Annotated in this window: 55 protein-coding genes; 33 read left to right on the top strand and 22 right to left on the bottom strand. The window is 72.0% G+C overall.

Annotation, left to right across the window (positions count from 1 at the left end):
- The first annotated feature begins 52 nt into the window (after positions 1–52).
- Entirely contained in the window at positions 53–2,077 is a 2,025-nt protein-coding gene (locus QMF80_RS22865; RefSeq protein WP_283456118.1) for an ATP-binding protein, read from the top strand.
- A gap of 208 nt (positions 2,078–2,285) precedes the next feature.
- On the opposite strand, the gene QMF80_RS22860 is transcribed toward QMF80_RS22865, so the two are convergent.
- On the bottom strand, positions 2,286–2,471 hold the full coding sequence (locus QMF80_RS22860) for a DUF5999 family protein (protein ID WP_283456116.1): 186 nt from the start codon (positions 2,469–2,471) through the stop codon (positions 2,286–2,288).
- Positions 2,472–2,626: 155 nt separating this feature from the next.
- Here QMF80_RS22860 and QMF80_RS22855 point away from each other — a divergent pair, with 155 nt between their 5' ends.
- Complete coding sequence (locus QMF80_RS22855; protein WP_283456114.1) at positions 2,627–3,064, top strand: SRPBCC family protein; 438 nt, start codon at positions 2,627–2,629, stop codon at positions 3,062–3,064.
- A gap of 160 nt (positions 3,065–3,224) precedes the next feature.
- Here QMF80_RS22855 and QMF80_RS22850 read toward each other — a convergent pair whose 3' ends face one another.
- On the bottom strand, positions 3,225–4,454 hold the full coding sequence (locus QMF80_RS22850; RefSeq protein ID WP_283456112.1) for an acyl-CoA dehydrogenase family protein: 1,230 nt from the start codon (positions 4,452–4,454) through the stop codon (positions 3,225–3,227).
- 188 nt (positions 4,455–4,642) lie between these two features.
- On the opposite strand from QMF80_RS22850, the gene QMF80_RS22845 reads away from it, so the two are divergent.
- Entirely contained in the window at positions 4,643–5,299 is a 657-nt protein-coding gene (locus tag QMF80_RS22845) for a TetR/AcrR family transcriptional regulator (protein WP_283456110.1), read from the top strand.
- Positions 5,300–5,359: 60 nt separating this feature from the next.
- Here the strand turns inward: QMF80_RS22845 and def are convergent, their stop codons facing one another.
- Positions 5,360–5,899, bottom strand: coding sequence for a peptide deformylase (gene def, locus QMF80_RS22840; protein WP_283456108.1), 540 nt, complete (start codon positions 5,897–5,899; stop codon positions 5,360–5,362).
- Positions 5,900–6,012: 113 nt separating this feature from the next.
- Here def and QMF80_RS22835 point away from each other — a divergent pair, with 113 nt between their 5' ends.
- The 6 genes from QMF80_RS22835 to QMF80_RS22810 all read left to right on the top strand — a co-directional run bounded on the left by QMF80_RS22835 (position 6,013) and on the right by QMF80_RS22810 (position 11,251).
- Positions 6,013–7,251, top strand: coding sequence for a MurT ligase domain-containing protein (locus QMF80_RS22835; protein ID WP_283456106.1), 1,239 nt, complete (start codon positions 6,013–6,015; stop codon positions 7,249–7,251).
- Positions 7,252–7,271: 20 nt separating this feature from the next.
- Positions 7,272–8,000 (top strand): type 1 glutamine amidotransferase, encoded by a 729-nt coding sequence (locus tag QMF80_RS22830; RefSeq protein ID WP_283456104.1) that lies wholly within the window; start codon positions 7,272–7,274, stop codon positions 7,998–8,000.
- 189 nt (positions 8,001–8,189) lie between these two features.
- The gene (locus QMF80_RS22825) at positions 8,190–9,218 is read left to right on the top strand and encodes a 6-phosphofructokinase (RefSeq protein WP_283456102.1); all 1,029 of its coding nucleotides are present in this window, start codon (positions 8,190–8,192) and stop codon (positions 9,216–9,218) included.
- Between the two features lie 91 nt (positions 9,219–9,309).
- Entirely contained in the window at positions 9,310–10,266 is a 957-nt protein-coding gene (locus tag QMF80_RS22820; RefSeq protein WP_283456100.1) for a cytochrome c oxidase assembly protein, read from the top strand.
- A 31-nt stretch (positions 10,267–10,297) separates the two neighbouring features.
- Positions 10,298–10,456: a hypothetical protein gene (locus tag QMF80_RS22815; protein WP_283456098.1), complete on the top strand. Its 159-nt coding sequence runs from the start codon at positions 10,298–10,300 to the stop codon at positions 10,454–10,456.
- An 84-nt stretch (positions 10,457–10,540) separates the two neighbouring features.
- Positions 10,541–11,251, top strand: coding sequence for a lysophospholipid acyltransferase family protein (locus QMF80_RS22810; RefSeq protein WP_283456096.1), 711 nt, complete (start codon positions 10,541–10,543; stop codon positions 11,249–11,251).
- A gap of 239 nt (positions 11,252–11,490) precedes the next feature.
- On the opposite strand, the gene QMF80_RS22805 is transcribed toward QMF80_RS22810, so the two are convergent.
- From QMF80_RS22805 to QMF80_RS22775, 7 genes are all read right to left on the bottom strand, one after another.
- Positions 11,491–13,083, bottom strand: a complete 1,593-nt coding sequence (locus QMF80_RS22805; protein ID WP_283456188.1) for an alpha/beta hydrolase — start codon at positions 13,081–13,083, stop codon at positions 11,491–11,493.
- Positions 13,084–13,337: 254 nt separating this feature from the next.
- On the bottom strand, positions 13,338–14,150 hold the full coding sequence (locus QMF80_RS22800; protein ID WP_283456094.1) for an urease accessory protein UreD: 813 nt from the start codon (positions 14,148–14,150) through the stop codon (positions 13,338–13,340).
- Positions 14,147–14,833 (bottom strand): urease accessory protein UreG, encoded by a 687-nt coding sequence (gene ureG, locus QMF80_RS22795; RefSeq protein WP_283456092.1) that lies wholly within the window; start codon positions 14,831–14,833, stop codon positions 14,147–14,149. The genes QMF80_RS22800 and ureG overlap by 4 nt, the downstream gene beginning before the upstream one ends.
- Before the next feature lie 80 nt (positions 14,834–14,913).
- Entirely contained in the window at positions 14,914–15,588 is a 675-nt protein-coding gene (locus QMF80_RS22790; RefSeq protein ID WP_283456090.1) for an urease accessory protein UreF, read from the bottom strand.
- Positions 15,589–15,605: 17 nt separating this feature from the next.
- Entirely contained in the window at positions 15,606–17,327 is a 1,722-nt protein-coding gene (locus QMF80_RS22785) for an urease subunit alpha (protein WP_283456088.1), read from the bottom strand.
- Entirely contained in the window at positions 17,320–17,631 is a 312-nt protein-coding gene (locus QMF80_RS22780) for an urease subunit beta (protein ID WP_283456086.1), read from the bottom strand. Before QMF80_RS22780 ends, QMF80_RS22785 begins: the two co-directional genes overlap by 8 nt.
- 14 nt (positions 17,632–17,645) lie before the next feature.
- Positions 17,646–17,948: an urease subunit gamma gene (locus tag QMF80_RS22775; protein ID WP_283456084.1), complete on the bottom strand. Its 303-nt coding sequence runs from the start codon at positions 17,946–17,948 to the stop codon at positions 17,646–17,648.
- A 357-nt stretch (positions 17,949–18,305) separates the two neighbouring features.
- Here QMF80_RS22775 and QMF80_RS22770 point away from each other — a divergent pair, with 357 nt between their 5' ends.
- A complete protein-coding gene (locus QMF80_RS22770) occupies positions 18,306–18,695 on the top strand; it encodes a VOC family protein (RefSeq protein WP_283456083.1) in 390 nt (129 codons plus the stop codon).
- A gap of 84 nt (positions 18,696–18,779) precedes the next feature.
- Here QMF80_RS22770 and QMF80_RS22765 read toward each other — a convergent pair whose 3' ends face one another.
- A complete protein-coding gene (locus QMF80_RS22765; protein WP_283456081.1) occupies positions 18,780–19,217 on the bottom strand; it encodes an ATP-binding protein in 438 nt (145 codons plus the stop codon).
- Positions 19,218–19,412: 195 nt separating this feature from the next.
- Between QMF80_RS22765 and QMF80_RS22760 the strand changes: the two genes are divergently transcribed.
- Positions 19,413–20,321 (top strand): helix-turn-helix domain-containing protein, encoded by a 909-nt coding sequence (locus QMF80_RS22760; protein ID WP_283456079.1) that lies wholly within the window; start codon positions 19,413–19,415, stop codon positions 20,319–20,321.
- 12 nt (positions 20,322–20,333) lie between these two features.
- Positions 20,334–20,555 carry a DUF397 domain-containing protein gene (locus tag QMF80_RS22755; protein ID WP_283456077.1) on the top strand — a complete coding sequence of 74 codons (222 nt, stop codon included), beginning with the start codon at positions 20,334–20,336 and terminating at the stop codon, positions 20,553–20,555.
- Between the two features lie 17 nt (positions 20,556–20,572).
- On the opposite strand, the gene QMF80_RS22750 is transcribed toward QMF80_RS22755, so the two are convergent.
- Positions 20,573–21,745 (bottom strand): 8-amino-7-oxononanoate synthase, encoded by a 1,173-nt coding sequence (locus QMF80_RS22750; RefSeq protein WP_283456075.1) that lies wholly within the window; start codon positions 21,743–21,745, stop codon positions 20,573–20,575.
- Between the two features lie 157 nt (positions 21,746–21,902).
- On the opposite strand from QMF80_RS22750, the gene bioB reads away from it, so the two are divergent.
- The 11 genes from bioB (at position 21,903) to QMF80_RS22695 (ending at position 32,692) form a co-directional block, all read left to right on the top strand.
- A complete protein-coding gene (gene bioB / locus QMF80_RS22745) occupies positions 21,903–23,174 on the top strand; it encodes a biotin synthase BioB (RefSeq protein ID WP_283456073.1) in 1,272 nt (423 codons plus the stop codon).
- Positions 23,167–24,489 carry an adenosylmethionine--8-amino-7-oxononanoate transaminase gene (locus tag QMF80_RS22740; protein WP_283456071.1) on the top strand — a complete coding sequence of 441 codons (1,323 nt, stop codon included), beginning with the start codon at positions 23,167–23,169 and terminating at the stop codon, positions 24,487–24,489. Before bioB ends, QMF80_RS22740 begins: the two co-directional genes overlap by 8 nt.
- Before the next feature lie 8 nt (positions 24,490–24,497).
- The gene (gene bioD / locus QMF80_RS22735; RefSeq protein ID WP_283456069.1) at positions 24,498–25,250 is read left to right on the top strand and encodes a dethiobiotin synthase; all 753 of its coding nucleotides are present in this window, start codon (positions 24,498–24,500) and stop codon (positions 25,248–25,250) included.
- A gap of 162 nt (positions 25,251–25,412) precedes the next feature.
- Positions 25,413–26,087, top strand: a complete 675-nt coding sequence (locus QMF80_RS22730) for a class I SAM-dependent methyltransferase (protein WP_283456067.1) — start codon at positions 25,413–25,415, stop codon at positions 26,085–26,087.
- A gap of 63 nt (positions 26,088–26,150) precedes the next feature.
- A complete protein-coding gene (locus QMF80_RS22725) occupies positions 26,151–26,579 on the top strand; it encodes a GNAT family N-acetyltransferase (protein ID WP_283456065.1) in 429 nt (142 codons plus the stop codon).
- A 229-nt stretch (positions 26,580–26,808) separates the two neighbouring features.
- Positions 26,809–28,194, top strand: coding sequence for a hemolysin family protein (locus QMF80_RS22720; RefSeq protein ID WP_283456063.1), 1,386 nt, complete (start codon positions 26,809–26,811; stop codon positions 28,192–28,194).
- On the top strand, positions 28,191–29,210 hold the full coding sequence (locus QMF80_RS22715; protein ID WP_283456061.1) for a hemolysin family protein: 1,020 nt from the start codon (positions 28,191–28,193) through the stop codon (positions 29,208–29,210). The genes QMF80_RS22720 and QMF80_RS22715 overlap by 4 nt, the downstream gene beginning before the upstream one ends.
- A gap of 79 nt (positions 29,211–29,289) precedes the next feature.
- Positions 29,290–30,081 (top strand): SGNH/GDSL hydrolase family protein, encoded by a 792-nt coding sequence (locus QMF80_RS22710; protein WP_283456059.1) that lies wholly within the window; start codon positions 29,290–29,292, stop codon positions 30,079–30,081.
- Between the two features lie 93 nt (positions 30,082–30,174).
- On the top strand, positions 30,175–31,608 hold the full coding sequence (gene purB, locus QMF80_RS22705) for an adenylosuccinate lyase (RefSeq protein ID WP_283456058.1): 1,434 nt from the start codon (positions 30,175–30,177) through the stop codon (positions 31,606–31,608).
- Positions 31,605–32,147, top strand: a complete 543-nt coding sequence (gene mug, locus QMF80_RS22700; protein ID WP_283456186.1) for a G/U mismatch-specific DNA glycosylase — start codon at positions 31,605–31,607, stop codon at positions 32,145–32,147. Before purB ends, mug begins: the two co-directional genes overlap by 4 nt.
- Positions 32,144–32,692, top strand: coding sequence for an HAD domain-containing protein (locus QMF80_RS22695; protein ID WP_283456185.1), 549 nt, complete (start codon positions 32,144–32,146; stop codon positions 32,690–32,692). The genes mug and QMF80_RS22695 overlap by 4 nt, the downstream gene beginning before the upstream one ends.
- 159 nt (positions 32,693–32,851) lie before the next feature.
- Here QMF80_RS22695 and QMF80_RS22690 read toward each other — a convergent pair whose 3' ends face one another.
- The 3 genes from QMF80_RS22690 to QMF80_RS22680 all read right to left on the bottom strand — a co-directional run bounded on the left by QMF80_RS22690 (position 32,852) and on the right by QMF80_RS22680 (position 35,114).
- Complete coding sequence (locus QMF80_RS22690; RefSeq protein WP_283456057.1) at positions 32,852–33,214, bottom strand: hypothetical protein; 363 nt, start codon at positions 33,212–33,214, stop codon at positions 32,852–32,854.
- A 115-nt stretch (positions 33,215–33,329) separates the two neighbouring features.
- Positions 33,330–34,088 (bottom strand): ABC-2 transporter permease family protein, encoded by a 759-nt coding sequence (locus tag QMF80_RS22685; RefSeq protein WP_283456056.1) that lies wholly within the window; start codon positions 34,086–34,088, stop codon positions 33,330–33,332.
- 111 nt (positions 34,089–34,199) lie between these two features.
- On the bottom strand, positions 34,200–35,114 hold the full coding sequence (locus tag QMF80_RS22680) for an ATP-binding cassette domain-containing protein (RefSeq protein ID WP_283456055.1): 915 nt from the start codon (positions 35,112–35,114) through the stop codon (positions 34,200–34,202).
- Between the two features lie 100 nt (positions 35,115–35,214).
- Between QMF80_RS22680 and QMF80_RS22675 the strand changes: the two genes are divergently transcribed.
- From QMF80_RS22675 to QMF80_RS22660, 4 genes are all read left to right on the top strand, one after another.
- A complete protein-coding gene (locus tag QMF80_RS22675; protein WP_283456054.1) occupies positions 35,215–35,439 on the top strand; it encodes a hypothetical protein in 225 nt (74 codons plus the stop codon).
- Between the two features lie 109 nt (positions 35,440–35,548).
- On the top strand, positions 35,549–36,721 hold the full coding sequence (locus tag QMF80_RS22670) for a sensor histidine kinase (RefSeq protein ID WP_283456053.1): 1,173 nt from the start codon (positions 35,549–35,551) through the stop codon (positions 36,719–36,721).
- 4 nt (positions 36,722–36,725) lie between these two features.
- Entirely contained in the window at positions 36,726–37,376 is a 651-nt protein-coding gene (locus tag QMF80_RS22665; RefSeq protein ID WP_283456052.1) for a response regulator transcription factor, read from the top strand.
- Positions 37,377–37,487: 111 nt separating this feature from the next.
- Complete coding sequence (locus QMF80_RS22660) at positions 37,488–38,648, top strand: ROK family transcriptional regulator (RefSeq protein ID WP_283456051.1); 1,161 nt, start codon at positions 37,488–37,490, stop codon at positions 38,646–38,648.
- Positions 38,649–38,731: 83 nt separating this feature from the next.
- Here QMF80_RS22660 and QMF80_RS22655 read toward each other — a convergent pair whose 3' ends face one another.
- A complete protein-coding gene (locus QMF80_RS22655) occupies positions 38,732–39,514 on the bottom strand; it encodes a GntR family transcriptional regulator (protein WP_283456050.1) in 783 nt (260 codons plus the stop codon).
- A gap of 277 nt (positions 39,515–39,791) precedes the next feature.
- Between QMF80_RS22655 and QMF80_RS22650 the strand changes: the two genes are divergently transcribed.
- The 3 genes from QMF80_RS22650 to QMF80_RS22640 all read left to right on the top strand — a co-directional run bounded on the left by QMF80_RS22650 (position 39,792) and on the right by QMF80_RS22640 (position 43,964).
- Positions 39,792–40,670 carry an alpha/beta fold hydrolase gene (locus QMF80_RS22650; protein ID WP_283456049.1) on the top strand — a complete coding sequence of 293 codons (879 nt, stop codon included), beginning with the start codon at positions 39,792–39,794 and terminating at the stop codon, positions 40,668–40,670.
- Between the two features lie 105 nt (positions 40,671–40,775).
- Positions 40,776–42,347: an alkaline phosphatase D family protein gene (locus tag QMF80_RS22645; RefSeq protein WP_283456048.1), complete on the top strand. Its 1,572-nt coding sequence runs from the start codon at positions 40,776–40,778 to the stop codon at positions 42,345–42,347.
- 123 nt (positions 42,348–42,470) lie between these two features.
- Entirely contained in the window at positions 42,471–43,964 is a 1,494-nt protein-coding gene (locus tag QMF80_RS22640; RefSeq protein WP_283456047.1) for a GNAT family N-acetyltransferase, read from the top strand.
- Here QMF80_RS22640 and QMF80_RS22635 read toward each other — a convergent pair.
- A complete protein-coding gene (locus tag QMF80_RS22635) occupies positions 43,894–45,156 on the bottom strand; it encodes a trans-sulfuration enzyme family protein (RefSeq protein ID WP_283456046.1) in 1,263 nt (420 codons plus the stop codon). The two genes, QMF80_RS22640 and QMF80_RS22635, sit on opposite strands and share 71 nt — an antisense overlap.
- Before the next feature lie 60 nt (positions 45,157–45,216).
- Here QMF80_RS22635 and QMF80_RS22630 point away from each other — a divergent pair, with 60 nt between their 5' ends.
- Together QMF80_RS22630 and QMF80_RS22625 are read left to right on the top strand one after the other, a co-directional pair.
- Entirely contained in the window at positions 45,217–45,699 is a 483-nt protein-coding gene (locus tag QMF80_RS22630) for an Lrp/AsnC family transcriptional regulator (protein WP_283456045.1), read from the top strand.
- Positions 45,700–45,747: 48 nt separating this feature from the next.
- Positions 45,748–47,445 carry a DUF885 domain-containing protein gene (locus QMF80_RS22625; protein ID WP_283456044.1) on the top strand — a complete coding sequence of 566 codons (1,698 nt, stop codon included), beginning with the start codon at positions 45,748–45,750 and terminating at the stop codon, positions 47,443–47,445.
- Positions 47,446–47,542: 97 nt separating this feature from the next.
- On the opposite strand, the gene QMF80_RS22620 is transcribed toward QMF80_RS22625, so the two are convergent.
- A complete protein-coding gene (locus QMF80_RS22620) occupies positions 47,543–48,097 on the bottom strand; it encodes a rhodanese-like domain-containing protein (protein WP_283456043.1) in 555 nt (184 codons plus the stop codon).
- A 94-nt stretch (positions 48,098–48,191) separates the two neighbouring features.
- Here QMF80_RS22620 and QMF80_RS22615 point away from each other — a divergent pair, with 94 nt between their 5' ends.
- A complete protein-coding gene (locus QMF80_RS22615) occupies positions 48,192–48,638 on the top strand; it encodes an Lrp/AsnC family transcriptional regulator (RefSeq protein WP_283456042.1) in 447 nt (148 codons plus the stop codon).
- Positions 48,639–48,670: 32 nt separating this feature from the next.
- Here QMF80_RS22615 and QMF80_RS22610 read toward each other — a convergent pair whose 3' ends face one another.
- The 4 genes from QMF80_RS22610 to QMF80_RS22595 all read right to left on the bottom strand — a co-directional run bounded on the left by QMF80_RS22610 (position 48,671) and on the right by QMF80_RS22595 (position 54,334).
- Positions 48,671–51,682: an AAA family ATPase gene (locus QMF80_RS22610; RefSeq protein ID WP_283456041.1), complete on the bottom strand. Its 3,012-nt coding sequence runs from the start codon at positions 51,680–51,682 to the stop codon at positions 48,671–48,673.
- Entirely contained in the window at positions 51,679–52,866 is a 1,188-nt protein-coding gene (locus QMF80_RS22605) for an exonuclease SbcCD subunit D (protein ID WP_283456040.1), read from the bottom strand. Before QMF80_RS22605 ends, QMF80_RS22610 begins: the two co-directional genes overlap by 4 nt.
- A gap of 22 nt (positions 52,867–52,888) precedes the next feature.
- A complete protein-coding gene (locus QMF80_RS22600; protein WP_283456039.1) occupies positions 52,889–53,938 on the bottom strand; it encodes a tyrosine-type recombinase/integrase in 1,050 nt (349 codons plus the stop codon).
- A gap of 210 nt (positions 53,939–54,148) precedes the next feature.
- Positions 54,149–54,334: a helix-turn-helix domain-containing protein gene (locus QMF80_RS22595; protein WP_266881575.1), complete on the bottom strand. Its 186-nt coding sequence runs from the start codon at positions 54,332–54,334 to the stop codon at positions 54,149–54,151.
- Positions 54,335–55,746 lie beyond the last annotated feature (1,412 nt).

Raw genomic sequence — 55,746 nt, 5'->3', positions numbered from 1 at the left:
CAGCGGTCAGCCAGGTCCGCCCGACGGCGACCCTCGGCCAGACTCTCCCTCCGTGCTGGGGAACCTGCCGCCGGAAGCGGCGACCTTCGTCGGCCGGGAGGGTGAACTCGCTCTGCTCGACGGCCTGCTGCGGGAGAGAAGACTGATCACGCTGACCGGCGTCGGCGGCGTCGGCAAGTCCCGGCTGGCCCTGCGCTCCGTCCACGCCCTGTCCCGGGAACACCACGACGGCGCGTGGTGGGTGGAGCTGTCACCCCTGCGCGACCCCGGCCTGCTCACCGCCACCGTCGCCCACACCGTCGGTCTCACCGAGCTCTCCGCGCGCTCCCCCGACGAGGAGCTGTGCGCGTGGATGGCCGACAAGGAACTGCTGCTGGTCCTCGACACCGCCGAGCACCTGGTGCCCGCCTGCCGCCACCTGGTCGGCGAACTCCTCCAGTCCGCCCCCGGCCTCACCGTCCTGGTCACCTCCCGGGAGCCGCTCGGCTCCCCCGGCGAAATCCTGGTCGAGGTCCGGCCGCTGCCCGTGGAGGGGCCCGACAGCGACGCCCTCGCGCTCTTCCGCGAACGGGCGCTGGCCGCCACCCCCGCCGCCGCGTCCGCCTTCGCCGACCCCCTGCGGGCGGCGACCGCCGCCGAGGTCTGCCGCAGGCTGGACGGGATCCCGCTCGCCCTCGAACTCGCCGGGGCCCGGCTGCGGTCGTGGAGCCTGGAGGAGATGGCGCAGCGCCTCGGCGCGCGGTTCGACGTCCTGTCCGACGACCGGGCGGCGCTCCAGCCCCGGCACCGGACCATGCGCACCGCGATCGGCTGGAGCCACGAACTGTGCGCGCCGGTGGAACGCCTGATGTGGGCCCGGCTGTCCGTCTTCACCGGGGACTTCGACCTCGCGGCCGCCCGCGCGGTGTGCTCCGGCGGCCCGCTGGCCCCGTCGCGGGTGGAGCGGATCCTGGCCGGGCTGGTCGCGAAGTCGGTCGTCCGGCGCACCGAGGAGCGGGGCAGCGGGGCCCGCTACCGGATGCTGGACACGATCCGCGAGTACGGGCACGAGTGGCTGGCCGAACTGGGCGAGGTGCGCACCCTGGCCGACCGGCACGCCCACTGGTACGCGGCGCTCGCGCGGGCCGCCGACACGGGCTGGCTCGGCCCGGGCCAGGTCGACTGGTACCGCAGGATGACCGCCGAGCACGCACAGCTGCGCACCGCCATGGAGCACCTGCTCGGCACCGACCGGCCGACGGCCCTGGAGATGGCGGGGGCCCTGTGGTTCCTGTGGTTCTCCTGCGGACACACGCACGAGGGCCGGGGGTTCCTGGAGCGGGCGCTGCGCTCGTCCCCGCGCACCGGCACGGCGTACTTCCAGGGGATGTGGGCGCTCGGGCTCATCGCGCTGCTCCAGGGCGAGATGGCGACCGCCCAGCGGCTCGGCACGGAGTGCGTCGACGCGGCGGCCCGGCTGGCGGACCCGGAGCCGGAGCTGCGGGCCGCGTACCTGCTCGCGGTGTCGGTGCTGATGCCGGGGGACGCGCGGCGGGCGCTGGAGCTGACCGGCCCGCGGGCCAGGGCGGGGCACGGCGGGCGCGCCAGCGGCCCTGGCTGGCTGCTGTGCCGCCTCGCGACCGGGTACGCGCTGTGCGACCAGGGCAGGTTCGAAGAGGCCGCCGACGAGGCGCGGGGGCTGCGCGAGGCGTGCGCGGAGCTGGGCGACGGGTGGCTGCGCGCCTACGCGGACTACATCCTCGCCCTGGCGGCCCTGGGGCTCGGGCACCACGGGGAGGCGGCCCGGCACGTGCGGTCGATGCTCTCGGGCAAGCGGCTGCTGGGCGACCGGCTGGGGATCGCGCTGGGCCTGGACGTCCTGGCGGCCGCGGTGGCGGGGCTCGGCGACGGGGAACTCGCGGCCCGGCTGCTGGGCACCGGACAGGCGTGGTGGCGTACGGTCGGCCACCCCCAGATGGGCGGCTCGCCCTCGCTGCTGGCCCTGCGGGACGAGGGCGAACGGCGGGCGCGGGCGGCGATCGGCGACGAGGCGTACGAGAACGCCTTCCGCGGCGGCGCGGCGGCGCCCACCGGCTGAGCGGTCGCCCGCGGGCCGGGCGACGCGTACCGGCCGGGCGACGCGTTGCGGCCGAGCGGCGCTCACCGGCCGGCCGGGGGGCGCCGACGGCCCCTGCGGGCGTCAGTACGGCAGCGGCCTGCCGGACGGGGTGCGCAGGTCGAGGTCTCGGGGTGCGGGCTTCGGGACGGGCTTGCGGATCAGCTGCTGACGCATGCTGCCTCCTCGCTCAGACCAGGGCCAGACGGCGTGGAGCCACCGCGCGGCCGTCGGGGAGCAGTTCACCGGTGTCGTCGAAGACCACGGCGCCGTTGCACAGCAGGTTCCAGCCCTGTTCGGGGTGGAAGGCGACCGTGCGGGCGGCGTCGTGATCGGCGCTGTCAGCGGTCGGGCAGGGGGGCTGGTGGGAGCACATGGCGCACCTCATCGCAGGGTGGGGCGGGAGGGCCGATGGTCAACCGGTCGAATCCGCGATCCACGGTGGCGAGGAGTATTACCGATCACAGCCCCCGTATGGAACCCATATTCGAGGTCGAGTTCAGGATGTGTATGCCCGATTACGATGCGCTCATGCCCGCTATCCGGATTGTTCGCAGAACGTCACTTCCGGCCGCGGAGGCGTGGCGCAGGCTCACCGACTGGGAACGCCACGGCGAGCAGGTCCCTCTCACCCGGACCGCGATCACCACGGCCGGGCCAACGCGTGTCGGAACGTGCTTCACGGCGCGTACGGGTGTGGCGAGGGTCACGTTCGACGACCCGATGGAAGTGGTCCTCTGGCGTCCCCCGGCCGAGGGCTCCGCGGGTCTGGTCAGGCTGGAGAAGCGGGGCCGGGTGGTCCGGGGCTGGGCGGAGATCGAGATCCGCCCCCTGCCGACGGGCGGCACGGAGGTCCGCTGGCGCGAGGAGCTGTGGCTGCGCGGCCTCCCCCGCCTCTTCGACCCCGTCGTCGCCGCGGCGGGCCGCCGCCTCTTCGCCCGCGCGATCGATTCCCTGCTGCGGGGCTGACCCCCGCCCGGGCGGGGCGGGGGCTCGCGGGACGCGCCAGGAGGAGGAACGGCCGGCGGGGCAGGTCGTGCGTACGCAGTCCCGCCCGGCCCGCGACGCCCGGCACCGCGCCGCGGGCGCGCCCCCCGGGCGCCCGACGCTCCTTCTACGGCACGACGCCCTAGCGGATCGGCATGTCCGAGAGGGTGCGCGCGATCACCAGGCGCTGGATCTCGCTCGTCCCCTCGAAGATCGTGTAGATGGCGCTGTCGCGGTGCATCCGCTCCACCGGGTACTCCCGGGTGAAGCCGTTGCCGCCCAGGATCTGGACCGCCTGCGCGGTGACCTTCTTGGCGACCTCACTGGCGAAGAGCTTCGACATCGAGCCCTCCGCGGAGGTGAAGGGCTTGCCCGCGACCGCCATCCACGACGCCCGCCACACCAGCAGCCGCGCGGCGTCGATCGAGGTCCGCATGTCGGCGAGCTGGAAGGCCACACCCTGGTTGTCGATGATCGGGCGGCCGAACTGGGTGCGGGTCTTGGCGTAGTCGAGGGCCACCTCGTACGCCGCCCGGGCGGTGCCGACCGCCATCGCGCCGACGGCTGGACGGGAGGCCTCGAAGGTGGCCATCGCCGCGTTCTTCACGCGCTCGCCGCCGCCCGCGCGGGCCCGCTCACGGGCCCGGGCGAGCCGCTCGTCCAGCTTGCCCTTGCCGCCGAGCAGGCAGGATCCGGGGATCCGGCAGTCCTCCAGCACCACCTCGGCGGTGTGCGAGGCGCGGATGCCGTGCTTCTTGAACTTCTGGCCCTGGGAGAGGCCCGGGGTGTTCGGCGGCACGATGAAGGAGGCGTGCCCCTTGGTGCCCAGCTCCGGATCGACCACGGCGACCACGATGTGGACGTTGGCGATGCCGCCGTTGGTCGCCCAGGTCTTGGTGCCGTTCAGCACCCACTCGTCCTTGGCCTCGTCGTAGACGGCGCGGGTGCGCATCGCGCCGACGTCGGAGCCCGCGTCCGGCTCGGAGGAGCAGAAGGCGGCCACCTTCACGTCCGTCGCGTCGCCGTACATCTGGGGTATCCAGGTGCCGATCTGCTCCTCGGTGCCGTTGGCGACGACGCCGATGGCCGCGAGTCCGGTGCCGACGATCGACAGGGCGATGCCCGCGTCACCCCAGAACAGCTCTTCCATGGCCATCGGGATGCCGAGGCCGGTGGGGTCGAAGAACTGCTGGGCGTAGAAGTCGAGGGAGTAGATGCCGACCTTGGCGGCTTCCTGGATGACGGGCCAGGGGGTCTCTTCGCGCTCGTCCCATTCAGCGGCGGCGGGCCGGATCACATCGGCGGCGAAACCATGGATCCAGTCCCTCACCTGCTTCTGGTCGTCGTTCAGATCCATGGTGAACTCCGCCATGTCGTCCCCTCCAGCTAATGCGTGCCGATCACGTGATGTTACTCGCGGTAACATCACACCATGGCCACAGTCTGTTACTGACCAGTAGCCACTGTCAACGGCTGCCGCCGATAAGGTCGTCCTGGTGTGCGGGGTGTTACGTTGCGTGGGCGTCACGCACATCGCAAGGGCGGGGAGAGAAACACATCATGGAGACCACCCGGCAGGCCGGACAGGCCGGCGGCCAGCACGGATCGTCCGAGCACCGACGGCGGGAGCTGCTCGAGGCGGCCGACCGCGTCGTCCTCCGGGACGGCCCGAGGGCCTCCATGAACGCCATCGCGGCCGAGGCGGGCATCACGAAGCCGATCCTCTACCGGCACTTCGGCGACAAGGCGGGGCTCTACCAGGCCCTCGCCGTCCGTCACACCGACGCGCTCCTCGCCTCACTGCGCGCCGCGCTCGACGCGCCCGCGGAGCGGCGCAGCCGGGTCGAGGCCACTCTCGACACCTACCTCGCCGCGATCGAGGCCCGTCCGCAGGTCTACCGCTTCCTGATGCACCCGGCCGAGGACTCGCACACCGCCGAGCGCGGCTTCGACGTCGGACTGCACTCGGCCCCGCTGCTGCGCCGCCTCGGCGAGGAGCTGGCCCAGGTGATCGCCGAACGCGTGGACCTCGGTCCCTCCGGGGAGCGCCTGGCCCGGGTCTGGGGGCACGGGATCGTCGGCATGATGCACGCCGCCGGGGACTGGTGGCTCGGCGAACGCCCCTGCGACCGGGCCGAGCTGGTCGGCGCGCTGACCGACCTGCTCTGGGGCAGGCTGGCGACCGCGGGCAACCGGCCCGACGGCCCCGGCTTCTGACCTCGGGGCCCGGGCGTACGCACGCCCGGCGCGACGAGGCCGGGGCGCGGGGACCAGGGGTCAGGACGACCAGGGCGCGCGGCGGATCGCCCGCCGCAGCCTGCGCAGCCGCAGGCCGGTGACCCGGTCCGCGTAGACCCCGCCCTCCAGGTGGTCGCACTCGTGCTGGAGGCAGCGGGCGAAGAACCCGGTCCCGGCGATCCGCACCGGGGCGCCGTCCGAGGTGACCCCCTCGACCACGGCACGGTCGAAGCGGACCGTCCCGGCCTCCAGACCGGGCAGCGACAGACAGCCCTCGGGGCCGAGCAGCTCCAGGCCGTCGGCCTCGACCAGCCGGGGGTTGACCACGTGCCCGACGTGGCGGACGTCCTCGTCGTCGGGGCAGTCGTATACGAACACCCGCTGGCTCACGCCGATCTGGTTGGCGGCCAGGCCCACGCCCTCGGCGGCGTACATCGTGGCGAACATGTCCTCGATGAGCCGGTCCAGGGCCGGACCGAACTCGGCGACCTCCGCGCACGCGGAGTGCAGCACCGGATCGCCGAGCAGGCTCATGGTGCGGACGAGGCCTGAATTGCCGGGGATCGGACGCTGTCGCATGACCGCAAGGGTACGCGGAGCGACTATATGAGGGATTCAGAGGGCGCCGCGGTCAGGGCTCCCACCGGTTCTGGATAGGCTGGGGCCGACCGACGCAAGGAGGACAAGGGACGATGGCAGGCAACACAGAGCCGCTTTCGCCGCGGGCCAAGCTGGCCGTGACGGCGGGCAAGGCCGCGGCGGCGGTGTCGCGGGCCGCGGGACGCGGAAGCGGGTCGGTGATCGGCGGCAAGGTCGCGCTCAGGCTCGACCCCGATCTTCTCGGCGCGCTGGCACAGCATCTCGATGTCGTCCTCGTGTCGGCAACGAACGGCAAGACCACCACGACCCGGCTCATCGCGGAGGCCCTGCGCGCCAGCGGCCCCGTCGTGTCCAACGCGCTGGGCGCCAACATGCCCGCGGGCATCACCTCGGCCCTGGCGGGCGGTTCGGACGCCAAGTACGGCGTGATCGAGGTCGACGAGAAGTACCTCGCCGGCGTCGCCCGGGACGTGACCCCCAAGGTGATCGCGCTCCTGAACCTCAGCCGCGACCAGCTCGACCGCGCCGCGGAGACCCGCATGCTCGCGGAGAAGTGGCGCGAGGGCCTCTCCGGCTCCAAGGCGGTCATCGTCGCGAACTGCGACGACCCGCTGATCGTGTGGTCCGCGTCCTCCTCGCAGAACGTGGTGTGGGTCGCCGCGGGCCAGGAGTGGAAGGACGACGCCTGGTCGTGCCCCTCCTGCGGTGGCGTCATGCAGCGTCCGGGCGACGACTGGTTCTGCGGTGAGTGCGGGTTCCGCCGCCCCACCCCGACCTGGGCGCTCAGCGGCGACCACGTGCTCGACCCGCACGGCAGCGCCTGGCCGATCCACCTCCAGCTACCGGGCCGCGCCAACAAGTCGAACGCCGCCGCCTCGGCCGCCGTCGCCGCCGTTTTCGGGGTTCCCCCGCAGGTCGCGCTGGAGCGCATGTACCAGGTGCAGGCCGTGGCCGGGCGCTACGACGTCATCACCTTCCAGGGCCGTGAGGTCCGCCTGCTGCTCGCGAAGAACCCGGCGGGCTGGCTGGAGACGTTCTCGCTGATCGACCCGCCGCCCACCCCGGTGATCCTCTCGGTCAACGCGCGGGGCGCCGACGGCACCGACACCTCCTGGCTGTGGGACGTCGACTACCCGCGGCTGGCGGGTCACCCGATCTTCGTGATCGGTGACCGCAAGCTCGACCTCGCGGTCCGCCTGGAGGTCGCGGGGCTGGACTTCCGGGTCTGCGAAAACCTGGACGAGGCCGTGCAGCTGGCGCCGCCCGGCATGATCGAGCTGATCGCCAACTACACCGCCTTCCAGGACGTGCGCCGCCGCGTCGGCAACTAGTACCCCTAAGGACAAAGAGCATGAGTGACAACAGCCTGCGTCTGGTGTGGATCTACCCCGACCTGCTGAGCACGTACGGAGACCAGGGCAACGCCCTCGTGGTCGAGCGCCGCGCCCGCCAGCGCGGCCTGGACGTCCACCGCGTGGACGTCCGCAGCGACCAGCCGATCCCGACCTCCGGTGACATCTACCTCATCGGCGGCGGCGAGGACCGGCCGCAGCGGCTGGCCGCGGACCGGCTGCTGCGCGACGGCGGCCTGGAGCGGGCCGTCTCCAACGGGGCGATCGTCTTCTCGGTCTGCGCCGGGTACCAGATCCTCGGCCAGGAGTTCGTGAACGACCTGGGCGAGCGCCAGCAGGGCCTCGGCCTGCTGGACGTGGTCACGGTGCGCGGCGAGGGCGAGCGCTGCGTCGGCGACGTGTACGCGGACATCGACCCGCGGCTCGGCCTGCCGCAGCTGACGGGCTTCGAGAACCACCAGGGCGTCACCCACCTCGGCCCGACCGCCCGCCCGTTCGCCAAGGTGCGCCTCGGCCGCGGCAACGGCAGCGGCGACGGCACCGAGGGCGCCTACAACGACACCGTGTTCGGCACGTACATGCACGGGCCCGTCATGGCGCGCAACCCGCTCATCGCGGACCTGCTGCTGAAGCTGGCCCTCGACGTGAACGCGCTGCCGCCCATCGACGACCGGTGGTACGACGCGCTGCGCGCCGAGCGCATCGCGGCGGCCACGCAGCCCGCGTAACCGCCTCCGCACCGCCCGTCCGGCCCGGATTCCCCAGGGGATCCGGGCCGACGTGCGTTCGCACGACGGATGTGACCAGCATGTGGAGGATGGTTCAGTCCTGTGGGCATCCGCTTGTAGGGTGACCGGTAGTTCCAACCGGACGACGTGGTCCGGTCATCGGCCCACGTTGCAAAGGTCCTGCCTGCCATGCGCATTGGTGTGCTCACTTCCGGAGGCGACTGCCCCGGCCTGAATGCCGTCATCCGTTCCGTCGTGCACCGTGCGGTCGTCGACCACGGTGACGAGGTCATCGGTTTCCTCGACGGCTGGAAGGGCCTGCTGGAGGGCGACTACCGGAAGCTGGACCTGGACGCCGTCAGCGGCATCCTGGCCCGCGGCGGCACCGTCCTCGGCTCCTCCCGGGTCCAGCCCGCCCACCTGCGGGGCGGGGTCGAGACGGCCCGCGGCCACGTCGCGGACCTCGGTCTCGACGCGATCATCCCGATCGGCGGCGAGGGCACCCTGAAGGCCGCGCACCTGCTGTCGGAGGCCGGGCTGCCGATCGTCGGCGTACCGAAGACCATCGACAACGACATCCCCTCGACCGATGTCACCTTCGGTTTCGACACGGCCGTCGGCGTGGCCACCGAGGCCCTCGACCGGCTGAAGACCACCGCCGAGTCCCACCAGCGCGTGATGGTGGTCGAGGTCATGGGCCGCCACACCGGCTGGATCGCGCTGCACTCGGGCATGGCGGCGGGCGCGCACGCGATCGTCGTACCGGAACGCCCCTTCGACATCGAGGAGCTGACGGCCATCGTCGGCGAGCGCTTCTCGGCGGGCAAGCGGTTCGCGATCGTCGTGGTCGCCGAGGGCGCCAAGCCCGCCGAGGGCTCTTCGATGGCCTTCGAACAGGGCGGCACCGACATCTACGGGCACGAGCGGTTCGCCGGGATCGGCAACCGGCTCGCGGTCGAGCTGGAGGACCGCCTGGGCAAGGAGGCCCGTCCGGTGATCCTGGGCCACGTCCAGCGCGGCGGCACCCCGACGGCGTACGACCGGGTGCTCGCCACCCGCTTCGGCTGGCACGCGGTGGAGGCCGCCCACCGGGGTGAGTTCGGCATGCTGACCGCCCTGCGCGGCACCGAGATCGTCATGGTTCCGCTGGCCGAGGCCACCCGGACCCTCAAGACTGTCCCCGCCGAGCGGTACGCGGAGGCGGAGACCGTTCTGTGATGGTTCCCCCCTCTTGACACCGCCCCCGGACGCATCGGCGTGCGGGGGCGGCACTACTGTGGTGGGGCATCACGGTCAAGGGAGTACACGCATGAACCACCTCGCGCACGACGGCATGGATATGGGCGACCTGCCGCCGTTCACCCTCGGGCGCGGGCTGGAGTTCTCGTTCGACGCCTTCTTCCTGTTCGGCTCCCTGATCGGCCTCGGGCTCTACCTGGGGGCCGTGGTGCGGCTGCGCAGGCGCGGTGACTCCTGGCCGCCGGGCCGCATCGTCGCCTTCACCGCGGGCGTGCTCACCGTGATGCTGGTGATGTGCACCAAGCTGAACGACTACGGCATGGTCATGTTCAGCGTGCACATGATCCAGCACATGGTGATCAGCATGCTGACCCCGATCCTGCTGCTGCTCGGGGCGCCCATGACCCTAGCCCTGCGCGCGTTGCCGCCCGCCGCCCGCGGCCGCAGGGGACCGCGCGAACTGCTGCTGATGTTCCTGCACAGCCGGTACATGCGGGTGATCACCCACCCGGTGTTCACCATCCCCATGTTCATCGCCAGCCTGTACGGCCTGTACTTCACCCCGCTCTTCGACTTCCTGATGGAGTCCAGGGCCGGGCACATCACGATGATGGTCCACTTCCTCGCCGTCGGCCTGGTCTTCTTCTGGCCGATCATGGGCGTGGACCCGGGCCCGCACCGGCCCGGCTACGTGATGCGGATGCTGGAGCTGTTCGCCGGGATGCCCTTCCACGCCTTCTTCGGCATCGCGCTGATGATGGCGAGCGAGCCGATGATCAAGACGTACGCCGACCCGCCGGCGAGCCTGGGCATCGACCCGCTGCTCGACCAGCAGTGGGGCGGCGGCATCGCCTGGGCCTTCAGCGAGATCCCCTCGGTCCTGGTGCTGATCGCCCTGACCTACCAGTGGTACCACTCCGAGCAGCGGTCGGCGAAGCGCTCCGACCGGGCCGCCGACCGCGACGGCGACAAGGAGCTGGCGGACTACAACGCATATCTGGCCTCGCTCCAGGCGCGTGGACAGTAGCGCGGGAGCCCTCGGCGCGCCACCATGGGGCATGACCGGATCTGTGAAGGCGATGGCCGTGCTGACCTGTGCCGCGCTGGTGGCGGTGGCGGCGTACTCGGTGGCCCTCGGCAGTAATGGGTGGCTGTGGTTCGGGTGGGTGGTGCTGGGGCTGCTCACTGCCGCGACGGCCGCTTCGCGCGGCGTCTGAGGGGCATGCTCTCGTACGGTCCGTAGCCGTCCCGTACCGCTGGTAGGACGACGGCGACCACGGGACGTCGACGGGAGCGGCCTGATGTTCTACTACCTGCTGAAGCACGTACTGCTGGGACCCTTGCTGCGGCTGCTGTTCCGGCCGCGGATCGAGGGGATCGAGAACGTCCCGCCCGACGGCGCGGCCATCGTCGCGGGCAACCACCTGTCCTTCTCCGACCACTTCCTGATGCCCGCGATCCTCGGGCGCCGGATCACCTTCCTCGCCAAGGCCGAGTACTTCACCGGGCCCGGGCTGAAGGGGCGGCTGACCGCCGCGTTCTTCCGCAGCGCGGGGCAGATCCCGGTGGACCGCACCGGCAAGGAGGCCGGCCGGGCAGCCATCCGTGAGGGGCTCGGGGTGCTGGCCAAGGGCGAGCTGCTGGGCATCTACCCGGAGGGCACCCGCTCCCACGACGGCAGGCTGTACAAGGGCAAGGTGGGGGTGGCCGCGATGGCGCTGGGGGCCGGGGTGCCCGTCGTCCCCTGCGCGATGGTCGGCACCTTCGAGATCCAGCCGCCCGGAAAGAAGATCCCCAAGATCCGGCGGGTGACGATCCGCTTCGGTGAGCCCCTGGAGTTCAGCCGGTACGCCGGGCTGGAGAACGAGCGGGCCGTGCTGCGCGCGGTCACCGACGAGATCATGTACGCCGTCCTCGGACTGTCCGGTCAGGAGTACGTCGACCGCTACGCCGCCGAGGTCAAGGCCGAGGAGGAGGAGACGCGGAAGAAGGCCCGGCGCCCGGGGCGCTGAGCCTTCTCCACGTCATGCGTGCTCGGTCAGGCGGAGCCCGTCGTCCCTGGATCGGGTCGTCGGCGTACCTCCCCCAGCCACCGCCGGGAGGTGCCCCCGCGGCGGGTGGGGCCCGACGCGCCCTAGGAGTGTCCTGAAGATCTTGGAAACGCGCCCGGCTTGCACCAGGTTGCCCCGATCGACATTTACCGGTGAATCGGGGTGACTCGGGCGCCCCGAGCAAGATCTTCAGCAGTCTCCTAGCGGACGGCCGGGAGCTCCTCCAGCGCCGGGAGGTCGGACGCCGGGGTCTTGGCGAGCGACTTCGCGGCGGCCGGGACCGGGGCGACCGGGGTGGCGTGCGGACCGCACGTCACGTCCTTCGCGTCGACCTTGCCGGTGAGCAGGTAGGTGTCCACCCGGGTGTTGATGCAGGGGTTCACCAGGCTGGTGACACCGTGCGAGCCCGCGTTCTGCTCGGTGATCAGACGCGAACCGGCCAGCCGCTTGTGCATCGAGACCGCGCCCTCGTACGGCGTGGCCGCGTCCCGCTCGGACTGGACGATCAGCACCGGGGGCAGCCCGCGCTTCGCGCCGACCTCGATCGGGGTGGACTGCTTGGCCCTCCAGGTCGCGCAGGGAAGGTTCATCCACGCGTTGGACCAGGTCAGGAAGGGGTACTTCTGGTGCAGCGCGGTGTTGTCGCGGTCCCACTTGGCCCAGCTGGTGGGCCACTTGGCGTCGGCGCACTCGACCGCGGTGTAGACGGCGTTGCCGTTCTCCGCCGTCGCGTTGGCCTTCGTGTCCGCCATGTCCGGGGCGATCGCGTCGACCAGCGCCTGGGTGTTACCGGCGAGGTAGGCGCTGAAGGTCTGGGCGACGGGCACCCAGGAGGAGTCGTAGTACGGGGCGCTCTGGAAGAAGCCGATCAGCTCGGCCGGACCGACGAGCCCGCCGATCGGGTTGGCCTTGGCCTTGGCACGCAGGGTCTCGTACTGGGCCTGGACCTTGGCGCGCGTGTCGCCGATGTGGAAGACCGCGTCGTTCTTGGCGACCCAGTCCTGCCAGTCGTTCCAGCGGCCCTGGAAGGCCACGTCCTGGCCGAGGTTGGCCTCGTACCAGATGTTGTCCTGGTCGGGGTTGACCACGGAGTCGACGATCATGCGGCGCACGTGGGTCGGGAACAGGGTCGCGTAGACCCCGCCGAGGTAGGTGCCGTAGGAGACGCCGAGGTAGTTCAGCTTCTTCTCGCCGAGGGCGGCGCGGATGACGTCGAGGTCACGCGCGGTGTTCGGCGTGGTCATCTGCGGCAGCATCTCGCCGCTGCGCTCCTTGCAGCCGTCCGCGTACTCGGCGGCCAGCTTGCGCTGCGCGTTCTTGTCGGCCACCGAGTCCGGGACCGGATCGGCCTTGGGAACCTTGACGAACTCCTGCGGGTCGATGCAGGAGATCGGCGCGGAGTGGCCGACGCCGCGGGGGTCGAAGCCCACGAAGTCGTACGCCTTGGAGGTGTTCACCCAGAGCGGGCTCTTGGTGGTGACCCGGCGCGGGAAGCGCATGCCGGAACCGCCGGGGCCGCCGGGGTTGTAGATGAGGGCGCCCTGGCGCTCCTGCGGAGTGCCGGTGCTGCCGATCCGGTCCACCGCGATGTCGATGGTCTTGCCGAACGGCTTGGTGTAGTCGAGCGGGACCTTCACCCAGCCGCACTGGATGGGAGCTTCAAAACCCCAGTCGGCCGGACAGGCCTTCCAGTCGATCCCGGTGTGGGCCGCGCGGGCGGCGGCGAGCTGGACGCCCACCGCTTCCGGGATCCCGTAGGAACGGCTGTCGGAGGCCGCGGCGGGTGTGGCCATGACGAGGCCCGCCGTGAGCGTGCCGGCGATCAGAGTGGCAGCGCTCCCCAGCGCTGCGGTGCGTATCACGTGGTTGTTCCCCCTGCGTCAGGTGCCGCCGTGGGCGGCCGACTTCGGACGACGTGCAGGGGGATCTTCGCGCCTGAACTCCACGCGACAACAGTGCGCGGTCGCGTTCTTTGCCAACCCGATATCCGGATTGAGGTGTACCGCTGAGCGGTGTCCTGGTTCGTCCCGGCTTTACCGGGCACCCGCTACCAGGCGTACGTCCGGCATACGTCGTCCAGCAGCACGCGCAGCGCCAACGCGTTCGGGGCCAGGGCCGTCACGAGGAGGGCGGGCCCCGCGAGCGGGGTGAGCACCGCCCGTTCGCCCAGCATGGCGGCGGCGGGCGGGTGCTCCGCGAAGGCCGGGTCCACGATGAGGAGTTGACCGACGGCCCGGGCTCCGGCGAGCCCGGCCGGGCCGTCCCAGCCGTCCGGGGCCCCGGGCCCGCAGGCGAGTTCCTGGTCCAGCAGCGGCGCCCCGCCCCGGTTCACGGTCAGCCTGCTGCGCAGCAGGCCCGGCACCTCACCGGCCCGCCCGAGCACCTGCTCCTCGCGCAGCACCAGCCGGGCGGTGGGGGCCAGCTCGACCCGGGTGCGCACCCACAGGTCGCTGCCCTTGACCGAGACGAGCTGCTCGGGCAGCCAGCGCACGGCCGCGCCCTCCTCCAGGGTCAGGAAGGTCTCGTACAGAGCGGGCGCCCCGCCCCGGCCGGGCAGCGCCAGGGTGGCGGCGGCGGTCCCCAGGGCCAGCCGGGCGCCGGGGCCCGCGGCGGCCTCGATGGTGAGGTGGTCCCCGCCCAGGGGCGCGCTCATCGCGCCGACCAGGGTGACCCGGGCCTCGGCGGGGTCACTCCCCCGGGTACGGCGCAGCGCGAAGGGGCCCTCTCCGCGGAGCAGGGGCAGGGCGGTGCCGCCGCGGCCGTCGGCGACCGCGCGGATGCGGGCGGTGGCCCGCAGACCGACGGCCGCAACCTCCGGGGCGGGGGCCGCGGACGGGGCGGCCGGGGCGGCGGTGCTCACCGGGCGCTCCAGGCCGCGAGGTTCCCGCGCACCCAGTCGGCCACCGGGGCCACGCCCTGCGGGCCGCGCAGCGACTGGAAGGCGACGGGGAGTTCACCACGCTGCTCGGCGGCGTCCCGGGCCATCCGGTCCAGGTCGGAACCGACGTAGGGGGCGAGGTCGGTCTTGTTGACGATGAGCAGGTCGGCGGTGGTCACGCCGGGGCCGCCCTTGCGCGGGATGTCGTCGCCGCCCGCCACGTCGATGACGAAGATCTGGGCGTCGACCAGCCCGCGGGAGAAGGTGGCGGTCAGGTTGTCGCCGCCGGATTCGACGAGCACCAGGTCCAGCGGGCCGATCGCGTCCTCCAGCTCCTCCACCGCCTCCAGGTTGGCGGAGATGTCGTCGCGGATCGCGGTGTGCGGGCAGGCCCCGGTCTCCACGGCGGCGATCCGCTCGGGCGGCAGCACGGCCTCGCGGAGCAGGAACTCGGCGTCCTCGCGGGTGTAGATGTCGTTGGTGACGACGGCCATCGAGAACTCCGCCCGCAGCGCCCGGCAGAGTGCGGCGACGGTGGCGGTCTTGCCGGAGCCGACGGGGCCGCCGAGTCCGATGCGCAGGGCGCGGCGGGAGCCGTCGGCGCGCAGCGGCGCGGCGCTGTGGGAGTGCCGGTGCGGGAAGGTGCCTGCGTGGTCGAGGTGCATGGAAGCTCCTTGGGGAGGTCGATCGGGGCAGGAGGAGCGGGCGGCTCGGACAGCTCAGGAGGCTAGGAGCCTCGGGCGGCTCAGGAGGCGAAGAGCCGGACGGGCCAGCCCGCGTGGGCTTCGGCGGCGATCTCCAGCAGCGGGGAGGAGCAGGCGGGCAGGGCCTCCACTCCGGCCGAGAGCGCGAGCCGCGCGGCGTCGGCGGCCTGCGCGGCCACCTCGTCCAGGGCCGGGGCGAGGCGGGCGAGCACCCCGCTGGCCTCGAAGGGGTCTAGGCCCAGGAGCCGTACGGTCGCGGTCGCCGGTCCCCCGACGGCCTCGTACGCCGCCACGTGGGCGGTGTCGAGCGGCCCGAGCCCGGCGGCTCGGGCGGTGACGCCGAGCACCACGGGCTGGTGGGCCCCGCGCGGGAACGCGGCCGCCACCGCTTCGAGTTCCGGCGAGGGCCAGGTGGCCCGGGCGGCCCGGAGCAACTGGCGGCCGAGCCTGCGCGCCGCGGCCCGCAGTGCGGGGGACGGCGTACGGGCGTCGGCCGCGGCGTCCAGGACGGCGGGATCCATGCCGAGGGCGGCCGCGGCGGCGAGGGCCGCCGCGACGAGCCCAGCGGTGCGCAGCCTGCCGCGGCAGAACGCTTCGAGGGTGACGTCGTCGTGGATCCGGCCCGCCTTGACGGCGGCCTCGGCCCCGCCGGAGTGCGCGTGGCCTCCGGCGGGGAAGCGGCCGTCGGCGAGGACGAGCAGCGCGGCGCGGCTCATCGGAGGAAGCCCCTCATCTAGAAGAGGAAGTAGCGCTGGGCCATGGGGAGTTCCGCCGCGGGGGCGGGTTCCACGGCTTCGCCGTCGATGGTCACCGTGAAGGTGTCGGCGTCGACCTCGACGCGCGGGCGCGCGTCGTTGTTGCGCATGTCCTCCTTGGTGACCTTGCGGGTGCTCTCGATCGCGACGAACTCCTTGCCAAGGCCCAGACGTTCGGGCAGGCCGTCGTCGATGGCCGGCTGGGAGGTGAAGTTGAGCGAGTTGTAGGCCGGCGAGCGGCCGGTGGCGCCGAACATCGGGCGGGGCAGCACCGGCTGGGGGGTGGGGATGGAGCCGTTGGCGTCGCCCATCTGCGCGTACGCGATCTGGCCGCCCTTGATGACCACCTCGGGCTTGACCCCGAAGAAGGCGGGCGTCCACATCACCAGGTCGGCGAGCTTGCCCGGTTCGACCGAGCCGACCTCGCGGGCGAGGCCCTGGGCGACGGCCGGGTTGATCGTGTACTTGGCGACGTAACGGCGGGCCCGGTGGTTGTCGGCGGGGCCGTCGCCGGGCAGGAAGCCGCGACGCTTCTTCATCACGTGCGCGGTCTGCCAGGTGCGCATGACGACCTCGCCGATCCGGCCCATCGCCTGGGCGTCGGAGGAGATGATCGAGATGGCACCCAGGTCGTGCAGGACGTCCTCGGCGGCGATGGTGGAGGGCCTGATCCGGGACTCGGCGAAGGCGAGGTCCTCGGGAACGGCGGGGTTGAGGTGGTGGCAGACCATCAGCATGTCGAGGTGTTCCTCGATGGTGTTGACGGTGTGCGGCCGGGTCGGGTTGGTCGAGCTGGGCAGGATGTTCGGCTCCGAGACCACGGTGATGATGTCGGGCGCGTGCCCGCCGCCCGCCCCCTCGGTGTGGTACGAGTGGATGGTCCGCCCGCCGATGGCCGCGAGGGTGTCGGCGACGAAGCCCGCCTCGTTGAGAGTGTCGGTGTGGATGGCGACCTGGGCCCCGGTCTCGTCGCAGACGCTCAGGCAGGCGTCTATGACGGCGGGAGTGGCCCCCCAGTCCTCGTGGATCTTGAACCCGAGCGCGCCGCCGCGCAGCTGCGCGTACATGGCGTCGCGGGACATGGTGGTGCCCTTGCCCAGGAGCCCGATGTTGACCGGGGCGTTCTCCAGCGCGGCGAACATCCGGCCCAGGTGCCAGCGGCCGGGGGTGACGGTGGTCGCCTTCGAGCCCTCGGCGGGTCCGGTGCCGCCGCCGACGAGGGTGGTGATGCCGGAGGCGAGGGCCTCGTCGATGATGGTCGGCGAGATGAAGTGGACGTGGGTGTCGATGCCGCCCGCGGTGATGATCTTCCCGTTGCCTGCGATGATCTCGGTCTCGGGGCCGATGATCAGGGCGGGGTGCACCCCGTCCATGGTGTCGGGGTTACCCGCCTTGCCGATCCCGCAGATCCGGCCGTCGCGCATGCCGATGTCGGCCTTCACGATGCCCCAGTGGTCCAGCACGACCGCGCCGGTGATCACCGTGTCGGGGGCGCCCTCGGCGCGCGTGGTGCGGGCCTGGCCCATCGATTCGCGGATCACCTTGCCGCCGCCGAAGACCGCTTCGTCGCCGGAGCGTCCGGGGCCTCCGCTGAGGTCCTCCTCGATCTCTACGAAGAGGTCGGTGTCGGCCAGCCGGATCCGGTCACCCGCGGTGGGCCCGAACAGGTCGGCGTACTCCTGACGCGACAGCTCAGCCATCGAGCGGCCCTCCCGTTTCCCCGCGCAGGCCCGGCACGGTGCGCAGCCCCGCCAGCGGTACGAGTTCCACCGCGACCGGGATGCCCGGCTCGAAGCGGACCGCCGTACCGGCGGCGATGTTCAGCCGGAGCCCGTGGGCGGCCGAACGGTCGAAGTCGAGGCCGGGGTTGACCTCGGCGAAGTGGTAGTGGGAGCCGACCTGGACGGGCCGGTCGGCGGCGTTGAGCACGGTGAGACGGGTGACGGCGCGGCCCTCGTTGAGGCGCACCGGCCCGTCCCCGAAGCGGATCTCGCCGGGGATCATGCGGGTACTCCCTCTCAGACGATGGGGTCGTGGACGGTGACGAGCTTGGTCCCGTCGGGGAACGTGGCCTCGACCTGGACGTCGTGGATCATCTCGGGGATGCCCTCCATGACCTCCGCCCTGGTCAGCACGGTCCGTCCGGAGGCCATGAGTTCGGCCACGGTCCGCCCGTCGCGGGCCCCTTCGAGAATGTGGGTGGTGATCAGTGCGATCACCTCGGGGTGGTTGAGGAGCACCCCGCGCGCCCTTCGCTTCTCGGCCACGTCGGCCGCCACGTGAATGAGGAGTCTTTCCTGCTCATGCGGTGTGAGTTGCACCCGTATCACCCGGTTTCTGGACATGATCAACTGCGCGCCGTGCGAGACCCTATCCGCCTTCAACACTCTGTTGACCTGCTCTTATGCGGCTCAAGCAGTTCTTGCCCAACCGGGGGCAAGACTTTGAGCGCCACACACCGTTGCTTTGCCAGGTCTTGGCTGAATACAGACGCCAGGAGCCCGCGTCCGGCCCGCGCTCCGGAGCTGGACCCGGGCCACGCTAGGGCGCCGAGTTTTCCGTCGCGTTAACTCACGTTTCCACCGGGGACCGGGTTCGGGGGCCGTAAATGCCCGGGGTCCGCGTCGTATACGGAGGTAGGTTGACGGCGGGCGACCCGCCCCCGGAAAGGGAGAACCGTGTACTACAACCCCGTACGCCATATCACCTTCGACGCCCTCGACCCCTACAAGGTCGCCGCCTTCTGGTCGGCCGTCACCGGCTACGCCATGCAGGCGGACGACGTCGAGGGCGACTCCGAGATCCTGCTGACCACCGACCAGCCGGGCGTGCCGGGGCTGCTGTTCGTCCAGGTCCCCGACGCCAAGAGCGTGAAGAACCGGGTACACCTGGACATCTCACCTCCCACGGGCACGCGCGACGAGACCGTGGAGCGTCTGGTCGGCCTCGGCGCGAAGGTGTTCGGCGACCATCGCCGCGCGGACGGCACCGGCTGGGTCACGCTGACCGACCCCGAGGGCAACGAGCTGTGCATAGAGCGCAGCGCCTCCGAGCGCGGGCTCGGCTAGTCGGCTGGGGCGTGCCGGGCCGCGCGGACCCGCGAAGACCGCCTGGACGCCCGTGAAGACCACCCGGACCCCGGAGCGCTCCCGTCAGAACTGCTGCACGGCGGGGACGGTCCAGGGCAGGGCGATCCACACGGTCTTGCCGCCGTCCTCGGTCGGGCTGACCGAGAGCCGGCCGCCCGATTCCGCGGCGAGCCAGCGGATGATCACCATGCCCCGGCCGTTGTCCTGCTGGACCGCTGCCGGGAGCCGCTTGGGCCAGCGCGGGTGGCTGTCGGTCACACCCACCCGGAGGGTCTCCTCGCGCTCCAGCCGGACATCGACCGTGAAGGTCGGCGACTGCCCGAAGGTGTGCTGCACCGCGTTCGTGGCGAGTTCCGAGACGATCAGCCGGACGGTGTCCGCGGTGTCGGCGTCATCGGGAAGTCCCCATCCACTGAGCACGTCCGCCACGTAGCGGCGGGCCATGGAGACCGAGGCGGGATCGCTCGGCAGGGTGACGGATGCTTCCAGGTGGTCTGCCATGGCGCGGTCCCTTTCCCACCGGAGCGCAATGCCCCGGATCTGTGCTGAGCGCCAGAGTGCCATTCATTGTCCCGCTCCGGCTGCCGTTCACCCAAGATCTGCATATATCTGTCGCTCGTTGCGGTGAACTCTGCTACGGAAGAGCGTATTTGGACGGCAGACTGGTGCGAGCTGTGCCGGTGGAAGGAGGCGGGTGTGCAGCATGGTCCCGCGGTACGCAGGCGCAAGCTCGGCGAGGAACTGCGCGCCTTGCGCGACCGGTCCGGACTCACCAGTGGTGAGGCGGCCCGGATCGTCGGATGGCACCAGTCGAAGATCAGCCGGATCGAGACCGGCCGCAGTGGCGTGAAGCCCGAGGACGTCCGGCTCCTGCTCGACGCGTACGGGGGCGTGGGCGACCAGCAGCGCGCGCTGCTGGAGGCGCTGTCGGCCTCGGCGGCCGGACCCGGAAGCGGAACCGGAACCGGAACGGGCAGCGGCGGCGGCGAGATCGGGCGCGGCCCCCAGTGGTGGCACGACTACCGGGGGCTGCTGCCGCAGGAGTACCGGGACTTCATCAGCCTGGAGGCCGGGGCCCGCTCGGCGCGCACGGTGGAGCTGTCGGTGGTCCCGGGGCTGCTCCAGACCCCCGCCTACGCCCGGGCGGTGACCCGGGCCGCGCTCGGGGGGCTGCCGGAGCCGAAGGTGGACGCGCTGGTCGACGTACGGCTGGCCCGGCAGTCGGTTCTGCGGACGGATCCGCCGCTGGAGCTGAGCGCGGTGCTCGACGAGGCGGTGCTGCGGCGGCAGATCGGGGGTCCGGGGGTGATGGAGGAGCAGCTGCGGTACCTGGTGGAGGTGGCGCGGCTGCCCCAAGTGCGGCTCCAGGTACTGCCGTTCAGGGTGGGGGGGCATCTCGGCCTGACCGGACCGTTCGTAATTTTCTCATTTCCGAACATCGCCGATCTGGATGTGGTCGTACTCGACCATTTGACGAGTAGCCTCTATCTGGAGCGGAAGGAAGACCTAGAGGCGTACAGCGCCGCGTTCCGCACCATTCAGGCGCACGCCCTCCCGCCCCAGGACTCGTCGGATCTGATCAGCGCACTCGCTGACGACGCGTAAGGAGGCACCCCCGTGTCCGCAACCCCCTTGTCCACCAGCGGACTTCTGAACAGCGCGCGGTGGCGGCGCAGCAGCCGCAGCACCGGAATGAACAACTGCGTGGAAACCGCCGTCCTCAGCGGCGGCCTGCTGGCCGTCCGCGACTCCAAGCGGTCGGACGGCCCGGCCGTGCTCTTCACCGGGCCCGCCTGGGACGGTTTCCTCACCCTGGTACGGGCGGACCTCGCCCGGTAACCGCCCCTCGCGGCGGTTCAGTGGTCCGTGGCTCCGGCGGGCGCGGTGCTCACGATCGTGTCCACGGCCCGGGTGATCTCCTCCCCCGTGAGATCCCCCCGGGCGGTCAGCCGCAGCCGGGAGATGCCGTCCGGCACGGACGGCGGCCGGAAGCACCCCACGGACAGTCCCGCCTCGCGGCAGTCGGCGGCCCAGCGCAGTGCCGCCGCGGCCGACGGGGCCCGTACCGACACCACGGCCGCGTCCGGCCGGGCCGCGGTCAGGCCGGACGCCGTGAGCCGTCCGTACAGCAGGGTGGCCACCTCCCGGGCCCGGGCCGCGCGTTCCGGTTCCCGCTGGAGCAGGCGCAGGCTCGCGAGGGCGGCGCCCGCGGCGGCCGGGGCCAGTCCGGTGTCGAAGATGAAGGTCCGGGCGGTGTTGATCAGGTGCCGGATCACCCTGGCCGGTCCCAGGACCGCCCCGCCCTGGCTGCCCAGCGACTTCGAGAGGGTCAGCGTCGCGACCACGTCGGGCGCGCCCGCGAGCCCGGCCGCGTGCAGCGCGCCGCGGCCCCCCTCGCCGAGCACCCCGAGCCCGTGCGCGTCGTCCACGACCAGGGCCGCGCCGGACTCCCGGCAGGCGGCGGCGTACCCGGCGAGCGGCGCCGCGTCCCCGTCCACCGAGAACACCGAGTCGCTGACCAGCAGCGCCCGCCCCGGATGCCCGGCCAGCGCCTTGCGCGCGGCCTCCGGATCGGCGTGCGGGATCACCTCGGTCCGGGCCCGCGCGAGACGGCAGCCGTCGACGATCGAGGCGTGGTTCCCGGCATCGGAGACGACCAGCGAGTCCCGGTCACCGAGCGCGGTGACGGCCGCGAGGTTGGCGGCGTACCCGGAGGACAGCACGAGCGCGGCCTCGAACCCGCAGAACGCGGCGAGCGCGCGCTCCAGCTCCCCGTGGAGCTCGGTCGTGCCGGTGACCAGCCGGGATCCGGTGGCCCCGGCTCCCCAGCGCACGGCCGCCTCGGCCGCGCCCCGAATGGTCCCGGGGTGGCGGGAGAGGCCGAGGTAGTCGTTGCTCGCGAGGTCGAGCAGGGGCGAGGAAGCGGGGCGCGGACGCAGCGTCCGGACCAGCCCGGCGCGCTCCCTGGACCGCTCCGCTTCGTCGGTCCAGGCGAAGACGTCGGCGGGGTCGGGGGTGTGCTGGAGCATCGGCGGGTCCTCGGGTTTTGTCGGCAGTCCACAGACCCGCCTGACCCTAGCCGCCGGTGACACCTGCGTCAGGTGTGGCGATACACACACAACGTTCCGGCCATGTTGTGCGATCTCTCCTTGGCCGGGAGTGGTCGTGTGGTCCAGGATCGGCGTCATGGACCTGCTGAACACCCTGGTGGACAAGGGGCTGCGGCGCGAGCTGCCGACCCGCGAAGAGGCACTCGCCGTGCTGGCGACCTCTGACGACGAACTGCTCGACGTGGTGGCCGCGGCCGGCAAGGTGCGCCGCCAGTGGTTCGGGCGTCGGGTCAAGCTGAACTACCTGGTCAACCTGAAGTCGGGCCTGTGCCCGGAGGACTGCTCCTACTGTTCCCAGCGCCTGGGTTCGAAGGCGGAGATCCTGAAGTACACCTGGCTGAAACCGGAGGAGGCCTCCCAGGCCGCCGCGGCCGGGGTCGCGGGCGGCGCGAAGCGGGTGTGCCTGGTCGCGAGCGGCCGCGGGCCGACGGACCGGGACGTGGAGCGGGTCGGCAAGACCATCGCCGCGATCAAGGAGCAGAACGAGGACGTCGAGGTCTGCGCCTGCCTGGGTCTGCTGTCGGACGGCCAGGCGGAGCGGCTGCGCGACGCGGGCGCCGACGCCTACAACCACAACCTCAACACGTCCGAGGCGACGTACGGGGCGATCACGAAGACCCACACCTACGCGGACCGCGTGGACACCGTGCAGAAGGCGCACGCGGCGGGCCTGTCCGCCTGCTCCGGCCTGATCGCGGGCATGGGCGAGAGCGACGAGGACCTCGTCGACGTCGTCTACTCGCTGCGCGAGCTGGACCCGGACTCGGTGCCGGTCAACTTCCTGATCCCGTTCGAGGGCACCCCGCTCGCCAAGGAGTGGAACCTCACCCCCCAGCGCGCGCTGCGGATCCTCGCGATGGTCCGCTTCGTCTGCCCCGACGTCGAGGTCCGCCTCGCGGGCGGGCGCGAGGTGCACCTGCGCACGATGCAGCCGCTCGCCCTGCACCTGGTCAACTCGATCTTCCTGGGCGACTACCTCACCAGCGAGGGCCAGGCCGGTCAGGCCGACCTCGACATGATCGCGGACGCCGGTTTCGAGGTGGAGGGCGCCGGTACGTCGACCCTGCCCGCGCACCGCTCCGACGCGCAGGCCGGGGGCTGCGGCTCGCACGGCGGCGGCGCGGGGGCTTCCGTATGCGGTTCGTCCGCTTCGGACGCCTCGTCCGACGCCGGCGCGGCGGGCTGCGGCTCGGCGTGCGGCGGCTGCTCCGGCCACGCGCGGGAGGAGCCGGTCGCGGCGGTGGTTCCCGCCCCGGCGGGGGCTCAGGCCGAGGCGGGCGACGTGCGGTCGGACCTGGTGGCCGTGCGCCGCCGTGGCGCGGGGACGGATCTCGCCCCCAATGCCTGATCAGCACCACCTGTACGACCCGCTGCCCGCCGCCGAGCTGCTCGCGCTGGACCGGCAGCACGTCTGGCACCCGTACGGACCGATGCCCGGGCGGCAGGAGCCGCTGGTCGTCTCCTCCGCCGCGGGCGTCCGGCTCCGGCTCGCCCAGCCCTCCGAGGGGCAGGACGAGCTGGTCGACGGCATGTCCTCCTGGTGGTCGGCCATCCACGGCTACAACCACCCGGTGCTCAACGAGGCCGCGCGGGACCAGTTGGGCCGGATGTCGCACGTGATGTTCGGCGGGCTCACCCACGAGCCCGCCGTCCGGCTCGCCGCGAAGCTCGTCGAGATCTCCCCGTCCGGCCTGGAGCACGTCTTCCTCGCCGACTCCGGGTCGGTCGCGGTCGAGGTCGCGGTGAAGATGTGCCTCCAGTACTGGCGTTCGCTGGGCCGCACGGGCAAGACCCGGCTGCTGACCTGGCGCGGCGGCTACCACGGGGACACCTGGCAGCCGATGGCGGTGTGCGATCCCGAGGGCGGGATGCACGAGCTGTGGTCGGGCATGCTGCCGCGGCAGCTCTTCGCGGACGAGCCGCCCGCCGGTTTCGACGCGCCCCTGGACCCGGCGTACGTCGCCCACCTGCGCTCCCTGGTCTCCGCGCACGCGGACGAACTGGCCGCGGTGATCGTGGAGCCGGTGGTGCAGGGCGCGGGCGGCATGCGCTTCCACTCCCCCGGCTACCTGCGCGTGCTGCGGGAGCTGTGCGACGAGTACGGCGTGCTCCTGATCCTGGACGAGATCGCGACCGGGTTCGGGCGCACGGGCGCCCTCTTCGCGGCGGACCACGCGGGCATCACCCCGGACGTGATGTGCGTGGGCAAGGCCCTGACCGGCGGTTACCTGACCCTGTCGGCGACGCTGTGCACGGCCCGGGTGGCGGACGGGATCTCGCGGGGCGAGGTGCCGGTGCTGGCCCACGGGCCGACGTTCATGGGCAATCCGCTGGCCGCGTCGGTGGCGCTGGCCTCGCTGGACCTGCTGCTCTCCCAGGACTGGGCGCGTGAGGTCGAGCGGATCGGGGCCGGGCTGCTGGAGGGGCTGGCTCCGGCGGCCGGGCTGCCCGGGGTGAAGGACGTACGGGTACTCGGCGCGATCGGCGTGGTCCAGCTGGACCACGACGTGGACATGGCGGCGGCGACCCGGGCGGCGGTGCGGGAGGGCGTGTGGCTGCGCCCGTTCCGGGACCTGATCTACACCATGCCGCCGTATGTGACAGGTGACGGGGACGTCGCACGGATCTGCCGCGCGGTGTGCGCGGCGGCGCGGGAAGGCTGAACGCTTCGATGGACACGGGTACGGGAGCGGTCCCGGTGGGTCCGGCCGGTGTGGTGGTGGTCTCCGGGACCGGCACCGAGATCGGCAAGACGGTCGTCACCTCGGCGATCGCGGCGGCCGCGGTGGCCGCGGGGCGTTCGGTGGCGGTGCTCAAACCCGCGCAGACCGGGGTCGCTCCTGGCGAGCCCGGTGACGCGGCGGAGGTGGCCCGGCTCGCGGGCGCCGGCGTGACCACGCTGGAGCTGGCCCGCTACCCGGAGCCGCTGGCTCCGGACACCGCGGCGCGGCGGTCCGGGCTGGCCCCGGTCACCCCCGCCGAGGTGGCCGAGGCCGCGGAGAAGCTGGCCGCGGAGCACGACCTCGTCCTCGTCGAGGGCGCGGGCGGGCTGCTCGTACGCTTCGACGCGGCGGGCCACACGCTCGCCGACGCGGCCCGGCTGCTGGGGGCTCCGGTGCTGGTGGTGGCCCCCGCCGGGCTCGGCACCCTGAACTCCGCCGCGCTGACGGCCGAGGCCCTGCGGGCCCGGGAGCTGACGGGCCTGGGGATCGTGGTGGGCAGTTGGCCGGGCGCGCCCGACCTGGCCTCCCGTTGCAACCTGGCCGACCTGCCCGCGGTGTCGGGCCTGCCGCTGATCGGGGCCGTACCGCAGGGCTCCGGATCCCTGGATCCGGCGTCGTTCCGTACCGCCGCCCCCTCCTGGCTCGCCCCGGCGCTGGGCGGCGGCTGGTCGGCGGAGCGCTTCCTGCGCGCCTGGGCCTGACGCGGCCGGCGACGCGGCCGGCGACGCGGACCGGCACGGTCCGGCCTGGCGCGGTCCGGCCTGATCCGTCCGGTCCCCGGTGTCCCGACGCGCCGGAGGGGATGACGGGGCGCGGCGGGGGGAGACTGTAGGCATGCGTACGTCCGCTCTAGGAGGTTCGTCATGTCTCCGCGCCCCCGTCAGGCACTGCCCCGGGACGCCGTCCACCATCCCGTGTTCGCCCGTTTCTACGCCCGGCTGAGCGTCCAGGCCGACGTCCGCGGCGGACTCGCCGCCCTGCGCGAGGAGCTGCTGCACGGCCTCTCCGGCCGGATCATCGAGATCGGCGCGGGCAACGGGCTGAACTTCGCCCACTATCCGCGCGCCGTCTGCGAGGTGGTCGCGGTCGAACCGGAACGGACCCTGCGCCGCCTCGCGTCCGCCGCGGCGATGCGCGCGGAGGTGCCGGTGGACGTCGTACCGGGCGCCGCCGAGGCCCTCCCGGTCAAGAGCGAGGCCTTCGACGCTGCCGTGGCCTCCCTGGTGCTGTGCACCGTTCGGGACCTGCCGCGCTCCCTCGGGGAGCTGCACCGGGTCATCCGACCGGGCGGTGAACTGCGGTTCTTCGAGCACGGGCTGGCGCCCGGGCCCACCATGGCCGGGGTGCAGCGCGCGCTGGACCGGACGGTGTGGCCGAGGCTGTTCGGCGGCTGCCACACGGCCCGGGACACGCTCGCCGCGGTCGAGGCGGCCGGGTTCCGGATCGTCTCCCAGCGCGGGGTGCGGGTACCGGAGCGCGGGCCGGCCCTTCCGACGTCGTACTGCGTGATCGGCTCGGCCCGCAGGTCCGACGACTGAGCGGCGGGGGTTGCGGCCGGCCTGCCATTGCGTACGGCTGAGCGCGCGTGTTTGCTCGGGACCATGATCGATCTGAGCGTGCGGGCCGCCGGCGCGGCCGAGGCCGAAGCCGTGCTGGCCTTCTGGAAGGAAGCCGCGGAGGGCACCTCCATCACGGACGACGTGGCCGGGGTGACCCGGCTCGTCGGCCGCGATCCCGGCGCCCTGCTCCTCGCCGAGGCGGACGGGCTCCTCGTCGGGACCGTCATCGCGGGCTACGACGGCTGGCGGTGCTCCCTGTACCGGCTGGCGGTGCTCGCGTCGTACCGGCGGCGGGGGGTCGGGACGGCGCTCCTGGACGCGGCCGAGCGGCGGTTCCTGGCCGTGGGCGGCCGACGCGGCGACGCGATGGTGCTGGTCGCGAACGAGCGGGCGCAGCGGGCGTGGGCGGCGGCCGGGTACCACCGGGAGGACCACTGGCGCCGCTGGGTCAAGCCGTTCGGCCCGGCGTAGGGCGGGCGTGGTCCGGCCGCGGGGCGACCGTACGGCCGGGATGGCGCACGGGGGCGGCCGGGCATATCGTCCGACCGGGTGATGCGCACACTTTGCCCGTCCTTTACCCTGGGGAGAACCGTTCTCCTCGAATCGAAAGGTGTGAGCGTCCGCCCATGGGCGAGCCTCCCAGTACCCGACACCGTGCGACACCCCTCCTCCTGTCTGATCATGGGACGGAGGTGAACCGATGACCGAAGTGCTTCTGCTCGTTGTCGCACTGCTGCTCTGCCTCGCGTGCGGTGTCTTCGTCGCGGCGGAGTTCTCACTGACGACCATCGAGCGCAGCGAACTGGAACGAGCCGTCGAGCGCGGCGAGCGCGGGGCCGACAGCGCCTTGGCCGCCGTACGCAGCCTGACGTTCCAGCTCTCCGGCGCCCAGCTCGGCATCACCGTGACCGGCCTGGTCATCGGCATGATCTCCAAGCCCTCGATCTCGTCCCTGCTCAAGGGCCCGTTCGAGGCCATGGGGCTGCCCGCCGGAGCCGCTGCCTCCACCGCCCTGATCCTGGGCACCGCCCTGTCGACCGTCGTCCTGATGGTCGTCGGCGAGCTGGTGCCCAAGAACTGGGCGATCTCCTCCCCGCTGGCCGTCGCCAAGCGTGTGGCGACCGCGCAGCGAATGTTCAGCCGGGCCTTCAAGCCGCTGATCCGCCACCTGAACACCACCGCCAACCACCTGGTACGCCGATTCGGTCTGGAACCGGCCGAGGAGCTGGCCTCCGCGCGCAGCCCGCAGGAGCTGGTGGCCCTGGCGCGGCACTCCGCGAAGGCGGGCGCGCTGGAGAAGGACACCGCCGAACTGTTCGTGCGGACCCTGAACCTGGCCGACCTGACCGCGGAGAACGTGATGACCCCACGGGTCCAGGTCACCGCGCTGGACCTGCAGACGACGGCGGAGGACGTGGCGAACGCGACCATGGCCACCGGCCTGTCCCGCTTCCCCGTCTACCGGGGCAGCCTCGACAGCGTCGTCGGCACCGTCCACATCAAGGACGTGCTGGCGCTGCCCGCCGCCGACCGGCACCGCTACCCGGTGTCGAAGCTGCTGCGCGAGCCGCTGCTCGTCCCCGAGTCACTGACCGTGGACCGGCTGCTCGACCGGCTGTCCGGCAAGCAGACGATGGCCGTGGTGATCGACGAGTACGGCGGCACGGCCGGTGTGGCCACGCTGGAGGACATCGTCGAGGAGGTCGTCGGCCAGGTCCGCGACGAGCACGACCCGCACGAGACGTCCGATCTGGCCCCGGCGGGTACGGACGACGCGGGGCGCGGGCTCTACTCGGCCGACGGCGCCGCCCGCACCGACCAGCTGGAGCGGATAGGGCTACGGGTCCCCGACGGGCCGTACGAGACCCTGGCGGGTCTGATGGCGGCCGAGCTGGGCCGGATCCCGGAGGTCGGCGACAGCCTGCAGCTGAGCGGATGGCAGCTCGACGTCGTCGACGACCGGGGACGCCGGGCCGCGCGGGTGCTGCTGCACGAGCCGGTGGCGGAGCCCGCCGACGAGGCGCGCGAGGGCTCGGGCAGGAAACAGGGCAAGAAGGGCGACCCGCGTCCGGAGGAGGGCCGATGACCGCGATCCAACTGCTGATCGGCCTGGCGACCCTGGTCGTCAACGCCTTCTTCGTCGGCGCGGAGTTCGCGCTGATCTCGGTCCGGCGCAGCCAGATCGAGCCGTTTGCCGAACAGGGCGACCGGCGGGCCAAGGCCGTGCTGTGGGGCCTGGAGCACGTATCGGCGCTGATGGCGGCGGCCCAGCTAGGCATCACCTTGTGCACCCTGGTGCTCGGTGTGGTGGCCGAGCCCGCCATCGCCCACCTGCTGACCCCGGTGTTCGACGTCTTCGGGGTGCCCGCGGGGCTGACGCACGCGATCTCCTTCGTGATCGCGCTGGCGCTGGCGACGTACCTGCACATGCTCTTCGGCGAGATGCTGCCGAAGAACGTGGCGCTGGCCGAGCCGGTCCGTACGGCCCTGCTGCTCGGTCCGCCGCTGGTCGCGCTGACGCGGGCGCTGAGGCCGGTGATCTTCGCGATCAACACCTTCGCGAACATGCTGCTGCGGCTGCTGCGGGTCGACGTGAAGGGCGAGGTCGCCGCGACCTTCTCGGACGACGAGCTGGCGCGGATCGTCAAGGACTCCACCGACGCGGGGCTCCTGGACTACCGGGCGAGCGAGCGGCTGCGCGACGCCCTGGAACTGGGGCGCAGGCCGGTGAAGGAGGTCGCGCTGCCCGTGGACCGGGTGGTCGCGGCCGGGGAGGGCATCACGCCCGAGGGGCTGGAGCTGCTCTCCGCCGATTCCGGGTACTCGCGGTTCCCGGTGCTCGACGCGCAGCAGAAGATCCTCGGCTACCTGCACGTCAAGGACGCCCTGGACGTGAGCGCGCGCGACGAGCCCTTCTCGGTCGCGGCGCTGCGGCCGATCGCCCAGGTGCGCGCCGAGGCCCCGCTGGACGACGTACTGACCGCCATGCGGCGCAGCCGCACCCATCTGGCAGCGGTGCTCGGGACGGACGGGGTGATGGCGGGGCTGGTCACAATGGAGGACGTGCTGCGCGAGCTGTTCGGGAACCCGGCGGCCGCGTAACGACCCCCGCGGATGTGTGGCGCGGTTCCCGGGCGCTTACTCGCAGGACCCGGGAACCGCGCGGTAACATCGCTCCGCCATGGAGATGAATGCGTCTTACACGAGTCTTGTCGCGGTCGGCGACTCCTTCACTGAAGGTATGTCGGACGAGCTGCCGGACGGCTCCTACCGCGGCTGGGCCGACCTGCTCGCCGCCCGCCTGGCGGCCCGCGAGCCCGGTTTCCGCTATGCGAACCTCGCGGTGCGCGGCAAGCTGATCGGGCAGATCGCCGAGGAGCAGGCGCCCGTCGCCGCCGCGATGGGCGCCGACGTGGTGACCCTGGTGGGCGGGTTGAACGACGCCCTGCGCCCCAAGGTGGACATGGGCCGGGTACGCGGCCACCTGGAGGCGGCCGTGGAGACGCTGGCCCCCTCGTGCGGGCGGCTCGTCCTGATGCGCTCCCCGGGCCGCCGGGGGCCGGTGATGGAACGTTTCCGTCCGCGCATGGAAGAACTGTTCGTCATCATCGGGGAACTGGCCGCGCGGCACGACGCCGTCCTCGTCGACCTGTACGGCGCCGAGGTGCTCGGGGATCCCCGGCTCTGGCACGCCGACCGGCTGCACCTGACCGGCGAGGGGCACCGCCGGGTCGCCGAGGCCGTGTGGCAGGCCCTGGGGCTGCCGCCGGAGGAGGACTGGCGCGTCCCGCTCGCGGACTCGGTGCCCCCGGGCTGGGCCGTCCGGCGCGCCCATGACGCGCGCTTCGCCCGCGAGCACCTGCTCCCCTGGATCGGCCGCCGCCTCTCGGGCCGCTCCTCGGGAGACGGCCGTCCGGCGAAGCGCCCGGAACTCCTGCCGTTCGGCGCGGGGACGGGCGAGCGACTGCTGTGACACGCCGCCGCCGCTCTCGTAGCAAGCCACAACCGGGGGCGGGGCACCCACCTGCGTAAACACACAGCGGAACCGCAAGTAGAATCCCTCCACGTGACTGCCAAGCCCCGCATCCCCAATGTCCTGGCCGGCCGCTACGCCTCCGCGGAGCTCGCCGTCCTGTGGTCCCCCGAGTACAAGGTGACGCTGGAGCGGCGGCTGTGGCTCGCCGTGCTGCGCGCCCAGAAGGACCTCGGCATCGAGGTCCCCGACGCGGCCCTCGCCGACTACGAGCGCGTCCTGGAGCAGGTCGACCTGGCCTCCATCGCGGAGCGCGAGAAGGTCACCCGGCACGACGTGAAGGCCCGGATCGAGGAGTTCAATGCCCTCGCCGGTCACGAGCACGTGCACAAGGGCATGACCTCCCGCGACCTGACCGAGAACGTCGAGCAGCTCCAGATCCGGCTCTCCCTGGAACTGGCCCGCGATCGCACGGTCGCCGTGCTGGCCCGCCTCGGCAAGCTCGCCGCCGAGCACGCCGAGCTGGTCATGGCCGGGCGCTCGCACAACGTCGCAGCGCAGGCCACGACCCTGGGCAAGCGCTTCGCCACCGCCGCCGACGAGCTGCTCGTCGCCTACGGCCGCCTGGAGGACCTGCTGGAGCGCTACCCGCTGCGCGGGATCAAGGGCCCGGTCGGCACCTCCCAGGACATGCTCGACCTGCTGGGCGGCGACACCGCGAAGCTCGCCGACCTGGAGCAGCGCATCGCGGGCCACCTCGGTTTCGCGCACGCCTTCACCTCCGTCGGCCAGGTCTACCCGCGCTCCCTCGACTACGACGTGGTCACCGCGCTGGTGCAGCTCGCCGCCGCCCCCTCGTCGATCGCGAAGACCATCCGCCTGATGGCGGGCCACGAACTGGTCACCGAGGGCTTCAAGCCCGGCCAGGTCGGGTCCTCCGCGATGCCGCACAAGATGAACACCCGCTCCTGCGAGCGCGTGAACGGCCTGATGGTCATCCTGCGCGGCTATGCCTCGATGACCGGTGAGCTGGCGGGCGACACCTGGAACGAGGGCGACGTCTCCTGCTCCGTGGTCCGCCGCATCGCGCTGCCGGACGCGTTCTTCGCCTTCGACGGCCTGCTGGAGACCTTCCTGACCGTTCTGGACGAGTTCGGCGCCTTCCCGGCGGTCGTCGCCCGCGAGCTGGACCGCTACCTCCCCTTCCTGGCCACCACCAAGGTCCTGATGGGCGCGGTACGGGCCGGGGTGGGCCGCGAGGCCGCCCACGAGGTCATCAAGGAGCACGCGGTGGCCTCCGCGCTCGCCATGCGCGAGCAGGGCGCCGAGCGCAACGAACTGCTCGAGAAGCTGGCCGCCGACGAGCGCATGCCGCTGGACCGCGCTCAGCTCGACGCCCTGATGGCCGACAAGCTGTCCTTCACGGGCGCGGCGGGCGACCAGGTCGCCGTGGTGGTCTCCCGCATCGAGGAGATCACCAAGGCCCACCCGGAAGCCGCGGGCTACACCCCGGGGTCGATCCTCTGACCCCCGAAGAGCTGGCCGCCGCCCGTGACCGCATCCTCCCGGATGTGGTCGCGGGCGGTTTGCGCGTGCTGTTCTGCGGGATCAATCCGGGCCTCCTGTCCGCCGCGACGGGCCACCACTTCGCCCGCCCCGGCAACCGCTTCTGGCCGGTCCTGCACCTGTCGGGCTTCACCCCGCGCCGCCTGGCACCGGCGGAGCAGGAGGAACTGCTCACCTACCGGCTGGGCATCACCAACGTCGTGGCCCGGGCCACCGCCCGCGCCGACGAACTCGGCGCCGAGGAGTTCCTGGAGGGCGGCCGCCTGCTGACGGCCAAGGTGGAACTCCTGCGCCCCGACTGGCTGGCCGTGGTCGGCGTGACCGCCTACCGCACGGCTTTCGGCGAGCGCCGAGCCCAGATCGGCCCCCAGGACCGGACCATCGGCCCCACCCGTATCTGGGCGCTGCCGAATCCGAGCGGCCTCAACGCCCACTGGACCGCCGAGACCATGGCCGAGGAGTACGCCCGCCTCCGCCTCACCGCCGAGGCGTCCAGCTGACCGCCCGGAGCGTCTCCAGGGAGCGCCCGCTGCTCTTCCTCGACGTGGACGGCCCCCTGATCCCCTTCGGCGGTCCCCCGTCCTCGCACCCGGCCCGCCTGGTGGCCCGCCTCCCGGCCGGCCTCGCCGCGCATCTGCTCCTGTCCCGGCTCGATCCCGCCCACGGCGCCCGGCTGTCGGCGCTGCCCTGCACCCCGGTCTGGGCCACGACCTGGATGGCCGACGCGAACGACTACCTCGCTCCCCTCCTCGGTCTGCCCCCGCTGGACGTGGTGGTCTGGCCGGAGCCGTCCGCGGTGGACGAGCGCGACGGACGGCGGGGTCTCCACTGGAAGACCCGAACCATCGTGTCCTGGGCGACGGGCCGCTCCTTCGTCTGGGTGGATGACGAGATCACCCCGGCCGATCGGTCCTGGGTGTCCGCGCATCACCCGGGCCGCGCCCTCCTCCACCGTGTCGACCCCACCCGAGGCCTGACGCCCGCCGACTACGCCGTACTCCACGACTGGCTGCGGCGGAACACCGCGCCCCCGGCCCAGCCCTGACCCGCCAGGCCGGAAGTGTGACGACCACACAGGGCAATACGCCTAGGAGACTGCTGAAGATCTTGCTCGGGGCGCCCGAGTCACCCCGATTCACCGGTAAATGTCGATCGGGGCAACCTGGTGCAAGCCGGGCGCGTTTCCAAGATCTTCAGCAGTCTCCTAGGGCGGGTCGATCACGGTGACCGCCGCCATCAACTGCGGGGAGTGGTCGGCCCCCCACTCGGCCGCGTAGACGACCACCCAACGGTCTCCGGTCCGCCATAGGTGGACGTGGTCGGTGGTACCGCTCATCTCCCCCCAGGGCTCCGCCACCTCCTCTCCCGCAACGACCCGCTCCAACAGGCTCCCCAGGTGGAACACCTGTGGGTCCCCCCAACGCTCCGTCAGTCGATGAATGAGCGCTCCGTACTCGGCCGACACCTGTCCGGCCCCCGCGATCCGGTCGGCCGCGTCCTCGTCCCCGTACCAACGGCTCTCGCCCAGCTCCGTGAGGTGGTACCCCGGAGCGCTCCTCTCCGTCACCGATCTGCTCCGCGCCACGGGGAACCCGCGAGTCCGGAGCCGGTCGATTGCCTCGAGATGCGCTGCCGTCGTCATGCCGTCAGTATCCCCAGCACCACTGACAAGTGGCCTGGCGTCACGCGTCCCTCCGCCGCACCGCCCACCAGCCCGCCACCAGTGCGGCCACCACCCACAGCGCCATGACACCCAGTCCAGCCCACGGACCCAGGTCACCCGACGGCTGGGTGCTCATCACGATCTGACCGGCCCGGTCCGGCAGGTACTGCCCGACACCACCGGCGGTGTCGGCGAGGACGAACGACGCGAGCAGGATGAAGGGTACGAGCACACTCAGCACGACCGTGCCGCTGCGGAGCACCGCGGTCAGCCCGGCCGCGAACAGGACCATGAGGGCCAGGTAGAGCCCGCTCCCGAAGATCGCCCGGACCACTCCGGGCGTACCGGGTCCGATCGCCCGCTCCCCCATGACGCCCTGCCCCGCGAAGAAGCCTCCGAGCCCGGCGAGCTGACCCACCAGCAGCGCCAGCCCGCCGACGACCGCGACCTTGGACAGGTAGAACAGGGTCCGGTTCGGCACCGCGCTGAGCGATATCCACAGCGCCCCGTTGTGGAACTCGGCGGCGAAGACCTTCGCACCGAAGGTAATGGCCGCTATCTGACCGAAGTTGATGCCGTAGAAGGCCATACGGAGTGGATCACCACCCGGGCTCTCGGCTTCCGCCTGTCCGATCGTCACGGCAGCGAAGGCTTGTATGCCGACGGTGCTCAGGAGTATCGCGGCGAGGGCCCAGATCGCGCTTCGCAGCGACCGTATCTTGATCCATTCCGAGTGCAGGACAGGGATGGTGGGTATGGCGGCGGCGGTGGCGGTCATGGCCGGTTCTCCAGTCGATTTGGTCTAGGTCGTCCAGGTCATCGAGGACATTGAGGACGTGCCCGGGAAGGCAGCGGGCAAAGAGGGCGGAGGGGCGCGCGGAAGGGGCCGTCAGCGGGGTTTGGACGCGAAGGGGGTCGCGCCCGCCGTCAGGTCGAGGTACGCCTGTTCCAGCGAGGCCCGCTCATCCGCGAGTTCCAGCACGGGTATGCCCTCTCGGGCCGCGAGGGCACCTACGCGGTCGGCCTGGATGCCCTCCACGGTCCATCGCCCCTCCTCGGCCTGCGCCATGGAGAACCCTTCGTCCGCGAGGAGCGTTCGAAGGCGGATCGGATCCGAGGTGCGCAGCCGCACTCCCGGGGCGCTCCGCACGTCGATGAACGCCTCCATCGAGGTGTCCGCGAGCAGCTTCCCCTGGCCCAGGACGATCAGGTGGTCCACGAAGGACGCGGTCTCCGCCATCAGATGACTCGACACCAGGACCGTCCGCCCTTCGGAGGCGAAGCGCCGGAGGAGCTCCCGGATCCAGATGATCCCTTCGGGATCGAGTCCATTGGTCGGCTCGTCCAGGATCACCACCCCGGGGTCACCCAGGAGAGCCGCCGCGATGCCCAGGCGCTGACGCATGCCCAGGGAGAAGGTCTTGATCCGGCGCCTGGCGGCCGACGACACCCCGGACTCCTCCAGCACCTCGTCGACCCGGCGGGCCGGGATGCGGTTGCTGACGGCGAGGGCGAGCAGATGGTCCCGGGCCCGCCTCCCTCCGTGGGCCGCCCGCGGATCCAGGAGCGCCCCGACCTGATGGAGCGGGTCCCGGAAGTCGGTGTACGTCCGGCCGCCGATGGTGGCGGTCCCGGAGGTGGCCCGGTCGAGGCCCAACAGCAGCCTCATCGTGGTGGACTTGCCCGCACCGTTGGGGCCGAGAAAGCCCGTGACCCGGCCCGGGCGCACCTCGAAGCCGAGGTGGTCCACGGCCCGGGTGGTGCCGTATTCCTTGGTGAGTTCGCGGATCTCGATGCTGTTCATGGCTCAAGACTCGCCTCGGGACCCCTGCCCCTTCCTCCCCCGCCCGGGGGGAACTCCTCCCCCGCGCGGGGGAGATCGGCCTCCTGCCTAGACTTGTCATGTGAACACCGTCAAGTGCACCCAGTGCGAAACCGTGGGTCTCGAACAGGGCTTCGTCGAGGACAGCGGAGAGGGTTCGCGGGGCTACGCCCGCTGGATCTCCGGGGCGCTCGAGCGCGGAGTGTTCGGCGGAGCGAAACGGCTGGGCCGACCACGCTGGCAGATAGACGCCTTCCGCTGTCCCAAGTGCGGCCACCTCGAACTGTTCGCCCGCGAGCGTGTCTGACCAACGCCCGCGCTCGCCCGGGAATGCCGCCCCTCTCCCCCGTACGGGGGTCCACGTCTCCCCCGTGCGGGGGTGCCGGGAGTGATCAGCGGGCTGCCACGATGACGGCATGTACCGATTGCTGCGTGCACCGTTGAAGGCGGTCACCTACACCCGCTGGCTGCATCTGTGCGTACCCGTCCTGATCGTGGCCGTTTGGATGTTCATAAAGCCTCAGGCCCCGCTGGTCCCGGCCCTCCTGGTCGCGCCTTTCGGGCTGATCCGGTGGGTCCGGCTGGCCGAAGGACTCCAGGCGCGGTTCCTCCTGACCCCGCAGGGCCGGAGCGGTCACGACAGTGCCATCAGCGCGGCCGCCTCGGTCCATTGGGGCGACCGCTGGCGGACGGTGCTGTGGCTGGAGATACGGCTGTTGGTATCGGCCACCGCCCTCTTCGCGACCGTGTTCCTCACGTCGGTGCCGGTCGAGCTGGTCCTCGCGGCGTTCGGGCACCCCTCCGCCGACCCGTGGTTGCCGCTGGACCTCCCCCGGTGGGCCGCGGCCGCGCTCGCACCGGTGCCGCTGGTCCTGCTCATCGCGATCGTCGTGCTGCTCGGGGAAATGATCACCTCGATCGCGGGCCGGTTGCTCGGGCCGTCGGCCGCCGAGCGGCTCAGCGCGCTGGAGGAGCGGACCGAGCAGCTACTGGAACGCAACCGGATAGCGCGTGAGCTGCACGATTCGATCGGCCACGCGCTGACGGTCGCGGTGATGCAGGCCGGCGCGGCCCGCGCGGCGGGCAGTCCTGAGTTCACCGAGCGGGCGCTCCGCGCGATCGAGGACACCGGGCGGGCCGCCCTGGAGGATCTGGAACGGGTACTGCTCGTGCTGCGGGAGTCCGCGCGGCAGCCCTCGCAGCGTCCGACGCTCGTGGAGGCCGACCGGCTACTGGAGTCGGCCCGGGCCTCAGGAGCCCTCGTGGACTGCGAACTGTCCGGTCCACTGGAGCAGTTGCCCGGCCCGGTCACCCGTGAGGGGTACAGGATCCTGCAGGAGGCGCTGACCAATGTGCTGCGCCATTGCGGGCCCGTACCGGTACGGGTGAGGGTCGACGCCGCGGTCGGACGGCTCGACCTGGAGGTGACCAACCCGCTGCCGGACGGGCCCACACTGATGGCGGGCAGCGGGAGCGGGCTGCGCGGGATGCGCGAGCGCGCCGCGCTGCTGGGCGGGGAAGCGGAAACCGGTCCGCACGAGGGGAATTGGAGGGTGCGCGCCCGGCTCCCGCTGGAGCGAATACGCTGACGGGATGCCGGTCACCGTACTCCTCGTCGACGACGAACCCCTGGTGCGCGCGGGTCTGCGCGCCGTCCTGGAAGCCCAGCCCGACATCGAGGTGGTCGGCGAGGCCGCAGACGGCGCGGCGGTGGTCCCGCTGGTCCGGCAGCTGCGGCCGGACGTGGTGGCGATGGACGTACGGATGCCGTTGCTCGACGGGATCGAGGCCACGCGGGCCGTGCTCAAGAGCGTCGACCGCCCCCCGAAGATCCTGGTGGTCACCACCTTCGAGAACGACGAGTACGTGTACCAGGCGCTGCGGGCGGGAGCCGACGGGTTCCTCCTCAAGCGGGCCCGGCCGTCGGAGATCGTGCACGCCGTGCGGTTGGTCGCGGAGGGCGAGACGCTGCTCTTCCCAGCGGCGGTGCGGGCTCTGGCGGCGGAGTACGGGAACCGCGAGGCGCGCACCTCACTGGACCGGGCGGCCCTGACCGAGCGCGAGGGGTCGGTGCTGCGGCTGATGTCGCGGGGGCTGACGAACGCGGAGATCGCCGCCGAGCTGTTCGTCGGAGCGGAGACCGTGAAGTCGCATGTGAGCGCCGTCCTGGCGAAGCTGGGCGCCCGCGACCGGACACAGGCAGTGATCATGGCGTACGAATCGGGGTTCGTCGCCCCGGCCTGAACCGACCAGGGAGGAGGGTCTGATTCCGGCCGTTGGGGGGCCGCTTCTCGCCGCCGCCCGGGGCGCGCAGTACGATCCGGCTGACAAGCGCACTAGCTGGGAGGACACACGTTGGGGCAGCTGACCGGCGGGGACCCCTCGCTGCTCCGGCGGATCAACTCCGCCGTGGTACTGCGGGCGCTTCGCGCGGCCGAATCACCGACACTCACGGACCTCACCCGGCTCACCGGGCTCTCCCGGCCCACGGTCGAGGGAGTAGTCGAGGGGCTCATCGGCACCGGGCTGGTCACGGAGGCCGAGGCTGAAGAGGGCGCTCGCAAGCAGGGAAGGCCCGCCAGACGGTTCCGGTTCCGTGCCGAGGCCGGGCACCTGCTCGGGATCGAGATCGGCTCGCACAGGGTCGCGGCTCTGCTGTCCGGGCTGGACGGACGGGTGATCGGGGCCGGTACCAAGGAGGTCTCCGAGAGCGCTTCGGCCGATGAGCGGCTCGACCGGGTCCGAACCACGGTCGCCGACCTGCTGAGGCGGGCCGGCGTACCGAGGGACTCCCTGCGCGCGGTCGGCGTCGGCAGCCCCGGAATCGTGGAGGCGGACGGTACGGTCCGCCTGTGTACGGCGCTGCCGGGCTGGACGGGGCTCCCGCTCGGGGAGCGGCTGCGGCGTTCGTTCCGGTGCCCGGTCCAGGTGGAGAACGACGCCAACACGGCGGCGGTCGCCGAGCACTGGAAGGGCGCCGGGCGCGACACCGGCGACCTGGTGTTCGTGATGGCGGGTCTGAGCCCGGGGGCGGGTTCGCTCATCAACGGGCGGCTGCACCGCGGCTTCGGCGGAGCGGCGGGCGAGATCGGCGCGCTGCACCTGCTGGGCCGCGAGGTGACGCCGGAGAAGCTGCTGTCGACCACCGGCGAGCCCCTGCACCCGCTGGACGAGCGGGCGGTCGCGGAAGTCTTCACCATGGCCAAGCGCGGCGACGAGCGGGCGGTGGCCGCGGTGGAGCGGTTCATCCAGCGCCTCGTGCACGACGTGGCGGCCCTCGTGCTGGCGTTGGATCCGGAGCTGGTGGTGGTGGGCGGCTGGGCGGCCGGGCTGGACGGGGTCCTGGACCCGCTGCGGCGTGAGCTGGAGCGGTACTGCCTGCGCCCGCCGCGGGTGACCCTGTCGCTCCTCGGGGAGGCGGCGGTGGCGACCGGAGCGTTGCGGCTGGCACTGGACCAGGCGGAAGAAGAGTTGTTCGCCGTGGAGAAGACGGTCACGGCGCGAAGCCGCGGCTGACCGTCGGGCCCGTATCCATATCCACCCCGCTCCCGGGGCCGCCTCACGGCAGTGCGAAGGGGCAGGGAGGGAAAACCCCGGCGTCAGGAGGCGACGCGCGTCTGCGGCTCGTGGCTGATCTGGACGTCGCCCGAGTCACCGAAGGTGAGGCGGCAGGTGTCGGCGCGGTAGGTGGCGACGGACACCGCGGCGGTCCCGTCGGCCGTGAAGAAGCGGGTCGTGACGAGCAGCACCGGGGCACCGGGCAGCCGGTCGAGTTCCTTGGCGTCGTCAGCCCGGGCGGAGCCCAGTTCCACGGACCGGTCCTGGCCCTCCAGCACCAGGCGCTGCAGCTCGCGCAGCACGGCGCGGGCGCGGGCGGGCCCGGCGGGGGCGTCTATGCCGGACAGGCCGGGCACCGAGGAACCAGGGACGTACAGCAGCTCGGCGGCGACGACCTGGCCCTGCGTGACCCGGGTCCGGCGCACGGTGTGCACGGTCTGGTCCGTTCCGAACGGGACGTTGCTCGCGGTGCCGAGGAGCTTGGCGACGGCGGCGCTCGGCAGGGTCTCGGCGGCGTCCACGAGCTGCCAGCCGTCACCGGCCTCGCCGGGCCAGTCGTGCTGCGTACTGCCGACGGCGACGCCCACCCGAGGCGGGGCGACGGTGGTGCCGACACCGCGTCGGCGCTGGAGCCTACCTTCGAGTTCCAGTTGTTCGAGCGCCTGGCGCAGGGTCGCGCGGGCGACGCCGAAGCGGGCCGCGAGCTCGCGCTCGTTGGGCAGCACCTCGCCCACGGCGAAGTCCTGGTCAAGCGCCTCGCTGAGCACCGTCTTGAGATGCCAGTACTTCGGCTCCGGCACCGATTCGAGCTGCTTGGTCCCCACCCTGACTCCTCTGCCATCGCTGCAATCGCCGAGTTCCAGCGGCAGTTCCGCGCCCTTGTTTATTAAAGGTCCTTGCACTATCCCTGCGACGATAGGGCGGCGCACCCCCTTGGTCAAGACCAATCCTCATCCCTTTGCCGGGCATGACGGGTATGGGTATCAAGCCGTTCACAGGATGTTCTCGGGGGTGCCGAAGGGTTGTAGCCAGGTGCTACCGGGCGGTAATCATTACTGACAGCGAGTCTCACAGCGCCCACCGCCGCACCCGAGGAGCAGCATGACCGCCACCGCCTCCTTCACCATCGACACTCGGCTCGGCCCCCGCACCACCTCCGTCGCCTACGAGCGAAAGGGCGCGGGCGAACCGGTCCTGCTGCTCCACGGCATCGGCCACCACTTCCAGGCCTGGCGCCCCGTGAGCGACATCCTGGCCGCCGACCACGACGTCATCGCCGTCGACCTCCCCGGCTTCGGCGCCTCCGCCCCGCTGCCCGACGGGGTCTCCTACGACCTGGCCACCGTCGCCCCCGTCCTCGGCTCCCTCTGCGCCGCCCTCGGAGTGGAGCGGCCCCACGTGGCGGGCAACTCCCTCGGCGGGCTGCTCGCGCTCGAAATGGGCCGCATCGCCCTGGTCCGCTCCGTGACCGCCCTCTCACCGGCCGGCTTCTGGAGCGCGGGCGAGCGCCGCTACGCCTTCGCGGCACTGCGCGCGATGCGGGCCGGGGCCCATTCCCTCCCGCGCCCGGCCCTGGAACGACTCTCCCGCAGCGCCGCGGGCCGGGCCGCCCTCACCGGCACCATCTACGCCCGCCCCGCCCGTCGCTCCCCCGACGCGGTGGTCGCCGAGACCATGGCCCTGCGCGAGGCGACCGGGTTCGAGCCGACGCTGGCCGCGGGGGGCTCCGTACGCTTCACGCACGACGTGCCCGGCCTGCCGGTCACCATCGCCTGGGGCGAACGGGACCGGCTGCTGCTGCGCCGTCAGGGCGTCCGCGCCAAGCACACGATTCCCGGCGCGCGGCTGGTCCGGCTGCCGGGCTGCGGACACGTCCCGATGAACGACGACCCGGCCCTCGTCGCCCGGGTCATCCTCGACACCGCCCGCACCCCGCTCCCCGCGGGGAGCGCCCGGCTCCCCGTCGGCATCATCGGCTGACGGCTGTTCATCCACGGTTCGCGTGCGCGACGCGGGCGGGCCCGTGTGCCGGCGGCACACTGGTCCGGCCCGTGCGAGACCGACCGGAACCCTGGAGACGCACCGATGCCGCACACCCGCCGGACCCTGCTCAGCGGTTCACTCGCCGCGTCCGCCGCGCTCGCCCTGCCGCTCGGCGCGGCGGCTCCGGCCTTCGCCCGGTCCGGCCGTCCGAGCGCGTTGTGGGGCGTCCAGTCCGGCGAGGTCACGGAGCGTTCGGCGGCGGTCTGGACCCGCTCGGACCGGCCCGCGTGGATGTACGTCGAGACCTCGCCGACCGAATCGTTCCGCCGTGCGGTGCGCCGCCACCCGGGCCCGCTGCTCGGCCCGGCCACCGATTTCACCGGCACCACCACCCTGCACGGCCTCCCGCCCGGGCAGCAGGTCCACTACCGGGTGGTCCTGGCCGCCCCGGACGACCCGCGCCGTACCGGCGAGCCCGTGTACGGCACCCTGCGCACCAACCCCGTCTCGCGCCGCTCCGGGGTCCGGTTCCTGTGGTCCGGGGACCTCGCGGGCCAGGGCTGGGGCATCAACCCCGATCTGGGCGGCTACCGGGTCTTCGAGGAGATGCGCCTGCGCGACCCGGACTTCTTCCTCTTCAGCGGGGACACCATCTACGCCGACGGGCCGATCCAGCCGAGCGTGACGCTGCCCGACGGCCGGGTGTGGCGCAATGTGACCACGCAGGAGAAGTCGAAGGTCGCGGAGACCCTCGCCGAGTTCCGCGGGAACTTCCGATACAACCTGCTCGATCGCAACCTGACCGCCTTCAACGCCCAGGTCCCCTCGATCGTCCAGTGGGACGACCACGAAGTGCGCAACAACTGGTACCCGGGCCAGTTGCTTGAGGACCCCCGCTACAGCGTCAAGCAGGTCGACGTACTGGCCGCCCGCGCCCGACGGGCCTTCGGCGAGTACTTCCCCGGCACCGGACTCTCCGCGGCGGCAGCCACCGACCGCGCCGGGGGCCGCATCCACCGCGTCGTCCACCACGGCCCGCTCCTGGACGTCTTCGTCCTCGACATGCGCACGTACCGCGACGCCAACTCCCCGGGCCGCCAGACCACCGACCCGGTCGGCATCCTCGGCCCGGAGCAGCTGGCCTGGCTCAAGCGCGAGCTGTCCCGCTCCCGCGCCACCTGGAAGGTGATCGCCGCCGACATGCCGCTCGGCATCGTCGTCCCCGACGGCGCGGCCGACTTCGAGGCGGTCGCCCAGGGCGACCCGGGTACCCCGCTCGGCCGGGAGCTCCAGATCGCCGAACTCCTGCGCCACATCAAGCACCAGCGCGTCACCGGCACCGTGTGGCTCACGGCGGACGTCCATTACACGGCGGCCAACCACTACGCCCCCGAACGGGCGGCGTTCACCGACTTCGCGCCCTTCTGGGAGTTCGTGTCCGGGCCCATCGGCGCGGGCGGCTTCCCCCACGGACGGCTCGACGCGACCTTCGGCCCGGAAACGGCGTACGTGCGGTCCGCGCCGGTGGCGAACATGTCACCGGCCGAGGACCCGCCGTACTACGGGGAGGTCGAGATCGACGGGCCGAGCGCGGAACTGACCGTACGGCTGCGCCAACAGGGCGGCGGCGTCCTCTTCACCAAGACACTCCGGCCGGGACAGGTGGGCCAGTAGCCGTGCTGGCGTCAGCGCCGGCCACACATCGGAAAAGCGGGCGAAATCTGCCGGATCGACACTTAACCAGTCGGTCACAGACCGTTCGTGATCACGCAACACCGCTCCGTCACAGTGGTGTGCATGACTGACCGCAGCCCCGCTTCCGCCCACCGCTCCCAGCGCCCCCAGCGCTCACACCACTGGCGCCACGATCTCGTCGAGCTGGCGGCGCTGTTCTGCGCCGTGGCCGTCGCCGACGCCTTGGCCAATCTCGTGGTGCACGGTCCGCGCGGCCCCTTCATGCTGGTCGCCTCGGCGGTCGCGTTGCTGGCCACCGCCGGGTTCCACACGTGGTGGGCGCGCCGCCACAGCCACGCGCCGCCGCCACGGGCCGGCGCCCCCTCCGGCACGAGCGCGCCCTCCGGCACCGGCGCTCCGGCCGGATCCGCCGCGCCGACGGGCGCCACGGCGCCGGATTCCGCCGCCGACCCCGCGGCCGCCGGCTCCACCACCTTGTGGCGGATGCGGACGACCGTACGGGACGAGCCCGGCAGCCTCGCCGCGCTGTGCACCACGCTGGCCCGGCACAGCGTGGACATCCTGACGCTCCAGACCCACCCGCTGCCCGAGGGCGGCACGGTCGACGAGTTCCTGCTGCGCGCACCGCAGGAGCTGCCCTCCGCCGAGCTGACCCGGGCCGTCGCCGAGGCGGGCGGCCACAGCACCTGGATCGAGCGCGCCGACGCCCACGACCTGGTCGACACGCCGACCCGCGTGCTGGAGCTGGCCACCCGGACCGCGCTGGACGCGGCCGAGCTGCCGCTCGCGCTGCGCAGGCTGCTGGGCCGCTGCACCATCCACTCGATCCCGGCGACCACCCTCTCGGGGCGCCCCAACGCGGCCGCCGCCGCCCCCGTCGAGGGGGTGCTGGAGGAAACCACGATGCGGCTGCGCGACCCCTCGGGCGGCGCGATCACCGTGGAGCGCCCCTACCTGCCGTTCACCCCGACCGAGTTCGCCCGGGCCCGCGCCCTGGTCGAGCTGGACGCCCGGCTCGGCCCGCGCGTCCCGCGCAGCCAGGACGTGCTGACCCTGCCCGAGGGCAACGAGATCACCGTGCGCCGCGCCGACGTCTCCGACGTGCCCGCCGCCCGCGCGATGCACGACCGCTGCTCCGAGCGGACGCTGGGGCTGCGCTACCACGGGCCGGTCGCCGACGCCGACCGCTACCTCGGCCACCTGCTGAGCCCCCGCTTCGGCCGCACCCTGGCCGCGACCACCGCCTCCGGCAAGCTGGTCGCCCTCGGGCACCTGCTTTGGGACGGGGACGAGACCGAGGTGGCGCTCCTCATCGAGGACGACTGGCAGCGCCGCGGCATCGGCTCCGAGCTGCTGGGCCGCCTGATCGCGATGGCGGTCGAGGCCCGCTGTGACAGCGTGTACGCGGTCACCCAGGCCTCGAACACCGGCATGGTGGCGGCCATGCGGAGCCTCGGCCTGCCGCTCGACTACCAGATCGAGGAGGGCACCCTGGTGATCACGGCCCGCCTGGACAGCGCTCCGCTCAGCCCCCGGCCGTCGTACGGGATCCCGGGTGAGCGGCGCTCGTACGAGAGCCCGCGCCACCAGAACTGACCCGTTCGCCGGGCTCCGCCGCCGCGGGCACCGGGCCGAGCGCCTGGTCCAGATCGGCCCACAGGTCCTCCGGGTCCTCCAGCCCGACCGACATGCGCAGCAGCCGGTCGCCGACGCCCGAGGCGTGCCGGTCTCCCTCGGCCACGATGCGGTGGCTGATGGAGGCCGGGTGCTGGATGAGGGTGTCCACGCTGCCCAGGCTGACCGCCGGAGTGATCAGGCGGACCGCGCCGATCACCGCGTGCGGATCGCCGGACGTCTCGAAGGCGACCATGGCCCCGCCGATCCTCGGGTAGTGCACCCGCTCCACCCGGGGGTCGGCGGCGAGCCGCCGGACCAGTTCCCCGGCGGTAGCCGAGGCCGCCCGTACCCGCACCGGCAGGGTGGAGAGCCCCCGTAGCAGCATGTATCCGGCGAACGGGTGGAGCACTCCGCCGGTCGCGAAGCGCACCTGGCGCAGGGTCCGGGCAAAGGCCTCGTCGCAGGCCACCACCCCGCCCATGACGTCCCCGTGTCCGCCCAGGTACTTGGTCGCGCTGTGCAGCACCATCCGGGCTCCGCTCTCGGCGGGCCGCTGGAGGACCGGCGTGGCGAAGGTGTTGTCGACCAGCAGCGGCACCTCTCCGCACGCCTGCGCGGCGGCCGCCAGGTCCAGCTCGGCGAGCGTGGGGTTGGCCGGCGATTCGACCATCACCAGCCCGGTGTCCGGACGGATCGCCGCCGCGATCCCCGCCGCATCGCCCTCGGTGAGGCCCTCGGGGTCCACCCAGGTCACCTCGGTGCCGAGCAGCCCGCCGCTCAGCAGGTGATCGCTGCAACCGTAGAGCGGGCGTACGGCGACCACGTGCCGCAGCCCCAGCGAGGCGCGGGCCAGCAGGGTGGCGGTCACGGCGGCCATGCCGCTGGCGAAGGCCACGGCGCTCTCGGTGCCCTCCAGGCGGGCGAGGGCGTCCTCGAAGCGGGCAGTGGTGGGGTTGTCCAGCCTGGCGTAGACCGGCGGCCCCTCGGGACGGGCTCCCGTGGTGGCGAACCCGTCGATCCGGGCGGCCTCCGCCCGGCTGTCGTACGACGGGTAGGTCGTCGACAGGTCGAGCGGAGGCGCGTGCAGTCCGAGCCGTGCGAGGTCCTCGCGTCCGGCGTGTACCGCTTCGGTGGCCAGCGACCGTCGTACGGTCTGGGCGTTCATCTCCATGGCCGGTACTGTGCGGATCCGACCGGTGATGGCGGGAAAAGGCCGTGCTACGTTCGGCCAATGTCCGATTCTGTCGCTCTCGATCCGGTCGATCTGCACATACTGCGCCTGCTGCAGAACGACGCCCGGACCACGTACCGCGATCTCGCCGCCGAAGTCGGCGTCGCGCCCTCGACCTGTCTGGACCGGGTGGCCCGGCTGCGCCGCTCCGGGATCATCCTCGGCCACCGGCTGCGCCTGGACCCGGCACGCCTGGGGCGCGGGCTGGAGGCGCTGTTGCTGATCCAGGTCCGCCCGCACCGCCGGGAGCTGATCGGTCCGTTCGTGGAACGCGTGCGCGCCCTGCCCGCCTCGCGGGCCGTCTTCCACCTCACCGGCCCCGACGACTACCTCGTGCACGTCGCCGTGGCCGATCCGGCGGAGTTGCAGCGCCTCGTCCTCGACGAGTTCACCTCGCGGCGTGAAATCGCCCGTGTCGAAACCCGGTTGATCTTTCAGGAGTGGGACTGCGGGCCACTGCTTCCGCCCACGTCAGGCTGCTGACAGCGAACGGTAGTGACGCGGACGGGTCTCCCGTATGAAGATGTCCGAATGTCAGACACCCTCCACAGCGGCAACCAGCTGCCCCGCCAGGTCGCGGACGCGTACGTCGACGACCTCATCGCACTCGACCCGATCACCGGCACCTACCTCGGTGTCGCCGCGAGTTCCGGCGAGCTCCCGGACTTCTCCCCCGCCGGGCGCGAGGCCTCCGCCGCGCTCGCCCGTACGACCCTCGCCAAGCTCGATGCCGCCGAGCGGGTCCCGGGCGGCGACAGCGACGCGGAGCGCCGCTGCGCCCGCCTGCTGCGCGAGCGCCTGACCGCCGAACTCGCCGTGCACGACGCGGACGAGGACCTGCGCGCGGTCAGCAACATCCACTCCCCCGTGCACAGCGTCCGCGAGGTCTTCACCCTGACGCCCGCCGAGACGGACGAGGACTGGGCCGCGATCGCCCAACGACTGCGCGCGGTTCCCACCGCGCTCGCCGGCTACCGCGAGTGCCTCCAACTCGGTCTCGACCGCGGCCTCCTCGCGGGCCCGCGCCCCACCGCCACCTTCATCGGCCAGCTCGGCACCTGGGCCGGTGAGGACGGTGCGGGCCCCGGCTTCTTCGCCGACTTCGCCGCGGCGGGCCCCGAGGGCCTGCGCGCCGAACTCGACGCCGCCGTCGAAAAGGCCAACGAGGCCGTCGTCTCGCTGCGCGACTGGATGCGCGACGTCTACGCCCCGGCCGTCAAGGGCGCCCCGGATCCGGTGGGCCGTGAGCGCTACGCCCGCTGGTCGCGCTACTTCAACGGCACCGACCTCGACCTCGACGAGGCGTACGCCTACGGCTGGTCGGAGTACCACCGGCTGCTCGCCGAGATGAAGACCGAGGCGGACAAGATCCTGCCCGGCGCCAACCCCTGGGACGCGCTGCGCCACCTCGACGAGCACGGCACCCACATCGAAGGCGTCGACGAGGTCCAGGCCTGGCTGCAGGGCATCATGGACGAAGCCATCGAGAACCTCGACGGCACCCACTTCGAACTCGCCGAGCGGGTGCGCAAGGTGGAGTCCCGGATCGCCCCGGCGGGCGGCGCCGCGGCCCCGTACTACACCTCCCCCTCGGAGGACTTCTCGCGCCCGGGCCGCACCTGGCTGCCGACCATGGGCCAGACCCGTTTCCCGGTCTACGACCTGGTGTCGACCTGGTACCACGAGGGTGTGCCCGGCCACCACCTCCAGCTCGCGCAGTGGACGCACGTGGCGGACCAGCTCTCCCGCTACCAGGCCACCGTGGGCATCGTCAGCGCCAACGCCGAGGGCTGGGCGCTGTACGCGGAGCGCCTGATGGACGAGCTGGGCTACCTCACGGACGCCGAGCAGCGCCTGGGCTACCTCGACTGCCAGATGATGCGCGCCGCGCGCGTCATCGTCGACATCGGCATGCACCTGGGGCTGGAGATCCCGGCGGAGTCTCCGTTCCACCCGGGCGAGACGTGGACGGTGGACCTGGCGCAGGAGTTCTTCGGCCTGCACAGCGGTCGCCCGGCGGACTTCATCGAGAGCGAGCTGACCCGCTACGTCTCGATGCCGGGCCAGGCGATCGGTTACAAGCTGGGCGAGCGGGCGTGGCTGCTGGGCCGGGACAACGCCCGCGCCGCGCACGGTGATTCCTTCGACCTGAAGGCCTGGCACATGGCGGCCCTGTCGCAGGGCTCGCTGGGTCTGGACGATTTGGTCGACGAGCTGTCCAAGCTCTGACCGGCGCCTGACCGGCCGAACACGGCAACGGGCCGTCCGCTCCCCCCGGGGGGCGCGGACGGCCCGTCCGCGTGCGCGGCCTTCCACGGACCGGCGGTCAGCAGCCGCAGTCGTCGGAGTCCGTGGGCGCGGTCAGCGGGTCCGCCTCGGCGCGCCGCTCGGTGCCCTGCCAGGTCTCCACCTCGAAGCCCTCGCGGATCCAGTACTCGATGCCGCCGAGCATCTCCTTCACCTGGAAGCCGAGCTGGGCGAGGGCGAGGGCGGAGCGGGCGGCGCCGTTGCACCCGGGGCCCCAGCAGTAGGTGACCACCGGGACGTTCTTGTCCAGCAGCCGCTCGGCCTGTTCGGGGACGAGGGCCGTGGGCAGGTGGACGGCGCCGGGCACGTGGGCCTGGTCCCAGGAGGGGGTGGACCGCGAGTCGACGATCTGGAAGCCGAGTGCGGCGCCCTGCTCGCGGTGCGCCCTGAGGGCGCCCGCCACGTCGGAGACGTCGGCATGGAAGGCGAGGCCGGCGGCGAAGTAGGCGGCGGCCGCAGCGGGCGCGGCCGGGGGCACCCGGAGTACGGGGTTGGCGGCTGCCCCGGGGGTGGCGGTGGTTACGGCTGCGGAGGCGGGATCGGCTGCGCCTGCGGGGGGCTGCGTCGTCGTCATGGCTCAAAATCTACGAGCGGGTGATCATCTCTGGAAGTGGGATTCCACTGCCTTCTCCTTGTTCAGCCGGGGTTTCCCCTGCTAGATCTGGCTCATGCCCGACTATTCCCCTGACGCCACGGACTGGCGCATCCTGGAAGCGCTCCAGCACGACGGCCGCGCCAGCTTCGCCGAACTCGCCCGCGCGGTCTCCATGTCATCGAGCGCCGTGACCGAACGGGTGCGGCGGCTGGAGGAAGCGGGCGTGATCACCGGCTACACGGCGACCGTGGATCCGGAGAAGCTGGGAAAAACGATCATGGCGCTCGTCCGGCTGCGCTATCCGCACGGCAACTACAAGCCGTTCCACGATCTGCTGTCGACCACGCCGGACATCCTGGAGGCCCACCACGTCACGGGCGACGACTGTTTCGTGCTCAAGGTCGCGGCGCGTTCGATGTCCCACCTGGAGCAGGTGGCGGGCAAGATCGCCGGGCTCGGCGCGGTGACGACCAGCGTCGTCTACTCCTCGCCGCTGGCCCGCCGCCCGCTCAGTCCGTGACGGCCCCGTGACGCCCCCACCGGCATCCTGGGTCAGGACGCGCCACCCATGTGGTGGCGCACCACCGAACCACCACGCTGCTTGACAACCTCCAGCTGGGTCTGCACCCGTGTGCGCAGGTCAGCGACGTGACTGACGATCCCGACACTGCGGTCCCGCTCCCGCAGCGAGTCGAGTACGTCGAGCACCTCGTCCAGCGCCTGTTCGTCGAGGCTGCCGAAGCCCTCGTCGATGAACAGGGTGTCCAGCCGCATTCCACCCGCCTCGTCGGTCACCACATCGGCGAGTCCGAGCGCGAGCGCGAGCGAGGCGAAGAAGGTCTCGCCGCCCGACAGGGTGGCGGTGTCCCGCTCGCTGCCGGTCCACGCGTCGACCACGTGCAGGCCAAGTCCGGAACGCCCCCGTCCGGTGGCCCGCGCGTCGGAGTGGACCAGGGTGTAGCGACCGCCCGACATGCGCAGCAGTCGCACGGTGGCCGCGGCCGCGACCTGCTCCAGCCGCGCGGCCAGGACGTAGGCCTCCAGGCGCATCTTGCGTTCGTTGTCCGCGGAGGTGCCCGCGGTGAGCCCGGCCAGCCGGGCCACCCGGTCGTAGCTCTGGCGCAACGGGCCGAGGGCGCGCAGTTCGCTCTCGGCCTGGCGGGACAGCCGGTCCAGCTCACCGCAGCGCAGCCGGGCCGCGTCGGCGGCCGACGCGGCGGCGCGCAGCCGGGCTTCGGCCCGCGCGGCCCGGTCCTCGGCGGCGCGCGGGTCGGCGGGCGGCTGCCCGGCCGCGGCGACCGCGTCGGTCTCGGCGAACCGGTCGGCCAGCAGCGCCTCTTCGGCCTGCCAGGCATCCATGCGGCGTTGCAGGGCGCTGCGTTCGTACTCGGCGAGCACGGCGTCGGCCGCGGCCTCGGTCGTGTCGAAGCCCGCCCGGAACGCGGCGTCGGCGAGCCGTCCGTCGGCCTCCTTCAGGCGTTCGGCGGCCGCTTCGGCGCGGTGCAGCGCACTGGCCGCGTCCGCCACGAGCCGGACCCGGGTCTCCAGGAGCCGGGCGCGCTCGCCGACGCTGGCCGAGCCCGACCGTACGCGCGCCAGTTCCGCTTCCAGGGCCCCCTGTTCCTCGTCCAGGGCCTCCCTGCGGGAGGCCCTGGCGGCGATCCGGCGTTCCGCGTCCAGCCGGTCGGCGCTGCGGGTGGCGTGCTCGCGTTCGGCGTGGGCCAGGCGTTCGCGGGCCGCGTGCAGTCCGGCGGCCGCCGCGTGAGCTTCGGCGTGCTGATCGGTCAGTTCCCGGGTACGGGCGAGCAGCTCGGCGGTGGTGGCGTCACCGGCGGCGGCTGCCGCCTCGGTACGGGCCTCCTCCACGGCGGCCAGGCGGCGTTCCGCGGTGGCGCGCCGTTCCTCGGCCTGCTCGAAGCGGGCGTGTGCGGCGTCCTCGGCGGCCCGGTCCACATGGCCGGGGGCGGGGCGGGCGGGCGCGGGGTGCTCGGCCGAACCGCACACGTCGCACGGCCGGCCCGTGACGAGTGCCTCGGCGAGCTCGGCGGCGATCCCGCGCAGCCGGGCCTCCTTCAGCTCCAGCCAGCGCTCCCGGGCCGCCACCGATTCCTCGCGTACGGAGAGCAGCTCGCCGGAGGTGGACTCGGCCTCGGCGGCGAGGGCGTCCCGGCGGCGGGCGGCGGCGAGGTGCAGCCGGGCCGGTTCCAGCCGCCCGGCGAGGTGCTCGGCCCGGGTCGCGGCCTGCTGGGCGAAGTCCACGCTCTCCCGCAGCCGGGCCCGCAGGGGTTCCCAGCGGGCCAGCCAGTCGGCGGACTCCTGGTGCTGCTCCTCGGCGGCGCGGGACTCGCGGTCCAGCGCGGTGCGTTCGCGGGTGATGTCGGCGCTGCGCTGTTCGGTGCGGTGGGCGGCGCCGAGCGCGCCCAGTTCCCCGCGCAGCCGCTGTTCGAGGGCGGCGAGCTGTTCCGCGCCCGCCTCGACGAGGTCGGCGTGCAGCCGGTGGCGGGCGTCGGCCACGGCGTCGGCGGCTGCCCGGTGGGCCGCGGTCGCGGCTTCGCGCAGGTCCAGGGCGGGGGCGACCTGATCGGCCCGGCGGGCCCGGTCGAGGCGGGCGCGGACCCGCTCCCGTTCGGGGGCTGCCTCGGCGAGGGCCGCGGCTCGGTGGGCGGCTTCGGCGTGGCGCCGCTGGAGCCGGTCGAGTTCGCGGGCCTCCCCCGCGGTCCGGCGGGCCGCCGCGTGCCTGCTCTCCATGGCGCTCAGGGCGTAGGTGCGCACGGTCAGCCGTTCGCGGGCCGAGCAGCGGGCCACGGCTGCCCAGGCCCGTACCGCCTCGGCCAGTCCGGGCTCGCCGGGCTGGTGGCCGGGCAGCGGCCAGGCGCGCAGGTCGGCGCTGTCCCCGGCGGCCTGGGCGAGCCGCTGGGCCGTGCCGAGTACCCTCTCGTCACCCGCGCGCACCTTGGCTTCGGCGGCCCGGCGCTGGTCGGCGAGCAGGGTTTCGACGGCGGCGAACCGGCGGGTGTCGAAGAGCCGCCCCAGCAGTCGGCCGCGGGCTTCGGCGTCGGCGCGCAGGAACCGCGCGAACTCGCCCTGCGGCAGCAGGACCACCTGGCAGAACTGCTCGCGGCTCATGCCGAGCAGTTGCTCGATCTCCTCGCCGATCTCCTGGTGGGAGCGGCTGAGTCCCTGCCAGCCGCGCTCGCCGAGGTGTTCGCGGAGCAGGCTCTGCGCCTTGTCCTTGGTGGTGCCGGTGCCGCGCTTCTTGGGGCGGGGCTGTTCGGGGCGCCGGGTGATCTCCAGGCGGCGTCCGCCCGCGGTGAGTTCGAGGGTGACCTCGGTGGCGGTCTCGGGGGCGGCGTGGTCGCTGCGCAGGCTGGTGCCCGGGGCCTGGCGGGGTCCTGGGACGGATCCGTAGAGGGCGTAGCAGACCGCGTCGAGGACGGAGGTCTTGCCCGCTCCGGTGGGGCCGTGCAGGAGGAAGATCCCGGCGCCGGAGAGGGCGTCGAAGTCGATTTCCTGGGGCTTGGCGAAGGGGCCGAAGGCGGTGACCTCGAGCCGGTGCAGCCTCATCGGGCGCCCTCCTCGCGTCCGCCGTCGCGCCGGGCGTCGTCGACGCGCACGTCGTCGAAGGCGGCCCGCAGGACGGCTCGTTCGGCTTCGTCGGCCGCCGCGCCGCCGCCGCGGACGTGCAGGACGAAGTCCTCGGCGATCTCCTGGTCGCTGCGGCCCTTGAGGCGCTGGGCGTAGGAGGGGCCGCCGTCCTCTTCGCGGCCCTCGGGTTCGAAGGCGAGGCTGAGGGTGTGCGGGAAGCGGGCGGTGAGGCGGGCCATCGGGTCCTCGGGGCGGACCGGATCGGTGACGGTGGCCTCCACCCAGGCCTCCTCGTGCGCGGTGAGCGCGGGGTCCTCCAGCAGCTCCTCGATCGGGCCGCGGATCCGGGCGAGCGGGCGCGGCACCGGGGTGTCGACGCGCTCGGCGCGCGGGCGCTCCCGGGGGGCGCCGAGTTCGACCAGCCACATCGTCTTGCGGTGGTGGACCTCGGAGAAGGAGTAGGCGAGCGGGGAACCGGAGTAGCGGACCCGCTCGTTGACCGTCTGGCAGCCGTGCAGGTGGCCGAGGGCCGCGTAGTCGACTCCGTCGAAGACGGAGGCGGGGACCGACTCGACCCCGCCGACGGCGATGTCGCGTTCGCTGTCGCTGGCCTGGCCGCCGGTGACGAAGGCGTGCGCGAGGACGACGGAGCGGGTGCCGGGCGCGCGGGTGGCGAGGTCGGCGCGGACCCGGTCCATCGCGGCGCCGAGCACCGCCTCGTGGCTCACCTTGGGCGCGTCGAACTCGTCCTTGACCAGGGCGGGTTCGAGGTATGGCAGCCCATAGAGCGCCACGTCACCGTGTACGTCGCCCAGTACAACGGGCTCGGCGCAGCGCGCGGGGTCGGTGCGCAGGTGGATCCCGGCCCGGCCGATCAGCCCTGCTCCGACGCCGAGCCGGCGGGCGGAGTCGTGGTTGCCGGAGATCATCACGGTGGGCACGCCGAGGTCGGCGAGGCGGTGCAGGACCCGGTCGAACAGCTCGACGGCAGGCAGCGGCGGCACGGCCCGGTCGTAGACGTCACCGGCGACGAGCACGGCGTCGACCTCGCGCTCCTCGACCGTCTCGATCAAGTGGTCGACGAAAGCGGCCTGGGCGCCGAGCATGTTCACGCGGTGGAAGGCGCGGCCGAGGTGCCAGTCGGAGGTGTGCAGAATCCTCAAGATATCGCTCCGACCTGCACGTTTACCGTTCCTCCGCCTCCGAAACCAGCACGGAACCAGCACGGGCGCCGTGGTCAGCACCAACCACGCTAACGCCAGTCAGCACCTGATCCATCACAGACCTCAGTCTGCCACCGGCGTCCGGGGTCAGGTGACCATAGATGTCAGCGGTGATCTGGATCGTGGCGTGTCCCAACCACCGGGAAACCTCCAGCAGCGACACGCCGCCGGCGATGGCGCTGCTGGCAAAGAAATGCCGCAGTGTGTGGGCCGTCCAGGATTCATCGCCGAAGCCAGCCTTCTTGACCGCATTCCGGAAGTCGATCCGGTAGTTCGAATCCAGCACCTCGCCACCCTGATGGGTGTGCATGAGATAGCCGTCGCGACCGAGGCCGTGCTTGTCTACATGCCGCCTTACAGCGTCCAAGACAGAGGGAGGAACAGGCACGTCGCGCCACTCGCCCTCTTCACGAGCCTTCAGCGGCGACAGCTCGGCTACATATACACCGCCCCGCTTAAGTCTCACGAACTGACGACGGAGCCTAACTGTCCCCCCCTCGAAATCCGCATGCCGCAGGGCCAAGACTTCACCAATTCGTAGACCACAACCCGCCATCAGCCAGATGGAGATTGCCCAGTCTGGGCGGATCTCCCCCGCAACGGACATGACCGCCTTGCCATCGGGAAGAGATTTCTCATCAACCCGCTTGGTCTTAACTCTCGGTAGCGCGGCACGAGCCACTGGCGATTCAGGTATTCGCTTTTCGTTAACTGCGGAGTTGAATAGCGACCGCAGCGGAACCATTATCGAATGATAGACAGTTCTACGCGAGAGACCCCGCTCAACCATGGCAGTACACATAATTTCAACATCGCGGGCCGTGACGCTAATCAGCGACTTCGAGCCAAGATGAGGAATCAGGTGGAGTCTGAAGAATCGGGCATAATTCTGCTTGGTGGTCTCTTTAATCGCTCGGCGCGCCAACCAATCGACCGCATACACACTGACGAGGATCTTCCCGGCATCGGGATCCAGATAAGCATGTTCACGCTTGTCACTCTCGACCTTCACACCATAATCTGCCGCCTCCCGCTTAGAAGGAAGGGTTTTCTCCCGCTGCCGCCCCGTTCGACCTCCCGGCTCCCGGTATCGAACGGTCCAGGAATGCCCACACCGCACCTTTTCGCATGGGAAATTGCGATCCTTCCCATCCACCTTGCATTTTTGGAACACCGTCGCCAAAACCTTACCCCCCTGTTCACCTGTGGCCCAGACAGTTATTTAGCCATACCGCGAGTCAAGATAAGCCACGATATCGCGCTCTCGAAACCGGAGTAGGCGCCCGACCTTTTGCGCTTTAATTCCCCAGGTTCGATATTTGTTCTTGACTGTCACCTCGCTCACTTTTAGCCATCCGGCAACCTCTGCAGGCGTGAGGAGTCGATTACTTCCTCCCGGCACATCCATCTCCAATATTCCGGGCAGCCACAATATCCACCACCATTCATCCGACTGCCGGAGATATGCTGCACCCAAAGGGCCATGCAACTCGCCGAACCGCCATCGAGCGATGGGAGACAAGCCTCGCCACGTCGAACATGACGCATGGATCCAACAGCAGCTGTGGGCAACCAGTCGGGTTCATGCATCCGCATGGCTCCACCGCCAAGCACAGCCACTGCGAACAGATCCAATGATCCGGAAAATCTGGGATTTACGAATTCACGGATCGAGTGATAGATGCCCTCAGCCACCGATTGACCGGGTGTCCCCACCGGCCTCCCCCTGCGCGCGCTCCCGCCGCGAACTACAGGTCAGGCCTGCGCGCTGCGGTGCCTCTTCCCCATCTCCGCCGCGTACGACCTCGTGGACGACCCTCCGCTCCACTCTCCGCACGCGCACGCAGCCAGGTACCGCGATCGGCCAGTGCACCCCGAGGTCAGCGGGGCCCCTCCCCGCGTGTGCTCGTGAACCGGCGGGCATACCGTTCCATCCCCGTGCAGCCCGGTGACCTTGATCCTGTGTAGCGCCATTGAGCTCCCTGCTGAACTATCGAGATGCGTAGTCTCTGACCTGCAGTTTTCCGTCAGACCAGCACGTTGACATGGGTTACCGTGTGATCTCCACTCATCGGACCGGGCTGCCGGTCTGCCTCTAGCGAACTCTGTATGTGCAGCAGGCTGGGTCTGCGTCTACGACCACGAGAGCCAGCAGTTCGTCCCGGGCTAGGCGGGCGAAGTCCCGAGTTGCGCGCTGAACCGTGACGCCCAGCACCTGAGCGGAGTGGCGCGGCGTGACACCCGGGTGCGATGCCACGTAGACCAGAATGGCTCGGTCACGCCGGTACGTATCCCGGAGCAGACTTTCGGCGAAGAGCGCGGCCGCGCACACGCAGAGCGAAAGCGAGGCAGCGACGACTGCATAGTCATGGCACACCTGCCCAAAGACGGCAGAGGCTGCACCTAGGGTGAACAGAATTGGGGCAGTCAGCCGAAATGCAATAGGGAGGTTAGACAGTTGAGGCTCCTATGGTCGCCACACAGGTCAGAGAACGACGGGAGTGCGCAACTGGACCGGTCTCAGTGAATGCGCACAGAGCCGATCCGCTCTTCCCGTGAGTGTTGTAGGTTGACATGCCGTGACGGAAGCTTCCAGCCTTCTCGGGTAACCTTCCCGTCTGCCGTGGGCGAATCCGACGCCGAACGGCCCTGCCATCGAGAAGGGCATTCTGATGCGGACCCTTGAGGAGAAGTGACCTTCCCCTCGTAGCGTGGAGCCTTGACTGCAGGGGAAGTTGAGAGTCATGGCGGAGAAGCGACGGAAGTTCGACGCGGAGTTTCGTGAGGGGGCTGTGCGGATCGTGGCCGAGACGGGTCGGC

Origin of the sequence: Streptomyces sp. G-G2 (genome assembly GCF_030063135.1) — a bacterium.
Classification (GTDB): Bacteria; Actinomycetota; Actinomycetes; order Streptomycetales; family Streptomycetaceae; genus Streptomyces.
This window is presented reverse-complemented; position numbering and strand designations above follow the sequence as displayed.

Coding starts and splice junctions, on each gene's coding strand:
- QMF80_RS22860 (WP_283456116.1), bottom strand. CDS start 2,471: ATGTGCTCCCACCAGCCCCCCTGCCCGACCGCTGACAGCGCCGATCAC.
- QMF80_RS22855 (WP_283456114.1), top strand. CDS start 2,627: ATGCCCGCTATCCGGATTGTTCGCAGAACGTCACTTCCGGCCGCGGAG.
- QMF80_RS22850 (WP_283456112.1), bottom strand. CDS start 4,454: ATGGCGGAGTTCACCATGGATCTGAACGACGACCAGAAGCAGGTGAGG.
- QMF80_RS22845 (WP_283456110.1), top strand. CDS start 4,643: ATGGAGACCACCCGGCAGGCCGGACAGGCCGGCGGCCAGCACGGATCG.
- def (WP_283456108.1), bottom strand. CDS start 5,899: ATGCGACAGCGTCCGATCCCCGGCAATTCAGGCCTCGTCCGCACCATG.
- QMF80_RS22835 (WP_283456106.1), top strand. CDS start 6,013: ATGGCAGGCAACACAGAGCCGCTTTCGCCGCGGGCCAAGCTGGCCGTG.
- QMF80_RS22830 (WP_283456104.1), top strand. CDS start 7,272: ATGAGTGACAACAGCCTGCGTCTGGTGTGGATCTACCCCGACCTGCTG.
- QMF80_RS22825 (WP_283456102.1), top strand. CDS start 8,190: ATGCGCATTGGTGTGCTCACTTCCGGAGGCGACTGCCCCGGCCTGAAT.
- QMF80_RS22820 (WP_283456100.1), top strand. CDS start 9,310: ATGAACCACCTCGCGCACGACGGCATGGATATGGGCGACCTGCCGCCG.
- QMF80_RS22815 (WP_283456098.1), top strand. CDS start 10,298: ATGACCGGATCTGTGAAGGCGATGGCCGTGCTGACCTGTGCCGCGCTG.
- QMF80_RS22810 (WP_283456096.1), top strand. CDS start 10,541: ATGTTCTACTACCTGCTGAAGCACGTACTGCTGGGACCCTTGCTGCGG.
- QMF80_RS22805 (WP_283456188.1), bottom strand. CDS start 13,083: ATGGCCACACCCGCCGCGGCCTCCGACAGCCGTTCCTACGGGATCCCG.
- ureG (WP_283456092.1), bottom strand. CDS start 14,833: ATGCACCTCGACCACGCAGGCACCTTCCCGCACCGGCACTCCCACAGC.
- QMF80_RS22790 (WP_283456090.1), bottom strand. CDS start 15,588: ATGAGCCGCGCCGCGCTGCTCGTCCTCGCCGACGGCCGCTTCCCCGCC.
- QMF80_RS22785 (WP_283456088.1), bottom strand. CDS start 17,327: ATGGCTGAGCTGTCGCGTCAGGAGTACGCCGACCTGTTCGGGCCCACC.
- QMF80_RS22780 (WP_283456086.1), bottom strand. CDS start 17,631: ATGATCCCCGGCGAGATCCGCTTCGGGGACGGGCCGGTGCGCCTCAAC.
- QMF80_RS22765 (WP_283456081.1), bottom strand. CDS start 19,217: ATGGCAGACCACCTGGAAGCATCCGTCACCCTGCCGAGCGATCCCGCC.
- QMF80_RS22750 (WP_283456075.1), bottom strand. CDS start 21,745: ATGCTCCAGCACACCCCCGACCCCGCCGACGTCTTCGCCTGGACCGAC.
- bioB (WP_283456073.1), top strand. CDS start 21,903: ATGGACCTGCTGAACACCCTGGTGGACAAGGGGCTGCGGCGCGAGCTG.
- QMF80_RS22740 (WP_283456071.1), top strand. CDS start 23,167: ATGCCTGATCAGCACCACCTGTACGACCCGCTGCCCGCCGCCGAGCTG.
- bioD (WP_283456069.1), top strand. CDS start 24,498: ATGGACACGGGTACGGGAGCGGTCCCGGTGGGTCCGGCCGGTGTGGTG.
- QMF80_RS22730 (WP_283456067.1), top strand. CDS start 25,413: ATGTCTCCGCGCCCCCGTCAGGCACTGCCCCGGGACGCCGTCCACCAT.
- QMF80_RS22725 (WP_283456065.1), top strand. CDS start 26,151: ATGATCGATCTGAGCGTGCGGGCCGCCGGCGCGGCCGAGGCCGAAGCC.
- QMF80_RS22720 (WP_283456063.1), top strand. CDS start 26,809: ATGACCGAAGTGCTTCTGCTCGTTGTCGCACTGCTGCTCTGCCTCGCG.
- QMF80_RS22715 (WP_283456061.1), top strand. CDS start 28,191: ATGACCGCGATCCAACTGCTGATCGGCCTGGCGACCCTGGTCGTCAAC.
- QMF80_RS22710 (WP_283456059.1), top strand. CDS start 29,290: ATGGAGATGAATGCGTCTTACACGAGTCTTGTCGCGGTCGGCGACTCC.
- QMF80_RS22685 (WP_283456056.1), bottom strand. CDS start 34,088: ATGACCGCCACCGCCGCCGCCATACCCACCATCCCTGTCCTGCACTCG.
- QMF80_RS22680 (WP_283456055.1), bottom strand. CDS start 35,114: ATGAACAGCATCGAGATCCGCGAACTCACCAAGGAATACGGCACCACC.
- QMF80_RS22670 (WP_283456053.1), top strand. CDS start 35,549: ATGTACCGATTGCTGCGTGCACCGTTGAAGGCGGTCACCTACACCCGC.
- QMF80_RS22665 (WP_283456052.1), top strand. CDS start 36,726: ATGCCGGTCACCGTACTCCTCGTCGACGACGAACCCCTGGTGCGCGCG.
- QMF80_RS22650 (WP_283456049.1), top strand. CDS start 39,792: ATGACCGCCACCGCCTCCTTCACCATCGACACTCGGCTCGGCCCCCGC.
- QMF80_RS22645 (WP_283456048.1), top strand. CDS start 40,776: ATGCCGCACACCCGCCGGACCCTGCTCAGCGGTTCACTCGCCGCGTCC.
- QMF80_RS22640 (WP_283456047.1), top strand. CDS start 42,471: ATGACTGACCGCAGCCCCGCTTCCGCCCACCGCTCCCAGCGCCCCCAG.
- QMF80_RS22635 (WP_283456046.1), bottom strand. CDS start 45,156: ATGGAGATGAACGCCCAGACCGTACGACGGTCGCTGGCCACCGAAGCG.
- QMF80_RS22630 (WP_283456045.1), top strand. CDS start 45,217: ATGTCCGATTCTGTCGCTCTCGATCCGGTCGATCTGCACATACTGCGC.
- QMF80_RS22625 (WP_283456044.1), top strand. CDS start 45,748: ATGTCAGACACCCTCCACAGCGGCAACCAGCTGCCCCGCCAGGTCGCG.
- QMF80_RS22620 (WP_283456043.1), bottom strand. CDS start 48,097: ATGACGACGACGCAGCCCCCCGCAGGCGCAGCCGATCCCGCCTCCGCA.
- QMF80_RS22615 (WP_283456042.1), top strand. CDS start 48,192: ATGCCCGACTATTCCCCTGACGCCACGGACTGGCGCATCCTGGAAGCG.
- QMF80_RS22610 (WP_283456041.1), bottom strand. CDS start 51,682: ATGAGGCTGCACCGGCTCGAGGTCACCGCCTTCGGCCCCTTCGCCAAG.
- QMF80_RS22595 (WP_266881575.1), bottom strand. CDS start 54,334: ATGGATGTGCCGGGAGGAAGTAATCGACTCCTCACGCCTGCAGAGGTT.